Consider the following 55790-nt stretch of genomic DNA (forward strand, 5'->3'; position numbering starts at 1 on the left):
TATAGGGCCATGAGTACTGGGTAGATGTGCAAGAGGAAGCAAGCTGATGTCCTTTGTCCCGACTCCCGCCGTTGTGCTGAACTTCTGGGTACGCATCCTGGGAGCGCTCGAAAAAAAGATTAACCGGCAGTCGTTCGACACCTGGCTCAAACCAACACGCTTCTCTCATCTCAACGGCCGCACCCTCTACGTGCGCATCCCCTCCAGCGAGTTCCAGCACATCGGCGACCGTTACGCGGACCTCGTGCAGGAGGCCATCGACAAACTTGAACTCGAAATCGACGACGTAAAATTCGTCACCCCGCAGGACGATCCCAGCCTCCCCAAGACGCGCGAAGACGGCGGCTTTGCCCCGGTCCCCTCGCACTCCATGCAGGCCCCTCTGTCGCCCCGTAACGGCCGTCTGGGAGGCGCTCCACCGCCGCCCGCGCCCACCACGGAGCAGGCTCGCTTCGACTGGAACACCGCCTCGCAGCTCAACGCTCGCTACCTCTTTGACAACTTCGTCATCGGCAGCGGCAACCAGTTCGCCCACGCGGCCTCGCAGGCCGTCGCCGAGCGGCCATCGAAGGCCTACAACCCGCTCTTCCTCTACGGTGGCGTGGGCATGGGCAAGACCCATCTCATGCAGGCCATCGGCCATGAGGTGAAACGTCGCAATCCGCACGCCAGCATCTCCTATGTTTCCGGCGAAAAGTTCACGAATGAAATGATCAACTCTGTTCGTTACGACAAGATGACAACCTTCCGCGATAAATTCCGGACGGTCGACGTTTTGCTCATCGACGACATCCAGTTTCTCGCCGGCAAAGAGCGGACGCAGGAAGAGTTCTTCCATACTTTCAATGCTTTGCACGAGAGCATGAAGCAGATCGTCATCGCCTCGGACCGGCCCCCAAAAGAACTTGCGGATTTCGAAGATCGTCTTCGCTCACGCTTCGAGTGGGGCCTGATCGCGGACATTCAACCGCCAGATCTCGAAACGAAGGTCGCCATCCTGCAGAAGAAGGCAGAGAGCGAACAGACCGTTCTTCCGATCGACGTTGCGCTCTTCGTCGCTTCGAACGTGCGTACCAACGTGCGTGAACTCGAAGGGGCGCTCGTTCGCCTGCTGGCCTGGTGCTCGCTCCACGGCGTGGAGATTACGCTGCCCACGGCGCAACAGTGCCTGAAGCAGTTCATCGATACGCAGGTGCGCAAGATCACGATTGAAGCCATCCAACGCGCGACGGCGGAGCAGTTCGGCATGCGCGTCTCGGAGCTGAAGCAGAAGAACAACTCGCGCTCCATCGTTGTCCCGCGCCAGATCGCGATGTATCTCGCCAAGCAGATGACGGAAGCCTCCCTGCCCGAGATCGGACGTCAGTTCGGCGGCAAGCATCACACGACGGTCATGCACTCGATCTCCAAGATCGACGAGCAGAGACGCACGGACAAGAGCCTGAACTCCACCATCAACAAACTGATGGAGACGTTGAACTAAGCACTTCTTCTCTTTTGTGCCCATTCTTTCGCGGCTTTATCGCGAAAGAATGGGGGGACGCGATTAAGAAACGAAAACTAAGCCAGTGAAACTCCCTGGCCCATGAACCGTTTGCGGAACGCTACCGCTACTGCACCCATGCCCGTGAAGAGCAGCAAAAGGCTGGAGGGCTCCGGCGTTACGGCCGACGCCAGCTTGGTAATGGTGACGGTTTCAACCACCGTTCTTCCGCTCTTGAAGGTATAGACGGCAGGAGCAAAGATGGGGTTCGACTGGGTTCCGGTATACATCTGCAGTCCCGAAAAACCGGTGCCATCCACATCATCGTAGAAACCGCCGCCGCCCGAAACGCCAGGGAGCGCGGCGATGAAAGCGACCTTGATGGGGGAAGTCACGCCGGAACTATTGGTGTATGACGTGTTGTAGAAGTTCATGACGGAATTGCCATGAGAGTCCGGGATCGGTGTGGAGGAGAGAAGGAAGTAGCCATTCTCCGTACCGCTGAGGGTGAACTTCAACGTATCGGCATGGCAGATCGCGGACGTTGCCAGCAGCAAGGCAGCGCCCAGAAGGCGTTTGACAGACATTGGGACTCGATTCCGTGGAACAGATTTATTCAATTGATTGTTTGGACTGAGGTGATACTGCACTGGCTTGTAAGACAGAGTCAAGATGTTTCAAAGATGATTTGCAGGGAACCGATCCGAACGGGCATACGTATCGACCAGCATTGGTCAGGAGATCCCGTTGAAAAATTTTGCGCGCTTCGCCTCTCTTCTTGTGAGCTTTGCTATCCCTTGCGCAATCCTTGCCCAGACAGCGATTGATCCCACCGCGCGCATGCAGCAGGTGATTCAGAATTACGCCGACAGCAAGAGCTTCATGGGCGCGGTCCTCGTCGCGGAGAAAGACAAGGTCCTCATCCAGCAGGGTTATGGCTCTGCCGATCTTGAGTGGAAAGTCCCAAACACCGCTACTACGAAGTTCCGCATCGGTTCGATCACCAAGCAGTTCACTGCGGCCAGCATCCTTCTGCTGCAGGAGCGCGGCAAGCTCAAGATCGAAGAACCGGTAAAGACGTATCTGCCTGACGCTCCTGCGACGTGGGACAAGATCACCGTCTATAACCTCCTCACACATACTTCAGGCATCCCAAACTTTACAGGCCTGCCGGAGTTTCCAGCCGTGATGCGGCAGGAGAAAACGCCTGACGAAGTCATCGCTCTCTTCCACGACAAGCCCTTGGACTTCGAGCCCGGCACGAAGTTCACCTACAGCAACTCCAACTACATTCTCCTTGGACGCATCATCGAAAAGCTTTCCGGAGCCTCCTATGCCGACTTCGTTCAGAAGAACATCTTCACGCCGGTCGGTATGCAGGATTCTGGCCTCGACAGCAACACCGCCATTCTCCCGCAACGGGCACAGGGGTATGAGTCCCGTCCGAACGGCCTCGAACGTGCCGCATATATCAGCATGACGGTGCCGTACGCCGCGGGGGCCTTCTATTCCACCGTCGGCGATCTATTGAAGTGGGAACGCGCCCTCTTCGGCGGCAAAGTCCTCTCCCCAGCATCGCTGCATACCATGACGACCCCCTTCAAAGACGAGTACGGAACAGGCCTGTTCATCAAAGGGGAAAAAGATCACAACGTCATCACGCACGGCGGCTCGATCAACGGCTTCGAAGCCTCACTGAACTTCTATCCCGACCGGCAGCTCACGGTGATCGTGCTCGGCAACATCGGCAACGATGTCCCTGACACGATCGCGGGGCAGCTCGGCAAAGTACTGTACGGAGAGAAGGTCGTCGTCAGCTCCGACCGCAAGGTGGTACCTGTTGCGCCCGCAGTGCTCGCAGAGTACGTGGGCACCTATAAATCGCCGGCCTTCGGACTGACCATCAGCGTCGAAGGCGATCATCTCATGTCCACAACGCCCGGCGGAAAGAAGGTTCCGCTCTATCCAGAGTCGCAGACGAAGTTCTTCCTCAAGGAGCTCGACGCCCAGGTGGAGTTCGTTCGCGATCCCGCAACGAAGAAGGTGACGCACTTCCTCGTCACGCAGAATGGAAAAGTCCGCGAGGTGCCGAAGCAGTAGGGAATCCCTACTGCTTCAGCTCCACCAGCGTCGCACCCTGTCCGCCCTCGTTGTACGGCGGTTCGGTAATGTTCACAACATGTGGATGCCGCTTCAGATAGTCGCGCAGTGTGCGCCGCAGGATGCCCATGCCCGTGCCATGCACGACGCGCACACTGGGACGTCCCGCAAGAAACGCCTGATCGATAAAGCGTTCTACTTCGTCACGCGCCTCGTCCGCAGTGCGGCCAATCACGTTGATCTCACCCGGCATCGTATCCGGCTCGCGCGCGATCACGTTGATGCCGCCCCTGCGATTCGCCGCCTGCACGGGCGTCTCGATCTTCTTCTGCACGCTCGCGATGTCGTCCTTGGGGATACGCATCTTCATGCCGCCCATGGAGACCTCGTAGGTCTTCGCGTCGATCACGCGCTCCACCTTGGCCTCGCGTCCCATCGACTTCAGCTTGACGATATCGTCCGCCGCAACATCGCGAACGACATGCGGCTGCGCTGCCGGATCCTTGCGATCCGCGCCGGAGACATGTGCGACGACGACAGAGTTAAAGCTCTCCTGAAACTCCCGCTTCAGGCGAGCGATGCGGCGGTCGGCCTCGGTCGCGGCCTTGGTCTTCGCGGACTTGTCCTCGATGGACTTCACCGTCTCGCGCATCTGGTACTCGAACTCTTTCATCAGCGAAGCCAGCTTGCCTTCGAGCTCGCGCGCACGATTGCGCTGCTCCTGTTTGCCCTCCGATTCAAGCTTCTGGCGCTCCTTCGTCAACTCCATTTCGCGGAGCTTGAGGTTCGCGCGCTCTGTCTTGACCTCGGTCAGTTGCGCGTGAAGATCGTCCAGAAAGCGCGCAATGTCCGCCGTCTGCGTCGTTACGTTGCCGCGTGCCGAAGCGACGATGGCAGGGTCCAGGCCCAAGCGCTGCGCGATGTTGATACCGCTCGAAGCTCCCGGAACGCCGAGACGAAGATCGTACGTCGGCGCAAGCGTCTCTTCGTTGAAGCCAACGGCGGCATTCACCACACCCTCATGCTTTGCCGCGTAGATCTTCAGCGAAGTGAGATGGGTCGTCAGCAGCGTCCATGCGCCGAGCTTCAGAAAGTGCCCGGCAATGGCCACGGCGAGCGCCGCGCCCTCTTCGGGGTCGGTGGCAGAGCCAAGCTCATCCAGCAGCACCAGCGAGCGTCCGTCGGCCTCGCGCGCAATGCGGTTCACGTTCGTGATGTGCGCGGAGAAGGTGGAAAGATTCCGCTCGATCGACTGCGCGTCGCCGATGTCGGCGTAGATCGCGCCAAAGATCGGTAGTCGCGCCTTGTTTGCCGGAACAGGAAGCCCAGCCTGCGCCATCAGGGCCAACAGACCAACCGTCTTCAACGCGACGGTCTTTCCGCCGGTATTCGGACCGGAGATAATCAGCTGCTTCGCCGCACCCGGAAGTGCAATGGTCAGCGGAACGATACTCGCGTTCTCTTCGCGCAGGCGAAGTTCCAGCAGCGGATGCCGCGCGTCCGTGAGCGACAGCGCCGGATCTTCCGCGTTCGGTTTGCCATCGGTGAAGACGGGACGTACGCAGCGAAGGCTTTCGGCAAAGCGGGCGTACGCAAAGCGCTCGTCCATGCCTGCGAGAATCTCGCTTCCGCGCTGCAACGCATCGGCGTTCTGCCCCACGGCGGCCGTCATGGCCACAAGGATACGATGAATCTCCTGCAGCTCTTCATCGAGCAGCCGCACCAACTCATTGTTCTGCTCGATCGTCTCCAGCGGTTCAACGAAGACCGTCTGTCCCGATGAGCTTGAACCATGCACTACACCGGGAACGCGCTTGCGGTTCTCCGTCTTGATCGGGATGACGAAGCGCTCACCGCGCACGGTGATCAACGCATCCTGCACCGTGCCTTCTTCGGAGACTCGCTGCAAGGTGCGGCGGAGCGAATCTTCAATCGCCTTGTGCTGGCGCTGCGCCGCGCGGCGAATGCCACGGAGCGCAGGCGAGGCATCGTCGCTCAACGATCCGTCGGCCTCGATTTTGCCACTCACCAGCGAGAGCAGGCCGTAAAAATTTGCCGTCTGCAGCGGCAAGCTGTAGTTCGTCACACCGGGCCATTTGTCGTGGACGATGTCCGGCGGTTCGGTGATCAGGGTGCGCCAGTCGGCGATCTGCTCCGCCATTTCGGCGATGCTGCGGATCTCCAGTGCTTCCAGAGCTGCGTTAGGAATGCGCGATTTCTCCAGAAGGCTGCGCGCGTCAAAGAGACCGCCAAAGCCGAAGCTTCCGCCGCCGGAGAGAAAGATGCGGATCTCGGCGACCATCTGCTGTTCGCGCTGCACCCAGGCCAGATCGCGGGAGGGCGTCCGCGCCAGGACGCGTTCGCGCCCCAGGGGAGACTGTGTTTTGGCCGCAAGGTGGGCGCGCAGGCGCTCCCACTCCAGGGCGGCAGAGCTGATTTCGTGCAAAGGCGAGAGATTTTCGGAAAGTGTCACAACTATTGGATGGTAGCGGTTACGGACGGACTGTGCAGAACACAAGAAAACTGCCTGCCGCATCGCACGATGCAGCAGGCAGAATCATCAGGCTTTATACCGTCTGATCGACGAACTTCATGTTGGCCTCGGCATAGCGCGTCCCGGCAATGGCATCCTCCGGCACGGCCGCTTCCAACTCGGCGACTTCCTCGGGAGACAGCTGGATATCCGCCGCGGCGGCATTCTCTTCCAGATACTTCCGTCGCTTGGTGCCAGGGATGGGAATCAGGTCTTCGCCCTTGGCCAGCACCCACGCCAGCGCCAATTGCCCCGGCTTGACGCCCTTCCGTTCCGCAATGGCGCGCACACGGTCCACGATTACCTGGTTTTTGTCGAAGTTCTCACCCTGAAAGCGTGGCATGCGCGTTGCGCGCGAATCGGTGTCCACCAGCTCTTCCTTCTTGATGGTCCCCGTCAGAAAGCCGCGGCCCAGCGGGCTGTACGGCACGAAACCGATGCCCAGCTCTCGCGTGGTGGGCAGAATCTCCGCCTCCACATCGCGCGTCCACAGGGAGTACTCCGTCTGCAAAGCTGTGATGGGGTGGACCTTATGCGCGCGGCGAATGGTCGCGGGCGACGCCTCGGAGAGACCGAGATACTTCGCCTTGCCCGCCTTCACCAGGTCGGCCATCGCGCCAACGGTCTCTTCAATCGGCACGTTCGGATCCACCCGGTGCTGGTAGTAAAGGTCGATGTAATCCATGCCCAGCCGCTGCAGCGACTCATCGCAGGCCTGTTTCACCCACTCCGGACTGCCATCGATCACCCACTTGTTCGGCTCCGCCTTGGTGCGGCGGTTGGCGAACTTGGTCGCCAGAAAAACCTCGTCGCGTCTCCCTTTGAGCGTCTTGCCGATCAGCTCTTCGTTGTCGCCAATGCCGTAGGTATCGGCGGTATCCAGAAACGTGACCCCCAGGTCCAGAGCCCGCAGAAGGGTTGCCGCCGACTCCTGATCGTCACGGTTGCCATAGAACTCGCTCATGCCCATGCAGCCCAAACCCATGCGGGAGACGACTGCGCCCTGCGAACCAAGTTTTACCGTTTTCATACTCATAAGCCTTTAGATGACACGAACAGGGGATTGGTGGCGGCCCAAAATGGAACGTATTCTGAGCATCTCAGAGCCTCACATGCAAACTTTTTCATGGAAAGAGGAAAACATTTGGAACGCACGGACGATATACGCGCCACCCTGGCGCAGGAGATTACGCGGAAGGAGGACGAGCTGACTCATCTGCGCCAGACCCTCAAGTCGCTGGATTCCGCCCTCGCCGCCGCCGCTGAGGCCCATGCCCGCTCCGCCGCAGCGCACTCTCTTTACGCCGCCAGCCAGATTGCCGCAGATGCCCGCAGAGCGGAAACACTCGTCGCGCCGGTCCTTCCTCCCGAGCCGCTCCCGGCCCCGGCTATCGCAGCCGAACCTGCTCCTGTTGTTCTGCAGAAGGAAATTGAGCCCGCAAAACCGCTGGCCCCCCTGCTACCCCCCGTCGCCGAGCAGGTGCAGCCACAGCGCACGGCGGCGCCGCCAGGAAAGTACGTCAACCTGAAGGTCTGGAAGGCCGTGCAGACCCTCCTCTTCGAGCGTGCCGAGAAGATGTCCATCGAAGAGATCGCGCGCGAACTCAAAGCAGGCGGAGCCTCCCTCGGAGACAGCCCCGTCCGCACCGTGGCCACGGCGGTGGGCTATATGAATACCAAGATTTTCCACGTGACCAAGAGCGGCGGCAAGACGCTTGTCGACCTCATCGCCCGCAATTGAGCTTCCTCGCAACGCGAGTCATACAATGAAGGCATGGATTTCCCCGTAACACGCATGCGCCGGTTGCGGCGTACCGCGGCCATGCGATCGCTCGTGCGCGAGACGCATCTCCGCCCCTCCTCTCTGATCTACCCCCTCTTCATCTGTCCAGGAGAAGGCGTGCGCAAGCCGATCTCTTCCATGCCTGGCGTCTTCAACCTTTCGCTCGATGAAGCGATGAAAGAAGCCGCAGAGTGTGTCCGACTTGGTATCGGGGGACTTTTGCTGTTCGGCCTGCCCTCCGAAAAAGACGAAGAGGGAACCGGCGCATGGCACGAAGACGGCATCGTGCAGCAGTCCCTCCGCGCCATCAAGCGCGACCGTTCGCTCGACTCGCTCACGCTGATCGCGGACACCTGTCTCTGCGAGTACACCTCGCACGGCCACTGCGGCGTCGTCCAGACGGACGGCGACCACTTCCACGTAGACAACGATCTTTCGCTGCATCTGCTGGCAAAGACCGCGGCCTCCCAGGCCGCGGCAGGAGCGGACATCATCGCTCCCAGCGACATGATGGACGGCCGTGTCGCCGCCATGCGCTCCGCCATGGACGCAGCCGGGAAGCAGGACATCCCCATCATGAGCTATGCCGCAAAGTTTGCCTCGGCCTTCTACGGTCCGTTTCGCGAAGCGGCGGATTCGGCCCCCCAGTTCGGCGACCGTCGCGGCTACCAGATGGACGGAGCCAACGTCCGCGAAGCCATGCGCGAGATCGAACTCGATATTCGCGAAGGCGCGGACATGCTCCTGATGAAGCCCGCAGGCCCCTACCTCGACATTCTGCGCGCCGCCCGCGACCGCTTCGAGCTCCCCCTCGGCGCCTACCAGGTGAGCGGCGAGTACGCGATGCTCCACGCCGCCTTCGAACGCGGCTGGCTGGAACCGGAACGCGCCATGCTGGAATCGCTGCTCTCCATCCGCAGAGCAGGCGCGGACTTCATCGTCACCTACTTCGCAAAGGAAGCAGCAAAGCTAGTAGGCTAAACTCGCCTCGTGCCCCATTCTTTCGCAAGTTTTATCGCGAAAGGGTGGGGTCGCGCGGAGTGCACAAACCTGATCTTTACGGAGATCTGGAAGGGATGCGCGTCGCGCATAACCCACACAAGCGCGATGAAGCTGCGCTTGTATGGGGCACCCAGTTTCGTGGGTTCTTTACTTTTGTCATCCCGTAGTAGCAGCGAAGGATCTGCCTTTTTACAAACAAACTGAAAAACAAAATCCCGCCTATGATCCAAACCCTCTAACCAACGAGGTGTCTCCATGCCACACAGCTTCGGTAAACTCGCCTTCACACCCGCCGTCAAACAGCTCCAGGAACAGCATGGTAGCCGCCGCCAGTACGAGCGCATGGAATCCCAGGGTGTTCCGCAGGACAAGCTCACCTCCATGGAGATCGACTTCCTCCAGCAGCGCGACAGCTTCTACTGGGCGACCACGGGCTCTAATGGCTGGCCGTATCTCCAGCACCGCGGCGGTCCCAAAGGCTTCCTCAAAGTCATCGACGACCACACCCTCGCCTTTGCCGATTTCAGCGGAAACAAGCAGTACATCAGCACGGGCAATCTCCAGACGGACGATCGTGTCGCCCTCATCTTCGTCGACTATCCGCGCCAGGCACGCCTGAAGATCCTCGGCCACGCCCGCGCCGTCGAAGGGGATGAGGCGCGCGAGTGGATCACCCGCACCAAGGACACCCACTACCCGGCACGCATCGACCGTGTCTTCGTCATCCAGATCGAAGCCTACGACTGGAACTGCCCGCAGCACATCACACCGCGCTACACCGAGCAGGAGATCCAAAAGACGATGGAACCCATCAGGATTCAGATACAGAAGCTTGAATCGGAGAACGAATCGCTGCGCGAAGAGATCGCCCGCCTGCGTTCCAAGTGAAGCGTTAGGCCGACTGAATCTCGTCGAGTTCTGCAAAGAGTTCGGAGAGACTCACGCGAATAGGAGTTCCGGGAACTGTAAATTCGTCTTCCCGCAATTTCATAAGACCATCGCTGCTCGTGACCCAGGCGCGGCGAGAGATCGGATCGACAGCCCAGATAAAGGGCACGCCCATCTCCGTGTAATCGTCTGCGCGCTCCTGAAGAGAGGTCGGCGTATCACGCGGCGAGAGCACCTCGATACAGATCATTGGAGCCTCGCGTACGATCCCTTCCGCAGAGGCGGTCGCAGGCAAGACGCAAACGTCCGGGATACGAAATCTATCCTTCGAAACCTGCACGCGCTGTTCGACGAGCACCCGAATGTTCCATTCTTTCCGGTGATTGCGAAGGATGGTGGCAAAAGCAATTTGAATCAACGCATGCGGCTGCTCGCCCAAGTTCCGTTCCCTCACTTCGCCGTCGATGTAGTCGCGATCGGGCCGATAGCTCGTCGCCAGGTACTCGCTGACCGGAATGTGGGTTGCCGTCGCCATACAGGTACTCAGTATGACGCTGCATCAGGGAGATTCGTAATTTTCTTACGAAAATTCCTGTCGCACGTCCAAATCGGTAACCGAACACCCCCAGCCAGCTACCCACCCAGCGTCGTAGAATCGTTTTGCACATTCAAACATCAGTATTCATTGGTGGAAGAGGGAGTTTTCAGTGGCAGACACGATCTATGACCTCGTCGTAATCGGCGGTGGACCGGCGGGATATTCATGCGCGATTCGCGCTTCGCAGTATGGGCTTAAGACAGCGCTCATCGAAACCAGCGACAAGCTGGGTGGCACATGCCTCCACGTCGGCTGTGTTCCGACCAAGGCACTCCTGTTCTCAGCTGAGGTCTTCGACCACGCCAACGACGGCGCAAAGTACGGCATTGACGGCATCGACAAAGGCACCGTCAACTGGGGCCAGGTCCTGACACGCAAGCAGGGCATCATCGACAAACACGTCGGCGGCCTGAACTATCTGATGAAGAAGAACAAGATCACCGTCATCCGCGGCTACGGCCGCCTGACCGGACCGGCGAAGGACGGCGTCCACACCGTGGACGTGGACAACGCAGGCAAGAAGGAGCTGGTGAAGGGCAAGAAGCTCATCCTCGCCTCCGGGTCCGACGCGCGCATGATCCCCGGCTACAAGGCCAGCGACAAGATCCTCACCAACATCGAGATCCTCTCCATGAAGGACCTGCCGAAGTCGATCGTCTGCATCGGCTCCGGCGCGGTCGGTGTCGAGTTCGCTTCGATCATGAAGAGCTTCCACGCAGAAGTCACCATCATCGAGATGCTCGACCGCGTCGTGCCTGCTGAGGACGCCGAGATCTCGAAGGAGTTCCTGCGCCAGTACAAGAAAAAGGGCATCGACGTTCACGTCTCCGCCAAGGTCGACAAGATTGAAGAGACCAAGACCGGCGTGAAGGTCCACTTCACCAAATCCGACGGCACCGGCGAGATCAAGGAAGCCGACAAGGTCCTCGTCGCCGTGGGCCGCGCGCCGCGCACTTACGATGTCGGCATCGACAAGACGAAGATCAAGCTCGACCGCGGCTTCATCCACACCAATGAGTGGATGGAGACGGAAGAGCCCGGCATCTACGCCATCGGCGACATCGTCGCCGGCCTGCCGCAGCTCGCGCACTCCGGCTCCATGTGCGGAGCCGTCGCCGCCGCGCGCATCGCGGGCAAGTACGCCAAGCCGGTCACGCGCTACCGCGTCCCGGGCGCGACGTACTCCGAACCGCAGGTCGGCTCCGTCGGCATGACGGAAGCGGTTGCGAAGGAGAAGGGCTACGACGTGAAGGTGGGCAAGTTCCCGCTCGCCGGAAACTCCAAGGCCACGATCCTCGACGCACATGATGGCTTCGTCAAAGTCGTCGCGGATGCGAAGTACGGCGAGATCCTGGGCGTCCACATCATCGGCCCCTTCGCCACGGAACTCATCGCAGAAGCCGTCGTCGCCATGGACGCCGAGATGACCGTCGAAGAGATGATGACCGTCATCCACGCCCACCCCACCCTGAGCGAAAGCCTGCTGGATGGATTTAGTGCGGTGTATGGGATGGCTTTGAACGCTTAGTTTTATTTGATAGAAGAACGGCGCGGGGTCGATGACCTCCGCGCCGTTTTCTATTGATGGGATCTCACGTGACGCTACTCGTCTTCCGCTGTTAGATCAGGAAGAGGAAAGGACGTTCTTTCCTGACGTGGCATGTCGGATGAGCGGCACCTATTTCCTGTCCCGAAACGACAATCGCATACAGGACACTTGATGCCGCGGAAAAATGGAAGATAAAAGGAATAGCGAACTAATGAGATTGTCATCGTGCCGGCTTGAGCGCGGCCCAATCCAGAAGGGCCGCTAGAGCCGGGCATAATGATTGCCCGTAGTTGGTCAGGCCATACTCGACCTTCGGTGGAACCTGCGGATAAACAGTGCGATAGACGAGCCCGTCGTCCTCGAGGGCTCGGAGCTGCTGCACCAGGACCTTCTGCGACACGGCTGGAATCGCTCTTTCCAGTTCGGAGAAACGCCAAACAGGAACAGCAAAAAGCCGGGACAGGATGACGACTTTCCATCGTCCTTCAAGGGACCGAAGAGCAGCTTCCACTTCGAGTGCACAGACGCCGTCGCCAGGAAACCGCGATGGCTTCGATTTTGCACTTACTTTTTTGTGTGTACCTAATAAATTTGTGCGTACTTCCATAATTGGAATATACCGCATACCCTCGCGATAGAGGTATCTATGTCCCTAAAAATTGAAGAGCAGATTGGCGCACTCGCTGCGAAGACTGAGATTTGTGAGGTCCTCACTCGTTACATCCGAGCTGTCGACCGCGTAGATGAGCAATCACTGAGCGCCACGTTTCACACAGGAGCAGCTATCGCTCAAGGCGGTTATGTGATGCCAGCGGAGCAGTTCATACCTATCGTCGTGGGATTGCTCCGTGAGCTTGAATCGACTCACCACCAACTCAGCCCTCCGTTGATCGAATTGCGGGGTGACACGGCTTTTGTGGAGAGCTACTTTACCGGCTTTCACCGCCTCGGGCCGAACGGTTGGTCACCCTTCCCAGACGCAAAGCCGAGTGAAGACATCTTCATTGGCGGACGGTATATCGACCGGTTTGAACGACGAGATGGTCTCTGGGCGATTACTGATCGTCAATCACCTCGCGATTGGATTCGTTACGAAACTGCAGCTGACCGAGGCGGTATGGCAGATCCCCCCAATCCCCGATCATTTCGCAGCAAACATGACCCCGCCTACCAGCGATAGCTAGTCCGAAAGAGAGCACATGAAAAAGATTGGTGTTGGAATTATTGGCGCAAGCCCGCTTCATCCTGGATGGGCGGTCGCCGCTCACATTCCTGCTTTGCGGGCGTTACCACAGTACGAATTGCGAGCAGTCAGCACGAGCCGCAGAGATTCAGCCGAGGCGGCCCGAGAAGCTTTTCAAGTCAGCGCTTATGACAACCACAGGGATCTGATCCATGATCCCAATGTTGATCTTGTGGTCGTCTCCGTAAAGGTGACAGATCACCTGGAGTTGGTCTCGGATGCTCTCGCCGTGGGAAAAATGGTCTTCAGCGAATGGCCACTTGGGGTCAACCTTTCAGAAGCTCTCGACCTGGAATCCAAGGCGGTCAAGGCAGGAGTAAGGACGCTGATCGGCCTTCAAGGGCGATTTGCTCCAGAGATTCAGCACGCGCGTAATTTGATCGCCCAAGGCTACATAGGTGACGTCCTCTCCGCGAGTCTCGTATGTTCTGGAATCTCCTGGGGAGGTACTACTCCCAGAAGCAGCGCATACCTGTTTAATGAAGCGACGGGCGCAACTCCTCTCACGGTTCCACTGTTGCACACGCTGGATACACTTGCTGAGATTCTTGGAGAGTTCAAGACCGTCTCGGTGACATCCGCACTGCGACGGAAGACGGTGAAGGTTGTCGACGATAGTTCGGACCTTGCCGTGACAACGCCAGATCAGGTCAGCTTCAACGGTTTGCTTGAAAGCGGCGGTCTCGTATCCGTTTTCTTCCGAGGCGGGTCGACACGAGGCGACAATCTCTACTTCCAGATCAACGGCAGCGAGGGAGATCTTGTCTTTCAATCTGCGATTGGCAACATCCAGGTGGCTAGTCTGCGGCTTCAAGGCGGCGCGGGAGCCGAGACGGACCTCGCCGATCTCATAGTGCCGGACGATCTGAAGTCGAAGTTTCCGGGTATTCCGACAGGTTTCGGTTCCAACGTGGCACGTTTATACGCGCAATTTGCAGCAGACATTGAGGACGGAACAAAAATCGCTCCGGACTTCGGCTACGCTGTCCGCCGCCACCGTCTGATCGTGCAGATGCAGGAGTCAGCACTCAGGGGGTGTGTCATCGAATGCAAGTAGTTTCATCGCTGGCTAACGAGGTCCGGGGCAAGAAAGCTCGCGAAGGTCGCGCGATCATTCACCTGTTCGTTCGCTGCTTTCCACCCTGCTTTTGCAGTTCCAGTCAAAAGAAATGCGATGGAAGCGAAGAGCAGCAGGCTTCTCGGTAGACGGGCATGGGAGATGCTCGTTCCTTCGTGATCGCGGATTTGCTCAAGCATTTGCGCTCAAGAATAATCGATTGCGGATGCAGCGAACGGATTCTTTGACGAGGCACCTCCTATCATCAGTGGACAACCTGGAGTATCGAATGCAAAATCTCTCTCTCGACGCGATCCATCTTTTATCCGAGTCGCCCAGTGATCGGAAGTACGACAATCATCCCGTAGCTACGGTGAATGACCACGTGGTTCGACTCGCGACCATGACCGAGGCCTACCACTGGCACTGCCATCCTGACTCCGATGAGACGTTCCTCGCGCTGGAGGGCGGCCTCTTCATTGATCTGGACGATCGAACCGTCGAGCTTCAGCCGGGCAGCCTGTTCACCGTGGAGAAAGGTGTTCGTCATCGTACGAGACCGATCGGTGCGCGTTCGGTCAACCTCACCTTCGAGCGCGCGGATGCCGCAAGCGAGACGCTTGCGGCACCGGGCGAGTAGCGGGACAGGCTAAGAGGCCTTCAGAGCGTCCGCAACGGCCTCTGCGAGACCCGTTGTCTTGCGACCGATAAGGCGGCTCAGCGTGTGTGTCTGGTCGTCGAGGCCGCCGTCAGCAGCCTTTGCCTCACCATCCGCGATGATCTTCGCAGCTTCCGGTGGCAGAAAGTTTGCGAGGATCTTCTCGTATTCGGCTTCCGGAAGGTCATGGTATCCGATGGCTTTACCGGTCTGTTTGCTGACCTCTGCGGCGAGTTCAGCGCGTGTGAAGGGGGTATCGCCGCCAAGCTCGTAGACCTTGTTTTCGTGACCCGCGCCGGTAAGCACCGCTGCGGCTGCTGCGGCGTAGTCCGCGCGGGTTGCCGCGGCAAAGCGCCCGTCCTTCGAGGCTCCGATGAACGCTCCCTGCTGGAGCGCGGGCGCAATCCCGGCGGTCAGATTCTCAACGTACCAGCCGTTGCGCAACAGCGTGAACGGGATGCCGCTCGCTTGAAGAGATTGCTCGGTGGCGAGGTGGTCCTCCGCAAGCAGGAGCCTGGAGGTATCCGCGCGTAGAAGGCTCGTGTAGGCGAGGAGCTGCACACCGGCAGCCTTCGCGGCGTCGATCACGGCTTTATGCTGAGCGACACGCGGCCCAACTTCAGTGCCTGAGATAAGCAGCAACTTCGTGACGCCCGCAAAAGCGGTGGTGAGGGTTTCCGGGCGGGAGTAATTGGCTTCGCGTATCTGGATCCCTTTTGCCGCGAGCGTTGTGGCTTTTGCTGTTGTGCGGACGGCGGCGATGATCTGGTCTGCTGGAACTGTCTTGAGCAAAGCTTCGATAACGAGTGTTCCGAGTTGGCCGGTGGCTCCGGTAATGGCGATCATGACATCTCTCCTTTTCCGTCGGTTGGACGGAATAAAACAAGCGTAGTCCTTGTGCTTACTTTGCGTAAGTACATACCTGGAGGTAAGCTATATCCATGCCGTGGCCAAAGAGTACGAAGACGACCCGTATCCGGAAGGGAAATCTGTTTGCCTCCAATTGTCCGACGCGCAACGTCCTGGATGATGTCACTTCTCGCTGGGGATCGCTCGTGTTGGTGCTCCTGCTGGAAAGCAGCTATCGTTTCAGCGAACTGGCCTACCTGATTGGCGGCGTCAGTGAAAAGATGCTGGCGCAGACGTTGCGGGCGCTGGAAGAAGACGGATTCGTGCTGCGTACCGTCCACGCGACGAAGCCGCCGAAGGTCGAATACAGCCTGACGGCCTTTGGCAGGGAGCTGGCGGAACGCATGCAGGCACTGACCTCCTATATCGAGGGAAATGTCGCGCGCGTCATGGCGAACCGGGCGAGCGCAGCGAAGAAGATCGCATAAATCCTCCGACTGCAGAGAGTTCAGGCGCGAAAGGAGAGTACGGTGCTATCCGCAGTCAATCGAAGCTACAGGTCTTTTTCGATCAGGATGAGGCTGTAGTCTCTGTCTACTCGGTCCCGATGAACACCCGCAATCTCGCCAACGACTCGGAAACCATAACGCTTATAGCGTTCCAACAGATCGGGCCGAAGATTCATCACGCTGCCCTCAATCAACCGGCAGCCGTGTTGCTTGCAAAACTGTTCGCCCGCGTGAATCAGTTGCTTTCCCATGCCGCTCCGGCGATTTTTGGGATTGACCACTAATAGACCCAGGTAGCCTCTTCCTTCTTTTCGGATCTCCGCATAGATCACGCCTGAAGTCTCTCCCTCCTCCTCGATCAAAAGAAAATGACCGATTTCCAGGAAATGTGCGATCTCTTCCATGTTGGTCCGGCTCTCGGTGATAAATGGATTCTCATCCTTAAAAGCCTGGTTGATAAAAGAGACCAACAAAGACAGATCCTGCTTCGTGGCAATGCGAGAAAAGAGTTGAGGCGATAATTCTACTTGCATGAATGTTTGAGTTGTCACACAACGTCCTCAATAAGTGATTTGTATACCTTGACCTCTGTTTTGCAGGAGAATGCCCATGTGGCGAAGTCATCCCCGGTGAGGTCGAGTGGATTTCTGATCTTTGTAGATAGCATCTAGTCGTTCTCAACCATGGTGGGCTGGCGGGAACCCTTTGCGTAGTAGGCCGCAACCAGGATGCCCGACCACAACAGAATGATGATGAAGGTGACCCTTGTTTGGCCATTGGTTGCGACCAGCAGCGCGACCAGCGCAATTAAGAAAAGAATTGCCCAGTTTGTGTATGGGGCCCCCGGCAGCCGGAAGCTTCCTCGTGAGATCGAGCCTTTTGCAAGCCTTCTGCAATAGCTCAGATGGCACAGCATGATCGAGGCCCAGACCCAAAGCACGATCCAGACTACGGTCGAAAGAAGATAGCCAAAGATCTTGTCAGGCATCAGGTAATTCAACACAACTCCCAACATCAAAACGGCGCCGGAGAGCGTCACGGAGAGGTACGGAATCTTCCGGCGATTCAAGGCCTGAAATCGTGCCGGCGCGGCACCTGATAAAGCCATTGCATGAAGAAGTCGGCTGCTTCCATACAGAATGGTGTTGCTCGACGAGAAGAATGCACTGATCGCTACGAAGGTCACAGTCCCTGCGGCCCAGACGAAGCCCGTCTGCTTCAGCACGGATACAAAAGGGCTCTCTTTCGGATCGAGACTGTTCCATGGATGCAAGATCATGACTATGGCGAGAGAGCCGACATAAAACAGCATGATTCGAAAGAAGACGCCGTTGATCGCCCGCGGCAGAGTGTACTCGGGCCTGTCAGTCTCAGCCGCTGCAAGCCCGATCACTTCCGTTCCACCGAACGAGAAGATGACGACCGGCAATGCGGCAAGCAGTCCTGAGAAGCCCTTGGGAAGAATGCCTCCATGTTGCCAGAGATTGGCGACATGGGCCTGTGCACCGACATCGCCGATCTTGAAGACCAGAATCGCCAAGCCAGACAAAAGTATGGCGACGATGGTGACGACCTTGATCATGGACAGCCAGTACTCTGATTCACCGAAAGACTTCACCGTGCGCATGTTGATGGCGTAGAGCATCACTGTGGCGCAGAGTGCTGGAAGCCATTGTGGAATGCCGGGATACCAGCGGTGCAGAAGAAGCCCGATGCCTGTGATCTCCGCAATTCCTACCAGCAGAAAGGCCAGCCAGTACATCCAGCCGGTCATAAAACCGGCAAGGGGACCAATGAAGCGGACGGTGTAGGCGGCAAAGGATCCAGGGGAAGGATGGGCAAGCGTCAACTCACCGAGAGCGCGCATGACGAGATAAATCATTCCGCCAGCGATGAGATAAGCAATCAAAAGCGCTGGTCCAGTCTGCCCGATGGCAGCTCCCGAACCCAAAAAGAACCCCGCACCGATTGCGCCTCCAAGCGCCATCAGCTGGAGATGTCGATTTTTAAGGCTATGAGATATCTGGTCCCCTGCATGCGGGGGACTTGCCGCTGAAACTCTTTCCATTGTTATGGAACACTTCAGGGCAGTTAATTATTCCAAAAATTATTGGATTGCGCAAAATAGCACTCATTTAGAAGCAAGCAATCTGCGTGCGCAACCCGCAAGCTTCAATGTCTGTCGAATTGAGGATGGCCTTGCCGGGCGGCGTGTCTTTTATGTCCTCAGTAGTTTTGCCACGTGAAATCGGTTTTCGATCCGGCTAATTTCTGAAATAAGTCCGATTTTTCTTGATTCTGAGCCCGTCGGAGTATGCAACGACAGAAGCTATCGGGAGTATTATTTCCGCGCAGTAAAAGTCATCCTCCGTGGAGGTCTCCAATGAAGACTGTAACCGTACGTGTACCGGAATCACTGAACCTGGAAAGCTGTCAGAAAGTCTTGGCGTCCGTGTTGGGAAAGGTCGGGCATCCAACCTGCTACTCGGGTTTCAATATTAACTTTCAAAATGTCGTCGACCCGGCGGAACATCTGCTGACGGTGGAGAAGGGTAGCCTGAAGATCTCAGAGATCGGCAGATAGTTCTCCATGGCGTTTCAGCCACCCAGGCTGGGCCCGGGAGCGGTGTATCAGCGTTCTCTCGACGCGGTCTTCCGATCGCACCCCGATCTGATCCGGGTCGCAGAGATTGAGCCGCAGACCCTGTGGACCAAAAGCAGTGCTGCGGGCTCATTGCCTCGCGGCAGCCCCGGAGAACTGCGCCATCTCTCGGCGTTGCCGCAGAGGCTGCTGACGCATGGAGTCGGCTGTCCCATCGGCGGCTTGCACTGCGACGAGCGGCAGGCGCCCGAGTTTCGTCTGTGGAATGAAGCGCTGCAAGTGCCGTGGACCAGCGAACATCTCAGCATCTTCCACGTCCGTGGTGCGCACGGTCCGCAGCCCTGCGGGTTTCTGATGCCACCGCTGCAAACGGAGGTGCAGGTTCAGCTTGCCGCAACGAACATCGTCCGCCGCACAACGGCGTTGGGCCTGCCCTTCGCCTTTGAAACAGGTGTGAACTACTTCGCGCCGCGCCACTGCGAGATGCCGGACGGTGAGTTTTTCACGGCGGTCGCCGAAGCTGCGGACTGCGGCATCCTGCTCGACCTGGCCAACCTGATGGCAAACGAGAGGAACGGGCGCGCGACAGTCAGAGACGTTGTGCGCAGCCTTCCTCCGGAACGCATCTGGGAGGTGCATCTCGCGGGACTGGAGTTCGCTCACGGTCACTGGCTGGATGCGCATGCTGGGGGAATCGATGAGGATGTGATCGCCATTGCCGCCGAGGTCGTTGCCAGTCTCCCGAACCTGGGAGCACTCGTCTTCGAGATCTCTCCGGATCGCCTTGCGAACTTTGGAGAGAAAGGATTTCTGCGGGAGATGGAGAAGCTTCATCGACTGTGGGAGAAGAACCGGACCGTCCCTGCAGCGAAGGCAAGCCCACAAACACTGTGGGTGAGTTCCTCCTCTCCATCGCCGGAGTCATGGGAGAAGCTCATCGCCGCCCGCATGTTGCCGACGGACGACCAGTCTCATGATGGTATCGACCGTTCGTATCTCCAACCCTCGGATGAGCGGAGCTTCTCGCTGTACACCTGTCTGGCTGCCTCGTTCCGCACCGGTGCCATTGCGGAGCTTCTCGAACACTCCACGCGCTTGCTTCTGCTCGGTCTGGGCGAGACGGCGCTGCGCGCTCTGATGGACCGGTATGTCGCGGACACACCGCCGGTGGCGTTCCCAACGGATGAGGTCCTCAGCTTTCGACGGTACCTGCAAACGCATCCAGTCCCGGTCCCAGGGCTTGAAGATGTGTTGAACTTCGAATCGACCTTGGTCGAAGCCGCAGTCGACAACGCGACTCTCCGTGTAGAGCTATCGCGCGATATCGATGCGCTGCTCGGTGACATCGCCATGGGCAGGCTCCCGGAACCCTCCTCGGATTGTCCCGGAGCAGTCCTGGAGATCGGCGTCGATCCCGCGCCGTTCGTTCGCATGTTGCATTAGCGATTGTCAGCCGAGAAAGGACTACTTACGAATAACTTCTGTCCATTTCGTCTTTTGCCGCCATCCCTATGAAATTGCTCTCCGCGCTTCAATTATTGGTTTCGCGCTCCGGTGCTGGGCGCGCGGAAAGCATGATAGCGAACGCGCACTGATTGAAGGCCTTATAGTGACTCGAGTATTAAGGAGTACACGGATTTGGGGAGCCTGGCGGTAGTGAAGGGGCCTTTGAATTGGCATTTCTCAGCCACGCGCAGAGTGATGGCGATATGCGAGAAGCTCGCCACCACTCCACATAGGCCCAAGAACTTGAATCTCCTCGCGCATGCTCAAGATTCGCACCCTCGACGTGCGCTCCATTGACTGTTGCATGAGTAAGATCTGCATTTCCGAGATTCGTATTTTCGAGATGAGCGTCTGTCAGGTCAGCATTCGTAAAGTCAACAGAATACATATAGGCATTCGAGAAATAGGCCCTTGGCAAAGTAACGTCTCGAAAGTCGACCATACCGTTGTCGTCATAGAACAGAATGACGCTACGCATATCGACGGCGTAGTTTTTCGATGCCCCTAGTGGCTGGATGTGCTTTTTCCATAGGTCGCTCAAGCCATGAGTATAAGTGTCAATCAGGTACTCATTGTGCGTGGCCCTCACCACCATTGAATCATCGGGTTTCTTGCCCGATTCAAGGAGTGTGACTGATAAAGGCTTTGGACCTATGCGACTGCTGCTTGGCAAAGGTTCTGTAATGGGTCCGCCATCTTGTTGGGCTTCCCGCAGATATGCTTGAGAGATCGTGTGGACAACGGCATAGACATCGAAACTTTGATCTTTTTTAGATGTGGAATCAAGCAGTCGGTAGAAGATGACATCGAACGCATTCTCGTTCTGGATGTAAGGAAGTACAGAAGCGGCAAGAGCTTTCGCATCGATAGAGTGATCTGGTGACGCAAAAAACGTTTCCATATTGAGAGCCGCGCCAACAGATTTACCATCTCCGGAAAACGATAGGGCGGCAACTGCGTCCCTCCAGGCTTTTTCGCGGGTAGCATTGCGACTTGCTGCTGCGGTGTACCCGAATTGAATGATTTGGAAAAGCAGTGTTACCAGACCAAGAATAACTGCGCCTTGCGTTGTCGTTAATATCCTCTCGTAGAAATTACGGCGCTTCGTCTGTCCTTCGTTCTGATACTCCGCGTTGGCCGCTTCTGCCTCCGCTTTCCTTGTGAGCATGGCAAGGTTGCTATATTGGGCATCCCGAAGATCTTGCTCGGTGGCATCTCGCTTTATAGGTTCATAGACGAAAGGAGTCGACTGCTTGTCGGGCATCGCAATCTCCAATTGGGTGCATTCACGGTGCCCAAAAGCGTACCACATGCGCCCCGTTCCAAAGTCGTTTCCAGCCGCAGTTGCAATCTCTCTTCGAACCGATTTTTCCGACAATACCTATCCTGCCATCAGATTCCTGAGTTAGAGTAATCCTGCTCTCAAATCTCCCTGCGTACCAAGGAGAACGCATGCCCACGCTAACTCCTCCAGGCAAAATCATGATCATCCGCCACGCCGAAAAACCGCCAAAGCATGGCGGCGAACCGCTGGATGTGCAGCAGAATGGAGAGCCCGGAAATGGTAAGTCGCTCATCGTGCCCGGATGGCAAAGGGCTGGTGCATTGAACGCTTTCTTTGCTCCGTATCAATCCGCGCCTTCTAACGCAGAGATCGCTACGCCGAACTGCATCTATGCCGCGAGCCCCACCAACGAATCCCAGCGTCCATCGGAGACGGTGACACCTCTGGCAGCCTGGCTGAACTATACGGAAGGCGGCCCACAGTTCAACATCTCCTACACCATTGGCGGCGGAGAATCAGATCTGGTCAAAAGCGTGCTCGGTCTCGGCGGTGTAGTGCTCATTTGCTGGGAGCACGACAACATCATGCCCAACATCATGAAGGCCATCGACAAGAAGTTTCCCATCTCTAACTATGCGTCTATTCCCAATCCCTTTCCCAACGTCTTTTACCTCGTCTGGGTTCTGGATTTGAATGACGAAGGAACCGGCTATACGTGGACCCCAGTCAACCAGAACCTGATGGCTGGCGATGTGTCCTCCTAATGGATGCGGGCTGCTTGCTTACAGCGCCCGGAACCTAGACACCCTGGTATACGAGTGCGACAAAGTCACTCGGGTTCTGGAAGAGGTTTCCCCATTCCGCGTCATAGCGCGCACCGGGCTTCGCTGCAACCACTTCGGATAGGGGCTTGCCCTGTCTTTTGAAGGCCGCCACTTTGTCCCGAATTTCTACCAACACATCCCGGAAAAGAATCAGGTCGGCTTTGCCGCCCACGGCCCCGTGCCCAGGAATGACGATCGTCTTGTCCGTCACCTTTGCGATGTTTGCTTCTGCCGCGCGTATCTGCCCGTCGATGCTGCCCCCGGTCGAGTAGTCGATGAAGGGGTAATCGCGGTTCCAGAAAGTGTCTCCGGTATGAAGAATGTCCGCTTCCGTAAAGTGCACGGAGATGTCGGAGTCCGTGTGAGCAGGCAGGTAGTGCTTAAGCTCCAGAGTGGAGTTGTTGCAGTGAAGTGTGTGCTCCTCCTGGAAGACGGTTGAGGGAAGCGCACCTGCTGGCGCGGGCGGAAAAGTGTACTGCCAGTTGCCTCCGACGCGCGTGTCTCTGGAGAGATGCTTGCGTGTGTTCTCTTGTGCCAGGATGCTTGCTCCGGCGGCATGCAGCCACTCGTTGCCACCGGTGTGGTCGAAGTGCCAGTGGGTGTTGACCAATTGCTTGATCGGCTGCGCGTTGATGCTCGCAAGAGCGCTGGAAACATTCGGACGCGCAGTGACGATCGCCGCATCGACAAGCAGCTTCCCGTCAGGGCCGGTAAGAACAGCAATATTCCCACCCGCACCCAGAAGAACGCTGACATTACGGCGAAGGGTTTGCACAGTGACTTTCGCTGTAGCGGCCTCCTTGAACGCGGATTCAACCAGGCCGCCTGTCTGAGCGAATAAGCTTCCCGGAGCAAGACAAACCGCGGCGGCTGTGAGGCCTCCAGCAGTAACAAACTGACGGCGTGAGATATTCGACCCTTCCTGGCTATCCACGGCAATCCTTTCGTGGGCGCTGTGTACACCGCGCCTCAATCCCTACGGGAAAAGAATGACGGAAGTTTACTCGCACAACGCCGGATTTAACCGAGAATCTGTGCGCTATAGGTAGGCGGGAGATGATAGATTGTTCCCGATCTGGGATGTGATCGCGGAACAACGATGAGACCGCCCGCATCAGCTTCGGGAGAAAACATGTTCGGCGCAATGAAATCGACGTTAACTCTGCACGTAGTCTCGAGTCTTGATGGCTTTATCGCCAAGAAGGACAACAGTGTCTCGTGGATGGACAGTTCTGGTGATGTCTACGAAAGAGGGGTGACTGACGACGGCGCTGAAGTCCTCCAGTCGATAGATTGCTACGTATTAGGTGCTCGCACCTATGAGCACGCGCTGCAACTCGGCTGGCCCTATGGCGATACTCCAACGATCGTGGTGACCCATAGAAAGCTGCCGTCCACAAGGAAGAGCGTGGAGTTCTACTCAGGCGACCTCAAGAAATTGGTAAGTGAGATACTCGCGCCCAGATACAAAAATATCTGGCTGGTAGGAGGAGCCATATTATGCCAGAGCTTTCTCCGGCTCGGTCTGGTGGATGAGATCCGATGGATGATCGCACCGGTCATCCTCGGTGATGGCCTGCACCTGTTCGGTGATTCCGGTATGGAGCAGAAGTGGCAACTGAAGAACGTGGTCGCTTATAAGAACAACTTCGTTAAGCTATCGTACAGACGCCAATCAACAGACTCCCTGGCCTGAAGGCGGCTCCGCAATGCGGCGTTACGTGATCCGTTGAACCCACTGCCTCCGCCAGGATGGCGCCTCGAAGGGATCCGCGAAATACTGTGTCTCGTGCACGACCTTACCTTTGTGGAACTCCATAATGCTCACCGTGTAGGCCGGTCGCCCCTGGTAGGTGATGGTGTACTCCGTGATCCAGAGATCACCTTTTCCGAGAATTCGCCTGACGTTGAAACCCGACGGCTTGCCGGGATGATGACTCCGCAAGGCCTGCAGATTGCTTCGCCCGAAGATTCGTTCGCCTGACTGGGGATAGTCACAGATGGCATCGTCCGCATAAATATCGTGTTCCGCGTTTGCGTCGCCGGCCGCCGACGCTTGCCAATGCGCATCCAGGGCTTTACGGATTTGTTCCTCTTGCGTGGACTGTTCCGGCTGCTCTTGATCTGTCATGCTGATTGACCTCGTGGGATGAAACCCGGGATACCGGTTGTCACTACTGCATTCAGCCTCTGTCTGGTCTGAATGCGGCTAATCTCTTCCAGTGCGTCTTCCGGAAGGGCAGAGATGTCGAAATTCTCTCTCGCCCGGTCTGCGCTCTTGGGTGTGGTCAGCAGCGCCGTGCCGCGTTGCGCCGCCCACGCCAGCAGCACCTGTGCTGGCGTCTTTCCAACACGCGCGGCAATTTTCAAGATCGCCGGGTCTTCGATCGGTCCCGGCCTCATCCCATGACCCAAAGGCGCGAAAGCCAAAAACACAACACCCTTCTCTTTGCAGAACTCCAGAAGTTCCGTCTCCGGAAGATACGGATGTGCTTCAACCTGGACTACAGCCGGTTTGATTCTCGCCGCTTCGTAGAGGGGTAACAGCTCGTTCAAGGCGACGTCAGACAGTCCGATGGCCCGGCATCTGCCATGGTCCACCAGACTCTCCATCGCCCTCCAGGTGTCGAGCAAGGTCACGCCGTGGTCGTATAGGACGTTGCCGTTTTCGTCCCGCGGGTCCTGCTCGTTCCCCGGTTGAAATGCAAACGGCGTATGAATGAGATAGAGATCCAGGAAGTTGAGCCCGAGTCTGTCCAGACTCGCCTCGAAGGCCGGTCCGACGCGCTCGGGTCGATGGTTGGAGTTCCACAGTTTTGTGGTCACAAAGATCTCTTCCCGCGCAATCCCTCCAGCGGCAAGGCCTGCCTGCAATGCCTCGCCTACCTCACGCTCATTGCGGTATCGTTCCGCGCAATCGAAGTGTCGAAAGCCTGCGGCCAGCGCGTCTCTGGTCGCACTTATCGTTACCGCAGCATCGGGAATCAGAGTGCCAAACCCGAGTACGGGCATGTTGCCGGCCCCGTGGTTGAGCGGTATTCTCATACTCCGAAAATCAGAAGATTCGATCATCACGACACCTCCGGCATAGGGCGCGTCCAGTAGCACCCCCGGATACGTGGACGCCAGCGCACAGCTTTAAGCGTATGCGATGAAAACGGCAGAAAACAACAGCGTCAGGCAAACAGATGGAACTTTGGGTGCCCCTGAGGGTATAAGGTCGAAATCCTAGCACGCTGCGTTCTGCGGAAAAGATCCATGGTGCATCCCCACGTCTTCGTAGCGGCTGTCATCCGATGGACCGAAGCCCTATCCCTGCACGTCGAAGGGTTGGGGCCTTGTCGTTTAGAGAGGGCCGCGCTCTTTCGTTTTAAAACGTCTGGTCTTCCGTGCTCCATAAATCCTCATATCCATCGTCTAAACCCCATGACACCAGAGACTCTCTACCGACTCGCCCCTCCCTTGATCGCGTTACAGCTCCTCGCCTTCGGTTGGAGCGTCAACCGAGAGATCCATACGAAGGATGCCGACAGGCAGATCGTGATCACTCTACCGGACGTGATCAACATCATGAGCCTCTTCGCGACGGTCGGCTGCCTGATCGTTCTGCCCCTCGCCACCGAATCCTATCTCTGGCTCTCTCGGATCGTACTGGCTTGCGCTTATGTTCTGATTGCCTTCCATCCCCTCACCATCGCAGCGCACTACGGTCTTTGGAAGAGAAAAAGCGGAAGCGAACACGCCACAGAGAAAACCGGTTTTCGCTATGTCACTCGTGAAGAGCGGACGACGTCCCTCGTCTCTGCTCTGCTGGTGGTCGTGGTCGCAATGTATCTCGGGACACACTGAACGAAACTCAGCATCAGCCGTTTTAAACAAGCTGTGAAAGTCGTAAGCGAACTGTCATACTCTGGCGATGAAGTACCTCTGGCTCTCCATCGCGATCCTCAGTGAGGTCATCGCAACCTCTTCCCTCAAGGCTTCAAACGGCTTCACACGACTTCTTCCTTCCATCGCGGTCGTCGCGGGTTACGCTTCCGCCTTCTTTTTTCTCTCGCGAACACTGAAGTTCATCCCCGTCGGCATCGCCTATGCGATCTGGTCGGGCGTCGGCACGATCGCTATCGGCATCGTCGGAACCTACTTTTACAAGCAGACGCTGGATCGCGCAGCGATCCTGGGTATGGCCCTCATCGTCGCCGGCGTCATCGTCTTGAACGTCTTCTCAAAATCGACTGCTCATTGATGCATCCGTTCCATGCGGCGACCTTGAATCTCATGAGCGCGCCATGTGGGGCACCGGCCGGTAGGCCTCTTCCGGAATCTCGGCCAGGATGGAATAGCTCGCCTTCTCGCCTAGCCCATAGAACTGACAAAAGCTCATCATCAAAGGTCTCCATTTATCCGGATCGATATGGTTCTCAATTCCCGGAACCAGGATGCCCGGTTCGGCATACGCTCGAACCACTCTCATCTCAAAGGCAAGCGCGGTAGCCGCCTTGTCCGGGCGCGTGCCGAAAGAATGAGTCGCCTCCAGTACGACCTCCAACTGCACCGGACACTCCTGCACACGGGGAGGCGTGACCAGCTCCGACGGGATCGCGGTCAAACCAGCCGTCGCGAACTTCTCCTTCTCATGCCGATACCCCATCGCTACTTTGTGTGGCGGGACTGGATCGGAACCAGTCAGCTTTGCAAGTTGATTGACCTTCCCGGCCATCGTGACGGAGGGCAGGTTCAGCACGGCTTCCTTCTCGCGAAGCAGATTCTGCGCGGTGTGACCCTTCGCACCAAGACCAAGCATGCAGTTCCAACCCAGCCACCAGACGGAGGACATGGGAGCCAGATTTGCGGAACCGTCTTCATTCAACGTGCTTAAAAGAACGACCGGAGTGCCGAAGTAGAGAATGGAAGGTTCAACAGAGATATGCATGCCCTAAGAATCGTTCACGGTTCATCGAACCGCACTCCGTTTCTTGCTTCCAAACTTTGGAAAACGATCAAAATGCACCGCGATGCAGACAGTTCGAGTAAGCGTCATTGTTCGCCAAGCCTCTCGCCTGTGGCCTTTGGTCGGCCTAACTCCTTCGGGGAAATGATAACTTTCGAGCACTAATCCAGAACCCAGGAGAACTTATGCGTCGATCTCATCTTGCCGCCGCGATCTTCATACTTCTAGCAGGCCCGGCTGCGTACGCGGACACGTTCAACGTCAATGCGGACTTCTTTCGGTATGAGCCAGGCTGCGTTAGCTGTGGCACCGGATCGCTCACAGGAACAGAAACGATCGATACCTCAAAAGGCGTCATCACGGATGCATCACTCACGGCCACCCTCGACGGCGTGGTCTATACCTTCTCCGGTGCACCTGTGGATCAGCTTGCAGATCCGAACTCGGCCATTCCCGATGATCCGAAGAGATCGCCGCTTGCATATGTAGCAAAATTCTCGAACGGAACAGAAGAATTAGACCTGAACCTCTACATTGGGCTCACGGGTACATTGGTTGGTTACACGGGGGGAGATGTGTGCGGCATGGATGTCATTAACTGCAGCCCCGGAAACCAGAGCTACGAAGGCTTCCTCCTGAACGGAGGCGAAAAAACGTATCTCAATCAAGGGACGCTTACCGAAGCTCAGGTAGCCGTTACGCCTGAGCCGTCTGGTTTCGCTTTACTCTGTACAGGTCTGCTCGGTGTAGCGGGTGCGCTACGCCGTCGCATTCTGTAACTCCCCGTACTGCGCAGCCTACACCTGCACAGTACGCAGATTCGCTCGTCGCGTCTTGACAGCTCCGGCGAGTTCCCGCAGCAGCGTATGTGTCTCGGCCCAGTCGATGCACGCATCAGTGATGCTCTGTCCGTAGACTAATGCCCTTCCGTGAACAAGAGACTGCGATCCGGCAACAAGATTGCTCTCGATCATCACACCCATGATGTGATGTTCTGCACTTGCAGTAATCTGTTCGGCCACGTCGCGGCACACGGCTCCCTGCTTGCGATAGTCCTTGCCGCTGTTCGCATGGCTGCAGTCGATCATGATGCGCGGTGGTGCGCCTGCCTTTTGCATCTGTTCCGCAGTCGAAGCGACCGAGACCGCATCGTAGTTCGTGGTCTGCCGCCCACCGCGCAAAATCACATGGCAATCCGGATTGCCGGAGGTCAGAAGGATCGCGGCCTGCCCGGTCTCAGAAGTGCCTAGAAAAGTATGCGGATGATTCGCGGAGAGGATTGCGTCAACCGCAATCTGTACATTGCCGGACGTGCCATTCTTGAAGCCCACCGGGCACGAAAGCCCGGAGGCAAGCTGGCGATGTACCTGGCTTTCGGTCGTGCGTGCGCCAATGGCTCCCCAGCTCACAAGATCGGAGACATACTGCGGCGAAATCATGTCGAGGAACTCCGTGCCCGCAGGAACTCCCATCTCCGCCAGATCCAGCAACAGACGACGCGCAATGCGCAGACCGTCGCTGATGCGGAAGGACTCGTCGAAGTAAGGATCGTTGATCAGTCCCTTCCATCCCAACGTGGTGCGCGGTTTTTCAAAGTAAACCCGCATCACGATCATGAGTTCGTCGGAAAGCTCCGCGATCGCTTCCTTCAACAACCCTGCATACTCGCGGGCCGCAACCGGATCGTGGATCGAGCAGGGACCGACCACGACGACCAGACGATCGTCCGTTCCGTCGAGGATGTCTACAATCTGGCGACGCGCCTCAAACACAGTGCGCGAAGCGTTGTCTGTGACAGACATCTCCTCCTCAAGGAAAATGGGAGGAAGAACAATTCTGCTGGATTTGATCCGAAGGTTATTTGTGGGATATGCCATGGCTGCTTAATCAGGATACTGCCTAATATCTGTCCGTGACGATGAGGCATATACTGAGAGGAGCATGCGTCGTCTGGCCACTATTTTCGCGATCTTCATCCTGCTCTCGACCGCAGCGCCCCTACTGGCCTGCATGACAGATAGCACGATGAGCCAGAAAGAAAGCGCCTGCTGCCGTGCGATGCCTGGCAGATGCGACGGCATGGAAGAGATGCGTTGCTGCCGGGCCCAGGTTCTGACTGACGAGCATCCTCAACTTGCAGTCTCTGCTCCGATGATCGACCTTCATCTTGCGGTAGTCGCGTGGCTTGAGCCGTTTGTCTCCGAAGTCCGGAATGTCCCGCTCTCCGTTCTTGGGATAGCCGATGCGCACTCGCCGCCGGGCTTGGTCATCGCGAGAATAACTGTCCTTCGAATCTGATTCGCTCCTTGATCCGATGACCTGCACACCTGGCGTGTGCCTGTGCCTCATTTGGTTCAAACAAAGGAGCATCGATGAAATCCCTTATGGCCCTGGCCTGTGCATTCGCACTGCCCGGCATCGCTCTGGCCGCTGATCACGGCCCTGTCTTCAGTTATGCAACCCCCGTAAACTCGCAGCGGGAACTTAGCTTCGATACCGGCATCTTTGGTCGAAGCGGCTCCCACGGAATACAGCTTTCGACCGGTTCGAGCTTCGGATACGGCCTCACGCCGCACGTGACGGTCAACGCCTTTCTGCCGGCGACCTTTGGTAGCGGATCACTGCCCGAGAACCGCATTGTGTCCGGGAGCGAATGGTCCGCCAGCACCTCGTGGCGTTTTTTCCACTCCGTCACCAGCGTCGGAAAACGAATTGAATCGACCGCGTCGCTTGGCGTTGTCGTTCCTGGTCCGCAGCAGGACTCTGGTGTACTCGCCAGCCTCCATCGCGCTCCCGGAGTCGCCGGAAGTTTGGCGACTGGCCTCGCTTCAAGAAGCCAGTACCTCTGGGTCGGTGGCGGCTATACGAGGTTTGCAGAAGCATCGGAAGATCGCCGCCCCGATACCCTCTCGTGGAGTGGAGTCTATGGATATCGTCCAGCGAAACTTCGTCGTGGATACAACCAGTGGGACTATCGAGGCTTTGCAGAGCTGACCGGAGAGCACACCGGGAACGTTCTGAAGAGTGGCGCGATTCTGCCGGACAGCAGCACGACAACCGTCTGGCTCGGACCCTCCGTTCTCGCGATCTTCAAAAACGTCTCTATCTCTGGTGGCATGCAGGCACCTGTCTTCCGCGACGCTTCGGACTCGATCTACGGACGGGAGCATCTTCGCTTCGCCATCAACTTCAGCTATCTCAAATACTCCTCACACACCAGCTCCCATTGAAAGGAAGCACCATGAAAAAAATGAATGCAGTAGTGTTCTTCGCTTTGCTCCCCTTCTCCGCTCATGCGGAGTATGAGCAGGTCAACCTTACGGTCTTCGGGATGGACTGTGCCCCTTGCGCCCATGCGATTCACGTTTCGATGAAAGGAATTCAGGGCGTAAACGAGGTCGATGTTGACCTTAACACCGGCCTCGTCGCCATCAAGCTAACCCCAGGTAACAACGCCTCGATGAAGCAGTTCAACCAGGCAGTAGAGAAGAATGGATTCACCCACAAAGACGCGGAGATCATCGTCAGGGGAAAACTGGCAGGTACGGCGAGCGCCCCGGTTTTGGAAATCTCTGGCACTCAGGACCGCTTTGCTCTGTCTCCAATGGCTGCCAATCTGGATATGGCCACACTCCTCGGTAAAACCGTGACCGTCAGTGGAGTACTTCCGCAAGCCCCTAAAGGGACAGTCTCCGGCACGCTACGGTACAAGACGATTACGGAGGCCCGATGAACTCAACACCTGTTCCTCTCGCTCCAGAGGAAAGCGCCAGACGAGCGGCCCTGCTTAACTATTTCTCTCTGTTCAGTTCGTTCAGCACACTCATCTGTTGTGCTCTGCCATCCGTTCTGGTGCTGCTCGGAATGGGCACAGCGGTCGCTTCCTTGCTGTCTGCCGCGCCGTGGCTTGTGAGCTTGTCCCGTCACAAGATATGGAGCTTCAGCATTGCAGGAACGCTGATCGCGGTGAGCTTTGTCATGACCTATGTCGTAGCGCCACGCCTTCAGCGTGGTGACGCCTGTGCAGCGGACGATCCGACGACGTGCGGTGAAGTCAGCAAGCTAAGCCGGGTCGTTCTCTGGGGCTCCGCTCTTATTTGGAGTGGAGGCTTCTTTGTGGCTTATCTGCTCGGACCGATACTGGAACATATGGATCGGTAATCCTCAAGCCGGGATGACGATTCATCCCGGCTTGAGACTCAGCTTAGAGCATTACGTCATCCCTCGATCTTCTCCAACTCAGCCGCATCTCCTATGCCAAAGGCATCGTCACCGTAGACACGGGTCGTGCCACATCCGTTCAAAAGAACGAGGCTGATTCTTATTCAACTCACTCTCTCAAACGCAGCAATCACCTCAGGCGAATCGGGTTTCGTCGCTGGCTCAAACCGCCCGCTGGCGTACCGTTGCGTACGAGCTTGTAGTGGATTCTTTAGAAGCTGAACGAAACACCCGCTTTGGCATTGAAGTCGTTGCGCGGATCGCCTTTCGGATAAAGGAGCACCCACTCTGCGGGTGTAGTCGTAAGTGCAAAGTGTCTCCTAACCGGGATCGTCAGGTTAAACCCGGCATTGAACGCGAACTGATTCGTAACTCCGGCGTTCGACGACCTCACATCCCCAGCCTCGGCAAAAACGCCGGGTCGGACCCTGGCCCGCGCAAATAAGGTCTTCTGCAGACCCGCCGTAAATCCGTGCGAATTGAGCGAGCCTTTCTTCGTAACGCCATAGTAGTTTGTAAAATCGGCAAAGACGCTGAAGTGCCGCCGCAGATTCCAACTGGGACGCACATACCAGCCGTTGAGATGGACACGCTCTCCAGCGCCTACGTCCGCATACAGGTACGTCCATCCAAAGCCCACGGCCCCTCGCGGTGGCTTCAGCTTTACCTCTTGCAAATTCTGCGTCCGTACGACCAACGACCCGCACAGCAAACCCAACAAAACGATCCAGACTTTAGAGCGGAACAACAACAGTCTCCTTCTTCGGTAGCGAGCGGAGAAAATCTTCACCCGTGTTCAGGTGCTCGTTCACCAGCCGCCGTGGCGTGTGCGCGAGCCATTCCGTGGCGGAGATGTCCTGGTACTCACCGAGCGGAAACAGCTCGATAAACACCAGGTCTTCATCTCCCGTATTCTCGATATAGTGTGGCCGCGAGATGTCGATATATCCCACATCGCCCGTAGTGAAGTCCATCGTGCGCGCCTTCGCACCAGCCTCAAAAATGGTCATGCGTCCCTTCCCTGAGACGTAGTACTGCCACTCCGGCGCTAGCGGGTGCCAGTGCAACTCGCGCAATCCGCCAGGCTTCAGCCGCACGAGGGCCGCAGCGATGTTTGTGACGGGGAAGACCTTGTTATCGATGATCTTCACCTCACCGCCCGCAGTGACTTTGGTCGGTTTCATCGCGCCGGGCCGGAAGACGAACTTCTCATGGATCGCTCCCGTTCCCTGCGCCGTCTGCTCCTGCTCTTCCTGTAATGAACGCGGCTCATCAGTTGCGAAGATATACAGTTTTTCTTTTGGCAGCTTGTCGAATGTTGCTTCTGGCGTGTTGAAGTTCTTCGCCAACACTTCCTTCGGTGTGTGCTTGAACCAATCGCTCAGCAGAAACGTAGAGAACTCATCGAAATCGCCCTGGTTGAACACCAGCAGAAATTTGCACCCGTCCGGCCCCAACCCCTGGATCGAGTGCGGAAGCCCGCCCGGAAACAGCCAGAGGTCGCCTTCATGTACATCATTCACAAAAGCCTTCCCCTCCGGATCCACGGCTGTAATGCGCGCCGAGCCGTAAATCATGAACGCCCACTCGGCGGAGACGTGCCAATGGAGCTCGCGCACACCGCCCGCGATCAGGCGCATTTCAACGCCGGCCATGGTCTTGGACACGGCCAGCTCACGCACGGTGACCTGCCGCGTCCAGCCGCCACTGTCGATCTCCTTGTGCGCAAGGTCGAATGAGTACTTGAAGGGCGGCACCGTGCCGCCGTCCGTCTCCGGCGCCCACACGGAATCCGGCTCCAGCTTGTCCTGGACTGTGTTGCTCGGACCCGGCTGCTGCTCGTTGGGAAAATGATGGTCGGGCGATCGCGGCACGTGAGTCTGTTCCTGCGCAGCGGCAATCGGTACGGCAACCGCGGCGGCGATCGCCGCGCCTGTCGCTGTCAAAAAGCTGCGCCGCGAATGCGATATCTCCGGCGTATGCTCATCTGCGTCTTCACGATGAAAGGAAGATTTCAGTTTCATACCGCATTAGACGGCTTCAAGCCATCGCTGGGGTTCTTATGTCCTGAGATTGCGCTGTAGTTACTGTCCTTTCGTGGCCTGGGTTGAGGCTGCAATCAGGGACATACAAATCAGAGGACACACGAAGCTGAAGCATCGCGTCCATGGCCGGCACAAACGCAATGGCCCGCGCAGGAACACCCGCGCGGGCCGCGCACCAGCAGACCAAAAACTATTTCTTATTCAACTCACTCTCAATGGCAGCGATCACCTCAGGCGAATCGGGTTTTGTCGCTGGTTCAAAACGATCCACCGGTGTTCCGTTGCGTGCGATAAGAAACTTGGTAAAGTTCCACTTGATGTCGCCGCCCAGGGAGGGATTCGTCGTTTTGTCCGTCAGGTAGTGATACAGCGGCGTCTGGTCTGCACCCACCACCGAGACCTTCGACATCATCGGAAACGTCACATGATACTTGCGGCTGCAGAAGGTCTTGATCTCGGCCTCCGTTCCCGACTCCTGGTTGGCAAAGTTATTCGCCGGGACGCCAACGATGACGAGTCCCTTGTCTTTGTACTTTTCGTACACGGCCTCAAGCGCGGCGTACTGCGGTGTGAAACCGCAGGCGCTCGCCACATTGACCACAAGCAGGACCTTCCCCTTGTAGGTCGCAAGGGAGGTCGGCTGGCCATCGATCGTCTTGAGTTTGTAGTTGTAGACCGGCGTCGCCGTTCCGGCATATGCCGCAAGAGTGGTGCCAAGCAAGAACAACATGAATTGTTTCCGCACAGGAGTCCTCATTCCGTCGCCAAGGTTGGCTGGTTGCGGCCATTATAGGTCTTGATTTTCCAGAAAATGTCACCCCATTGAAACAGTGCTGCGGACACCGAAACGGGATACGGTGCGCCCAGGATCCCCTTCTACGCGGATTCTCCAGGCGGGTCTGTACAAACTGCGCTCCCTCAATTCTCATAGAGCGGTGGATTCCGGAAGAACCTCGCCGACGCGCAAGCTTCCCTGATTTTTAGCTTTCTGAATTTGAACGAATCCTCTGTATAAGAATTATTATCAAACAAGGGAAGCGCCTTTCCCGGAACGAAATGAGGAGCAAAACGTGTCAGATGAAATGAAGTGCCCGGTCCCTCACGGCCAGCCCACAGCCCAAACCACCGCCACCGAGACCTCCTCGCCGCTGCACGGCGCCGTCACCCATACCTCGCGCCAGATCACACGCAACGAGCACTGGTGGCCCGATCGGCTCGATCTCGCCGTCCTGCACCAGAACACCAAGCTCGCCGACCCCATGGGGAAGGACTTCGACTACGCCGCCGAGTTCAAAACCCTCGATCTGGACGCCGTCATTAAAGACCTCCACGCCGTCATGACCGATTCGCAGAGCTGGTGGCCTGCGGACTACGGCCACTACGGCCCGTTTTTTATCCGCATGGCCTGGCACAGCGCCGGCACGTACCGCATCCATGATGGTCGCGGCGGCGCGGGCATGGGCACGCAGCGTTTTGCCCCGCTGAACAGCTGGCCGGACAACGTCAGCCTGGACAAGGCGCGCCGTTTGCTCTGGCCCATCAAGCAGAAGTACGGCAAGAAGCTCTCCTGGGCCGATCTCATGATCCTTACCGGCAACGTCGCGCTCGAGTCGATGGGCTTCAAGACCTTCGGCTTCGGCGGCGGTCGTGCCGACGTCTGGGTCCCGCAGGAAGACATCTTCTGGGGCTCGGAGCACACGTGGCTCGGCAGCGACCGTTACCAGGGTGAGCGCGATCTCGACAACCCTCTCGCCGCCGTGCAGATGGGTCTCATCTACGTGAACCCGGAAGGCCCCGATGGTAAGCCCGATCCCGTTGCTTCCGCGCGCGATATCCGCGAGACCTTCGGCCGCATGGCGATGAACGACGAGGAGACCTTCGCACTCATCGCCGGTGGTCACACCTTCGGCAAGGGCCACGGCGCGCACGATCCCAGCAAGTACGTCGGTCCTGAGCCCGAAGGCGCACCCATCGAGCAGCAGGGTCTTGGCTGGAAGAACTCCGCAGGCAAGGGCAATGCGGAAGACACGATCTCCAGCGGTCTCGAAGGCGCGTGGACGACCAACCCGATTAAGTGGGACTCCGAGTACCTCGACAACCTCTATAACTTCGACTGGGCGCTGAAGAAGGGCCCCGGCGGCGCATGGCAGTGGTACGCCGTGGCAGAAGGAGAGACTGTTCCGGACGCACACGTCAAGGACAAGAAGCACCTGCCCATGATGTTCACCTCGGATCTCGCGCTCAAGTTCGATCCTGAGTACGAAAAGATCGGCAAGCGCTTCCAGGCCAACCCTGACCAATACGCCGACGCCTTCGCCCGTGCATGGTTCAAGCTCACGCACCGCGACATGGGCCCCATCGTCCGCTACCTCGGACCTCTGGTTCCCAAGGAGCAGCTCATCTGGCAGGATCCCGTTCCCGCAGTCGATTACGAACTCATCGGCGACGCTGAGATTGCGGACCTCAAATCCAAAATCCTCGCATCCGGTCTGTTGCTCCCGCAGCTGGTCTATACGGCCTGGGCTTCGGCCTCGACCTTCCGTGGCTCGGACAAGCGCGGTGGAGCAAACGGCGCACGCATCCGTCTCGACCCGCAGAAGGACTGGGAAGTAAACCAGCCGATGATGCTGGAGAAGGTGCTCAACACGCTTGCTGGCATCCAGACGGACTTCAGCGCAAACGGCAAGAAAGTCTCGCTCGCCGACCTGATCGTTCTCGGCGGTAGTGTGGCTGTGGAAGAGGCTGCGAAGAAGGCCGGATACGACATCAAGGTCCCCTTCGCTCCTGGACGCACGGACGCTTCGCATGAGCAGACCGATGTGCAGTCCTTCGCTCCCCTGGAACCGACGGCGGACGGCTTCCGCAACTACCTCCGTCTCGGACACACCGAGCGGGCGGAAGACCTGCTCGTCGACCGGGCCCAGTTGCTCACACTGACCGCGCCTGAGATGACCGTGCTCGTCGGCGGCCTCCGCGTCCTCGGAGCGAACTACCGTCAGTCGCTGAACGGTGTCTTCACCAAGCAGCCTGAGACGCTGACGAATGACTTCTTCGTCAACCTGCTCGACATGGCGACCGAGTGGAAGGCATCCTCCACCACGGAAGGCCTCTTCGAAGGTCTGGACCGTGCAACAGGTGCGGTCAAGTGGACGGCCACGCGTGTGGACCTGATCTTCGGTTCCAACTCGCAGCTCCGCGCCATCTCGGAGGTCTACGCGGCAAGCGACTCGAAGGAGACGTTCGTGAAGGACTTCGTGGCAGCGTGGACCAAGGTGATGAACCTCGATCGCTTCGACCTCCACGCCTGATCCTGAAAAGGCAGCAGAACTATCGATCTACCACTGGCCCGCGCAAATCGCGCGGGCCAGTTTCGTTTGGATGCTCCGGTTTGAGAAATCGGACCGGCGGGCCAAAGTCAGCACCTTCTGAATCTTGAAGTTTTTCTGGATAGGTAAAGCGATGCGCGTTTTGCAGGACTCATTCTTCCAGATAGGCCAAACCCTCTCAATGAGCGCATTGGCCTGCTGTCAATCCGCTGTCACGTGACGGTGGATCTTCGCTTAGCGATATTGCGCTGTCTACGCGCGAATCAATGTCGTGCTGCTTTTGAGAACATCTAAGGATGATGTGCGGTGCTAACTCTAGGGGGATATAAGGTAAGCCACCAGATAGCAATCAGAACGCCGGTGTCGCCGAATGCGTGGAACCAACGCACACTCCATAGTGTCGAAACGGGTGTGGGGTTCACCACACTTCGCAGAACTTCATTCACGGCCAATTTACTTGCGGGAGTGTCAGCGTACTGGACAATTACCTGCTGCACTTTGTTTTGCGCTGTCTGAGCACGTTCAAGAGCGAGATCATTCACCACCGCAAAGCTTATGAATCCAGATGAAACGAATAACGCGGCAATGATGCTCTTGGGGGTGTGTTTTATGCCACCCCAAAACGCGACAAGTCCCAGGAGCACGGTGAGGTACGCGCCCCAAAGTTCCTGCGTGGCATGTAAACGGTCGAAGTAAAATTTTACAAGTTCTTCGAAAGTCATGAAGACATCCCTCCTGAGGAGGAAACATCGTAAATCGTCGAACTTGGGAAAAATCGGGCGACCGATAATTAAAAACCTGGGAAATCGATAGCCAGAAGTCACGCGTGTCGCCCGGAGTGCTCCTGGATTCATGCCAAATCGCCAATGCACTCCCCAATCCTGATTTAAGAACGAAATGCCCACTTCTCGTACGGGATCGTCAATCGATCCGATGCGCGCTGGTCGTACCTTCAAAGAATTCGGGCCGGAAACAGACGAACCTTCACTCCGAAATTCGCAGCGTGTCAATCAAAGCAGCCAGGGCTGCAGGTTGATTCCGGCGGCTGGGATAGTAGAGGAAATATCCCGGAAACGAAGGGCACCAGTCCTTCAGTACCTGGACCAGGCGTCCATCCGCAATGAAATCCTTGAGCGATTCTTCCATCGCGGTTCCAATGCCCACTCCATCCAGCACCGCCTGAATCACAAGATCGGGATCGTCGAAAGACGCAGGTCCCTGCGGACTGACCGTAAGTGCCTTCTTACCCTTCTCAAACTCCCAACGGTACAGACCGTTGCTGAAACGGAAGCCGATGCAGGCGTGGTCTTTCAGGTCCTGCGGATGTTTCGGGATAGTATTTGATTCGAAGTACACCGGAGATCCGACGACCGCAAGTCGCATCTCTTGGGTTACACGGACGGCAATCATGTCCCGTTGAATGAACTCACCCAGCTGCACGCCTGCGTCGTACTCTCCCGCTACGAGATCCACAGGATCGTTGGAAGAGGTGACCTCCAAAACGATCTCAGGATAGGTGCGGGCAAAGTGGGCCAGCTTCGGCAGGATCACCTTTTTCGTCGCTGTGCGCGGGATGATCAGACGGATCCGACCGGAGGGAGTCTCCCTTTGCTTTCTCGTCTCGGCAACCGCCCGCTCGATCCGCTCCAGGGCGGGCGTCAGTTCCTGTAGAAGCCGTGCCTGCCGCCGTAGGGGAGACACTTCGCGTCGTCCGCGCAAGCAGTTGAAGTCCCAGTCGCTTCTCCAGACCGCGAATGGAATGGCTGAGCGCGGACTGCGAAATCCCCAGCCGTGCCGCCGCGCGTGTAAAGCTGCGCTCTTCGGCCACCGTCGCGAAGGCCGAAAGCTCTCCTAAATCGTTGCGCATGATTCATGAATGCTACTCATAACTCCTTGCTGCAGCAACCGCATCGTGTCATGAGCAACCGCATCTTAATCCCGGTATGCGGAAAGCGCCTGGAACTATGCGGCTCGCATTCCACAGGAGAAAAATCATGCAAAAGCGCACACTAGGAAGCACACTGGGAAAAAGCGGCCTCGAAGTCTCAGTACTCGGCCTGGGCTGCATGGGTTTGAGCTTCGGCCTCGGCCCTGCCACGGAAAAATCGGAGGCCATCAAACTCATTCGTGCCGCCGTCGAGCGTGGCGTCACCTTCTTCGACACCGCCGAAGTCTACGGGCCCTACATCAACGAAGAGGTCGTCGGCGAAGCCCTCGTGCCCTTCCGCAAAGACGTCGTGATCGCCACCAAGTTCGGCTTCGAGCCCGATCCGAAAAATGACGGCAAATGGACTTCAACCAACAGCCGTCCGGATCACATCAAGCAGGTCGTCGAAGCCTCGCTCAAGCGCCTGCAGACCGACACCATCGACCTTCTCTACCAGCATCGCGTCGACCCCAACACTCCCATCGAAGAAACCGCCGGCGCAGTGAAGGACCTGATCCAGGCAGGCAAGGTCAAACACTTCGGGCTCTCCGAAGCAGGCGCAAAGACCATCCGCCGCGCGCACGCCGTGCAGCCCGTCACTGCTTTGCAGAGTGAGTATTCGCTCTTCTGGCGCGAACCCGAAGAGTCGGTCATGCCCACACTCGAAGAACTCGGCATCGGCTTTGTTCCATTCAGCCCGCTCGGCAAGGGCTTTTTGACCGGCAAGATCAACGCAGAGACCAAGTTCGACAGCACCGACTTCCGTGCCGTGGTCCCACGCTTCACAGAAGAGAACCGCAAAGCGAACCAGGCGCTCGTCGATGTCGTCACCAAATTCGCGGAGCAGAAGAAGGCCACGCCCGCACAGATCGCTCTTGCCTGGCTGCTCGCAAAGAAGCCATGGATCGTGCCCATTCCCGGAACAACCAAGCTCTCGCGGCTCGAAGAAAATCTCGGCGGCGCAACCGTCGAACTTACCACCGAAGACGTGCACTCGCTCGAAGTCGCCTCCTCCGCCATCAAGGTCGCAGGCGAGCGTTACCCGGCAACGCACCAGAAGCTGATCGACCGCTAAACGCAATCTGCGTCACGCAAAACTCACGCCGGGCGATTCAGCCCGACGTGAGTCTTGAAGGCAAGTGGGCCGCGCTATCGCCTTTATGCTGGTTGGCCGAACGCCTTCTCCGTTCTTCCGTTCGGTCAGAGGCCCTTCTCAAAGGGCATGGATCAACAAAAGGCCTACAACAAGCATCACCACGCAGGTGAGGCCATGAATCGAGAACGCCGACGACTTCGACCCATCCGACCCCAAAACGATGGACATATCGCCAAGAGGGATGATGGCCAAGGCAAGTAAAGCAATGCCTAGCGACCGCCTGTCCGCGGTCAGCATGAGTGCCAGCACAGCCAATCCGGCTCCGACGTCCCGAATTCCTTTCAGACGAAGCCATGCACGAGTATTTGGATCGGATGCAGGCGGCTTAAGACCGAAGGACCCTAAGATCCGTTCAGGAGATACAAGGTAGAAGCAACCGATAAAAAAGACCGACACGGCGATGAGAGCAGCGAGAGAAAGCGGTATAGCGTTATGCACAATAAATCTCCTTAGCAGAAAATATAGCAACGCTACATTTGATGTGAGGTGTTTTGAAAAGATTCACCGTCTGCCAAACGCGGATCCTAGCGGCGCTATACTTTCTATCTATGGCAACGACACCGGCAGCGAACCGAATTGCGGAACGAAAACTGCGGGACAATCAGGCCCGCCGGGCACAGATTGTCCATGCCGCGCGGCGAATCGCGGAGCTTGAGGGTTGGTCCAACGTAACCGTCCGACGGCTCTCCGACGAAATCTCCTACAGCCAACCCGTCTTGTACGCTCACTTTGGAAATCGCGAAGGAATTCTCGCCGCGGTTGCCATCGAAGGTTTCCAGGAGCTAGGCCTGGCCTTGGAGAAAGCACGGAAACCGTCGAAGCGTGGAAGTACGGTCGAAGCGGTCGCGGCCGCCTATCTGGAGTTCGCCGCGTCTTCACCGGCACTATACGAAGTGATGTTTTCGCTCGGCCTGAACGTACCCTTCGATGACCCGGCGACTCCTCCGGAGCTGCGGTTCGCGTTCTCCCAGCTCCTGGAGTTGTTTCCGGGGAAGGGCTCAAAGCCAGAGGTTCTATCGGAGCTGTTTTGGGCGAGCCTTCACGGGATTGCCGAGCTCACAAGAACGAAGCGATTTCCTGCCAACCGTCAGAAAGAGCGAGTGAAGGCGCTCGTCGAACTCTTTACTCTCCCAGGATGAATGCCTTTCCACAGAAAGGCCGGCACAGCCGAAAACCGACCGTGCTGTCGAGAACGACCTTATCGTTAACTTTTTTGAAAACTTCCTGTTTTTCACGGAACGCCGAGCCGCACCCTTTCGTAGAGCGAGGTAGGCCAACGCCAAAATAGGGAGTGCACATGCTGGCGGATCTACGCGACGCACTAAGGCAACTGCGGAAGTCACCGGGATTGACGACAACAGCGGTCATCACCCTCGCCCTGGGCATCGGAGCCACCACAGCGATCTTCACGCTGGTGCATCAGGTGATGCTCAAATCGCTGCCGGTCACGAAGCCCGAAGAACTCTGGCGGATCGGCGATAAGATCCGCTGCTGCAACTGGGGCGGATACACCCAGGGCGACGCCGGAGACTTCGCCCTCTTCTCCTGGGAGGCCTACAAGCACTTCCGCAGCCAGACACCGGAGTTCGTCGATCTGGCCGCGCTGCAGGCTGGCAACACGTCCCTGGGGGTTCGCCGTGCCGGAGTGACAGGGCAACCGGACACGCGCAACGGACAGTACGTCTCCGGAAACTTCTTCCGCACGTTCGGCATACAGCCGTGGATCGGACGTTTGACGACAGATGCCGACGATCAGGTGGGAGCACCGCTGGTCGCCGTGATGAGCTACCGCATCTGGCAGGAGAAGTATGGCTCCGATCCCTCGGTCGTTGGCGCCGGTTTTCAGATCAACGGGCACCCGTTTACCGTGATTGGTGTCGCTCCACCGGGATTTTACGGGGCGAAACTGTCGGGTGGTGGTATGCCGGACCTCTGGCTGCCCATTGCCGCCGAGGACACCCTTGCGGGCTCTGTGTCCCACCTCAAACGGCCTCAAGCCAATTACCTCGATCTCATCGGACGCGTACGTCCCGGCGTGGATCCCAAAGCGCTGGAAGCCAAACTGCGCGTGGAGTTTCACGGATGGCTCGCCAGCCATGTGCCCGATATGGAGCCAAACGAAAAGCAACTCTGGGCGCAGCAGACGCTGCATATCGTGCCCGGTGGCGCGGGCGTATCTGTAATGCGGGATCAGTATCAGGATGGGCTGAAACTCCTGTTGATCGCGGCGGGATGTGTTCTGCTGGTAGCCTGCGGCAACTTGGCTAACCTCATGCTGGCGCGCGGTTTGAAAGACCGCGCGCAGGTCTCGATTCGCATGGCGCTGGGAGCCTCCCGTGTACGGCTCATCCGCAAGGCCCTGGTGGAGAGCGTGCTGATGGCGCTGATCGGCGGTGTCCTGGGGGTCGGCGTGGCCTATGCCGGGACGCGTCTGATCCTGTATCTGGCCTTTCAGGTCGGTGGACGGAACAACTATGTGGCGGTCAGCCCGACGCCCTCCTGGCCCGTGCTGCTCTTTACGCTGGGCATCTCCATCCTGACGGGAATGATCTTCGGCACGGCTCCTGCGTGGATGACCACCCACGCCAATCCGGTAGAAGCCCTGCGCGGTGCCAATCGCTCTGTAGGCGGGGGCAGTTCGTGGGCGCAGAAGTCGCTCGTGGTGGTGCAGGCCGCAATGTCGCTCGTCCTCGTCTCCGCAGCCGCGTTGCTCGCACAAAGCCTGCGGAACCTCGAGCACCAGGACTTTGGTTTCGAAACCGACGGACGCTACATCGCTTCCATCAATCCCACGCTGGGGACCTATAAACCCGAAGAGATGGAACCGCTCTTCCGCCGCATCGACGAGCAGCTAAAGCAGGTTCCAGGTGTGCGCATGGCGGCTCCAGTGCTCTATGCGCCGATGACCGGCGATAGCTGGAATGAGGGCGTGCGGATCGCGGGTCGACCGGAGCCTCCGGCGAAGGAAGATATGGGCGCAGGCTGGGCACGCGTCATGTCCGGTTTCTTTGAAACCGTTGGCGCAAAGATGGTCCTGGGCCGCGCCTTCACCGACGAAGATACGGCCACCACGCGGAACGTCGCCGTGATCAACGAGGCCTTCGCCAAACGATTCTTCAAAGGTCAGAACCCCATCGGTCAGCACTTCGGCATCAATCGTGTCAAGTACGCCGGGAGTTATGAAATCGTCGGTGTCGCACGCGATATGCGGTACATGACCTACGACTACAAAGACCCCATCCGGCCCATGTTCTGGGTGCCGGAGACGCAGACCGTGCAGTACGACGACCCGATGTTCGTTGAGGGCGAAAAGTGGTCGCACTATCTCTATAACATCGTGATCTGGGCCCCCGGCAATCCACCCGGCATGGAAGAGCGCATACGCAAGGCCCTGGCCAGTGTCGATTCGAACCTCGTCGTCTATAACGTCGACTCCTATCGCAAAATCTTCAGCATGGACTTCCAACAGCAGAACATGATCGCCACACTGACCAGCCTCTTCGGTGCCCTTGGCCTCGTCCTCGCCGCCGTCGGGCTCTATGGCGTGATGGCGTACGCCGTGGAACAGCGGACCAGCGAGATCGGTCTGCGCATGGCCTTCGGCGCGGGCCGTGGCGATGTCATCCGGATGATACTGCGCAGCGCCTCCTGGCAGATCGGCGTTGGCCTCGGGCTCGGGATTCCTCTTGCCATCCTGGCCGGGAAGCTGATGAAGGACCAACTCTTCGGTGTGAGTCCTGGAGATCCCGTGATGCTGGCCGCTGCGGCTGCACTGCTCATCTTGGCCGCTCTGCTCTCGTCCGTGATTCCAGCACGCCGAGCCGCCGGTGTGGATCCCATGGTCGCCTTGAGAAGCGAGTGAAAACGAATCGCCGATGATGCACCGAGGTCGGATTCGGAACGGAAGTTGGCTTCTCGTTGCTAATCTGGCCCAGTTGACGAAAAGAGGACTTTTCGGGAGCTCACAGTTCAGGACTTCTATGCAATCACAGCTCTACGAACAGAGAGCAAATTGCTATTCGGTCCTCAAGGCCTGCGATGGATTGGTTGAGGCTGCGCGTTGGGCTGGGATGAGTCCGGCTGCTGCGGCTGCTGCGGTCAGTGTCAGGGTGGCGATGGTAAGGACTGCGAGGCTCATGCCCTTGGTTTCGTAGAGCTGAGACTCGATGTAGCGGACGCAAAACCAGGCTACGGGTATTCCGATGGCTGCGAGGCCGATGGCGGTCTGGAGCATGGCTCCGCGCATGATCATACCAACAACGGAGCTGCGGTTTGCACCTAGGGCCATGCGGATGCCGATCTCGGAGGTTCGGCGGGCTACCGTGTAGGAGGTGACTCCGTAGAGGCCGAGGGTTGCGAGCAGAAGGGCCAGGATGCTGAAGAGAGTCATGAGGCGCGTGACCATGCGGTCCTGAGTGAAGCGGTCGGCGATCTGCTCATCGAAGGTCTGAAATTTGACGACAGAGAGGTTTGGATTGATGGCCGCCAGGGTCTGGCGGGCGAGCGACTGGATGTTGTCCATGGGGCGTTCGGTATGGATGACGATGGCGCCAGCGTAGAGGCCGGTATCCTTCTCGATTGGGCGTTGGCGTGCGGACTCTGGTATGCGCTGGGTCATGGGGATGAAGTACATGGCGTGGTTCTTCCAGGTCGCGGAGTTGTAGGCGGTGTCCTCCACGACGCCGACGATCTCAAAGTCTCCGGAGGAGACTGGCCCGGGTGAGCCGAAGCGGCGACCGACGGGGTTCTCGCCGGGCTTGAAGAATTTTTGGACGAAGGACTGATTGACGACGGCGACGGCTGGAGAGGTCGAGGTATCCTGAGTGGTTATTCCACGTCCTATGAGGACATGGGTGCCCACGGAGTCGAGGTATTCGGCGTTGCCCCTGACCCAGGAGGCCCAGTTGTGGTGGTCGGGCTGGCCTTGTATCTGGACGCCATCGCCCCAGTTGTCGGCTTCCATTGGAGTGTAGGCAGAGATGCCGACCTTTTGGACGCCGGGGATGGCGTGGAATCGTTCTTCGATGGTTCGATAGAGGGTTTCAACCTGGGCTGGGGAGTAGCCGGCTGCCTGTGGATTGAAATGGATGATGTACCGGTTTGTCGAGTTGAGCTTGAGATCGATGTTCCTGAGCTTATTCAGGCTTTGGATAAACATGCCTGCTCCGACCAGCAGCACCAGGGCGAGAGCAGACTGCAGCACAATGAGGCTGCGCTGCAGGAGTGAGGCTCCGGAGGTGGTGGTGCGGGTTCCGCTGCGGAGGGCGTCAGCTGGGTTTGCCTTGGATGTGATCCATGCCGGAGCTACGCCAAAGAGGATGCCGGTAAGGAGCGAGACTCCGAAGGCAAAGGCGAGCACCACGCCCGATGGACTGGCATCGATGGGGACAGCCTGCGCACCGGGGAAGGCCATGGCGAGGAGCATGCGGGTACCGGCGTAGGCGACGATGAGGCCGACTATTCCGCTGATGATCGAAAGGACGATACTTTCGGTAAGGAGCTGGCGGACGATTCTTGTACGCATCGCGCCCAGGGCGGTACGGACGGACATCTCTGCGCGGCGGTTCATTCCGCGGACGAGCAGAAGGTTAGCGATGTTGGCGCAGGCGATGAGGAGTACGAGGCCGGAGATCCACATCAGAAGCTTGAGTTTGGAGGCGTAGCTGTCCTGCATATCCTGGATGCCAGCGCCGCCGGGCGATAGGACTACGTGCACTTTGGCCAGGGCGCGCTTCCCATGTTCGTCCGAGAAAATTGTTGTGGCTGCGAATGATTGCCGGACCAATTCAGAGATTTTGGCCTGAAGCGGGGCCATGGCGACGCCAGGTTTTACGCGACCGATGAGGTACAGCCAACGGCGGTCGGGAATGTGCACGTGCTGAGCATTTGCCAGAACGGGCATGGATTCGATCGGGAGATAAAGGTCGGGCGGGGTGCTGGACAGGCGATCGCCGTAGAAGCCTTTGGGAGCGATACCTGTAATGGTGACGGCTTTCGTATTGACCCAGAATGTGCTGCCGACGACGGATGGGTCGCCGGCGTAGTTGTTCTGCCACATGTCATAGCTCATGACGGCGACGAACGGTGCGCCTTCCACGTTGTCCGCGTCTGTAAAGAGACGTCCGATCTGCGGCTTAAGGCCAAAGGTGCGGAAGTAGTTTCCGGAGACGAATTCGCTACTGACGGGGCGTGCACTCTCCTGGGTCTTGTCGCGTCGAGCGATGATTTGACCGATGCCAGACTGCATGGCGGCTAATTCTTCAAACTCCGGGGCGTTCCTCTGTAGCTGGTGCCAGTCGTCGGTAGCGAACAAGGAATAGTTGCCGTCGTCCATCGCTCCCCAATTGACGCAGCACTCGTTGGTGTTGCCTATACGGACGAGGGTGGAGGGGTCAACGACGGGGAGGTTCTTCAGCAGGACGGCGTTGACCAGGGTGAAGATAGCAGCGTTGGCTCCTATGCCGAGGGAGAGGGTGAGAACGGCAGTCACGGTGAAACTGCGGCTCTTTCGGAGCTGCCGGAGGGCATAGCGGACGTCTTGAAGAAGAGTTCCGAGGAAGTAGCTGGGACGCTCTTTATGCGATTGTGCTCGCACGTTCTCAATTCCCCCAAACGCTACGACCGCTTTTCGGTGTGCCTCCTGCGGCGTCATTCCTGCGGCGATGTATTCCTGGGCCTGCCGTTCGATGTGGAACTGCAACTCCTCGTCTATTTCACGATTGGGCTTTGGAGACATCAAAAAACGAAGGCGCGTCAACCATTCTTTGAGCATCTATCCTCCTACTTCAGTACTAAGGCGATTGCGAGATGCGGCCCAGTTTTCGCGCTCAGCTTGCAGTTGCTTCTGTGTCCTCAATATCAGTAAATCCAGCGTTCCCTGCAGAAGACCTGCGGTCGGCATCGTTCCCCTCGACATTCAACAAGAGAATGCATCGCTGACCTGTCGAGTGTCAAGGGGTAAAGTCTTACCAAAAAATCGATGAGGAGCCCGGTAAGTCGACTTCTCGTCAGCGATCATCCAATGCCGAAGAAGCTATGAGGCTGTATTGCAGGAGCGGCACCGCGAACACACGGGCTCTTTTGGAGTTTTCATGAAGATCATTGGTATCGAAGAACACTTTCTTTCTCCGGATGTTCGAGCAGCCTGGGCAGCAGCGGCCAGCGCCGGTCAGGACGCAGGTGAATCGCTCCACTTCGGAGAAATGCAGGACAGGTTGGAAGAGTTGGGCGAGGAACGCCTGGCGAAAATGGATGAAAGCGGCGTTGACGTGCAGGTCTTGTCCCTGACCAGTCCGGGGTTGCACAATCTCGCGCCCGCTGAGGGCATCTCTCTGGCGCGTCGTACCAACGACCTTATCGCTGCAACGATCGCTCGCCATCCAGACCGATTCGATGGTTTCGCCACCATCCCTACCACGGCCCCTGAAGAAGCAGTCAAGGAGTTGGAGCGGTCTGTTCGAGATCTAGGGCTGAAAGGTGGAATGCTCTTTGGTCGAACCGGCGAGAAAAATCTCGACCATCCTGACTTCTGGCCGATCTTTGAAGCGGCGGCGCATCTGCGTATTCCACTCTTCATCCATCCTCAGACGCCGTCCCGCGCGGTGCGAGAGGCTTATTACTCCGGCTTCGATCCGCAGGTGGATCTCGCCTTTGCAACGTTCGGTCTCGGTTGGCATTACGACTGTGGAATCCAGTTTCTTCGACTCGCGCTCGCAGGTGTCTTCGATCGATTCCCGGATCTCCAGATCATCCTTGGCCATTGGGGAGAGCTCGTACTTTTCTACGCGGAGCGTCTGAAGGCGTTCTCTCGTGTGACCAAGCTGCAGCGGTCCGTCGTGGATACCATGCGCGAAAACCTCTATGTCACTTCAAGCGGCATGTTCAGCGAGAGTAACTTCCGCCACGCCGTAGAAGTCGTCGGTATCGACCGCGTCTTGTTCTCAACCGATTACCCCTATCAATATCGGCCTGGCGGAGGTCCTAAAAACTTCTTGGAGCAACTACCCGTAAGCCATGACGATAAAGAGAAGATCGCGCACGCCAATTGGGAGCGTCTCACAAAGGGGATCCGTCGAGCGCAAGCCTGATGTGCAAGAGTCTGATTGCCTGATCTACTTTGGCCGCACTGCGACCAGGTCGATTTCGATCAAAGCGCCACGAGCGCCAGCGGGCAGAATCACCTGCACCGTGGAGCGTGCGGGTTTGTTCGGTTGGTCCTTGGTGCCGAAGAATTGGGTATATCCGGCCATCATTCCGGCAAAGTCCATCTTGCCGTCTTTCGCAGGATCGCCCCCAAGATACACATGCATCATCACTACATCGCTCAGCGTCAGTTTTTGTGATTCGAGAAACTTTTGAATGTCTTTGATCAGACCCACTGTCTGTGACGTGGTGTCGGTGTGGATCTTCAGCTCCGGGTCCAGCCACCCACTGACATACAGCGTGTCTCCGGCCCATACTGCCGCCGAAATTGGAAGGTCGGCGTTCGAGGGGTTTTGACTAGCCGGCAGCGGAATGCGTTTTGTGTTTTGCGCTGAAACTGTCATGGGACCTACCAGCGCGACAGTCAAAAGGAGAAGATGCTTGGTCGTCATGCGGCCAAGATAGCCCTGGAACGGCCACCCCACAAGTTGATTTTTCTCAAGGCATTGTTGAGTAGGATTTATGTTGAGTTCGTTACGGCCGTGAGCCCTGAAGAAGGATGTCCACAAAAGTCCGCGCTCTTGCGGGCCAGTCCTCAGCGCCACCTCCAGTCGAGAGTCCGTACACAGCGCGCAGCAAATCCATTGCAGCAACATCCGCGCGCAGGTCTCCGCTGGCAACGGCGCGCGCGCCCAGCGCATTAGCGGCTTCTTCCATCATGCGTGTGCTTTGCTGATAGACCTTCGACGGGCCGCCAGCCATCGCATTCAACGCCGGAGCAATGATTCTTTTTGCAGCAATGTAGTCGATGAAGACCTGCATCCAGGCGCGCAGAGCCTCAATGGGAGGCAGTTCGGCCGAGAACCTGCGCTGGGCCTCCGCGAGCTTTTCGACTTCGGCAAGATAGACCGTCGCCAGCAGATCGTCGCGTGTAGGAAAGTGGCGATAGAGCGTGCCGGGGCCGATCTTCGCGCGTTTCGCAATCTCGTCCATGCTCGCGTCGGCGCCGCGAAGGGTGAAGACCTGCTTCGCGACGTCGAGAATGCGCTCGCGGTTCCGCTGGGCATCGGAGCGAGGCTTGCGAGCGGGCTTTTGGGCGACCGATTTTTTCATAAAGCTTTTTGAAACCGAAGGCGATCTTCGATAGTCTCATTCTACATAACGGAGACGGTCTCCGTTTTAGTTCCGGGCTATGGCCCACGTTAAACAGCTTTACAGGAGAGTGCAGCATGGCAGCAAAGTTTGGAGCGAAATCAACCACGGACGAGGTTCTCGCAGGCGTCGATCTCAAGGGTAAACGGATTCTGGTAACGGGCGTTTCGGCAGGTATCGGTGTGGAGACGGCGCGTGCGCTGTTGGCGCATGGCGCGGATGTTGTCGGGACGGCGCGTGATCTGGAGAAGGCGCGCAAGGCAACTGCGGAGAGCAGTAAAATCGCGGCGGAGAAGGGCACGAGCTTCGAACTGATTGAGCTAGACCTCGCCAGCTTGAAGAGCGTTCGTGCTGCCGCAGACAAGCTGGTCGCCGATGGACGCTTGTTCGATGTGGTCATCGCGAATGCAGGCGTGATGGCTACTCCGCTTGAGAAGACGGAGGATGGCTTCGAAACGCAGTTCGGTACGAACCACCTGGGCCACTTCGTCTTTGTGAACCGCATTGCGAAGCTCATCAAGGATGGAGGACGTCTCGTGAATCTGTCTTCGTCGGGACACCGTTTCAGTGATGTCGATCTAAACGATCCGAACTTTGAAACGACGCCGTATGAGCCCTTTCTCGGTTACGGGCGTTCAAAGACCGCGAACATTCTTTTTGCAGTCGAATTCGATCGCCGCCATCGCGACCGCGGCGTGCGTGCCACGGCCGTTCATCCTGGCGGCATCCTGACCGAACTCGCTCGGCATATGCCAGAGGGAGCTATCCAGGCATGGATACAACAGATCCAGGAACAGCGAGCCGCGGCAGGCGACCCGCCGTTCGAAATGAAGTCGGTTCCGCAGGGTGCCGCGACCTCGGTCTGGGCTGGAGTGGTCGCCCCTGCTGACGAAGTCGGAGGCAAGTATTGTGAAGACTGCCAGGTCGCCGAACTGCTCCCCGCCGATGCGCAGGTAACCACGATCAGCAGGGGTGTGCGCGCCTATGCGCTTAATCCCGAAACCGCGAAGGCACTCTGGAAGAAGAGCGAAGAGATGGTCGGCGAAACCTTCGCATAACGATGAGACGATGCGCAAACCACAGACCCCTCGCCATGCGCGAGGGGTTTTGCCTTATCCAGAAGTCTGCAAAGTAGCTTGGATCATTCAACGATGAGGGTTGCGGTGGCGCACTGCCAGACGCGTTAGCGTCTATCCTAGAAACGTGGCAAGATCTCGCAAACGACCGGACATAGGATGAATTCATTGAAAGAGCTAGTTACTCGACCTGCAAACCTACCAACCAACCCACATTTTTCGTCAGGGCCATGCGCGAAACGGCCCGGCTGGTCGCTGTCTTCTCTGAGTGACGCCCTCGTTGGACGCTCGCATCGCTCAAAGCGAGGCAAGGAGAAGCTTCAAGAGGTGATCGAGCTTTCTCGTGAGATTCTCGGCATTCCCAGTGACTACCGCATTGGTATTGTTCCTGGCTCGGATACGGGCGCCATCGAAATGGCCCTCTGGTCGATGCTTGGAGCACGTGGGGTGGACGTACTGGCGTGGGAGAGCTTCGGCAAGGAGTGGGTGACCGACATCACAAAGCAGCTCAAGCTGACGGATGTGAATGTTTTTGAAGCCCCCTACGGCGAGCTTCCAAATCTCGATCAAGTCGATTCGTCCAGGGACATCGTTTTCACCTGGAACGGGACCACCTCGGGTGTTCGCGTACCGAACGGAGATTGGATCTCCGAAACACGAGAGGGCCTGACTTTTTGCGATGCAACTTCCGCCGTATTCGCTATGGACCTGCCATGGAAGCTGTTGGATGTCACAACTTGGTCATGGCAGAAGGTGCTTGGCGGAGAGGGGGCGCACGGCATGATCGTTCTAAGTCCGCGTGCAGTGGAACGATTGACTTCCTACAAGTCCCCCCGGCCACTTCCTAAGATTTTTCGCCTTGCGAAGGGGAACGAGCTGATCGAAGGAATCTTCAGCGGCGAGACGATCAACACTCCCTCGATGCTGGCTGTCGAAGATGCTCTCGATGGGTTGCGATGGGCAAAGTCAATTGGCGGCATCAGCGAATTGATCGGAAGATCCGAACGAAACCTCAAGGCAATCTCCGCATGGCAGCAGGCAAGCTCCTGGGCTGCTTTCCTCGCAACGGACCCCGCCACAAGATCCTCGACCTCGATCTGTCTCACAATCAATGACCCGGACTTCGTGAAATGGGACAGCAAGAAGCAGGCCACGTTTCTAAAGTCCATGACGGGCTTGATCGAAAAGGAAGGCGCCGGGTTCGACATCGCATCCTATCGCGATGCCCCCCTGGGCCTGAGAATTTGGGGCGGCGCCACTGTAGAGACAAGCGATATCCAATATCTCCTCGAGTGGCTCGACTATGCTTTCAAAACAACGAAGAGCGGCATGCTTGCGTAGCAGCTTGAGCGGCCTTGATCAGGCCATGCGCAAGTCCCAGGGGCCTGGGACTTGCGCATAAATCGGTGTCTTTCTGTTTGAATGGGCAGAATGGCACGGGATTATCAGATCGATGAGACTGAAACGGAGTTGCGTCTTCACGTTCCTCCGCCGAATGCCACTTGGAAGGTTGCCGTAGCTACGATATCCGCAAGCGCAAGCCTCTGGTATGGAGGCGTCTGCTTCTATCTCTCGCTTGCTCGCTCGGAATCCAGCTTTTCATTCCTGTACTACATCGCGTGCAGCATCCTTCTCGTCATAACGTCGCTTGCCCTCCGTGTCCTATATCGGCAACTTGCCAAGAAGGAAGTGACCTTCGAGAGGCATGTCATCGGGATTGACTACCGCATTCTGGGCATGCGCGTGCAGCGCCAATGGTTTAGTGTTTACCGCGTCCAGGAGTGGGTGATCGTCCCGGAAAGAGACGGGCGGCGGTTGATGTTGGCGATACGATATCAGGATCGTGTCGTGACGGTAGTGGATACCTTGGATTCTGATCTCTGGCTTGCACTGGTCGTACGGATGCAGCGCAAGGAATTTGTCTATGTCTAAGTGCTAACAGCAAGCGTATTTGTAAGTTCACGAAGGCCGAAGGTACTCTTTCCTCCCAGATCGGAACGGCACTACGCCATCCTTCGCCGCAGGATCGTACATCGCCGTCACTAAGATTTTTGCTCATTTAAATGTGGTAGCTTGGAGCCCGTCGTAACTCCTTATTTTGCAGTGGAGCGAGGGTCAGCATGGGCGTGTCGGTTCGATTTCGTGCAGCTTTCTTTCAAACAGTGATCGCAGCAGGCATCTGCGTTCCAGGCCTTTACGTTCCCGGTGTAGCTGGGGCGCAGGTGGTCACGGTTCCAACCACGCCTGTGGTGGGCTCATCCAACCCGGCAACGGCGGAGCCTCTGGTGACGCGGCCCTCCACGAAGCCGTGTACCGTCACGCTGTATAGCAACGAAGCCTTCAACGACTACGCCGCGCACCCGCTGACGTATACGCCTCCCTCCGCGTGCAGTGGACCGTGGGCAAAGGTGGTCTTGAACCTGGACTTTACCGTCACCGCAGGCCGCCAGTACGACCGCACGGCCAGCCTGTATCTCGGCAACGCGAACATCTACTACGGCACTACGGCGGAGCCGCGTGCAGCCTTGAGCCCCTCCTGGCACGTCGAGCGCGATGTGACGGACTTGTCCGCAATCTTCAGGACCGCGCAGACCGGCAATGCGATCATCTACAACATCTTCAATAGCACCTATAACGGCGGCATCTACGGTACCGCTACGCTGCAGTTCTATCCGGCGAATCTGCGTAACCTTCCTGCGGATGCGCCTGATCTGGTGGTCCCTGTGAGCGGTGCAAACAGCCCCTATGAGCTGGACACAACCAGCAGCGTGCTCTCCACCACGGTCACGCTGCCGCGCAACCTCACCAAGGCCTACCTGGACGTCATCGCGCAGAGCCAGTCCGGCGATGAGTTCTGGTATCTCGGTGTCCCAAACGATGTCGCCGGTGAACTGGAAACTTACGGGGGCACCGCCTTCCGCGAAACAGAGATCACCATCGACGGCAGGGCCGCAGGTGTCGCGCCCGTATCGCCGTGGATTTATACAGGCGGCATCGATCCTTATCTATGGGAGCCGATCCCCGGCGTGGAGACATTGAACTTCAAACCCTATCGTGTGGACCTCACACCCTTTGCCGGATTGCTCAGCGACGGCAAGCCCCACACCATCGGCATCAGCGTCTACAACGCCAACAGCTTCTTCCTTGCGACGGCAAACCTGCTGCTCTTCCGCGACAAGCTCCGCGCGGAAACCGGTGGCGATGTCCTGGAAAACACGCTCTCTGCTGAACCTGTGCCCTACGTTGTAACCAACCTCACCACGGCGAACGGTGCTACCACCGGCACGGTGACCGTTGGCTCAAAACGGAAGTTCACCGTGAAGGGGTACGTCAACACAGGGCTAGGACGCGTGGAAACGACTGTGGAGGCCACCGTCGACTTCAACAGCAACCAGACATTCAACGTGGCCACCGCAGGCGTTCCGGAGTATCAGAACGTGGACCAGACGAGCACCGTCGATTCGAAGACCACCACGAAGCTGGGCATTCTCTCAGAACAGGTAGCAAAGCACTGGTCTTTCCCGCTGAAGCTGGATTACACCTTCCTGCAAAATACCGATGGAACCTACACGCAGATCGTCAGTGCAGATCAGCAACATGAAGTCAGTGAAAGCAAGACACTCAATGGCTTCCCGCTCGCGAGTTCAGAGACGGTGGAGGAAGTAAAGAGCAAAGACACCGAGGTCTATAACTCCACGCTCACGGCGGTACTCGCCGTCGGCCCAACCGCGAGCTCGTCGAGCTTCCTCTCGAAGGATTCCACGGGCTACTGCTGGAGCCGCTCGCTGACCTCGCAGCAACGCGTGCTGACCTCCGTGCAGGACAACAAAAGTTGCCTGGCAAAGTACTAGGGACATCGATGGATGGCAGGGAACAGCGGCCTGCTTGCTACAGTAGCAACCATGGCTAATTCCTTCCGTCATGGTCTTTGGAGCACGGCTATTTTCGCAGCCGTTGCGTTTGCGTATCCTGCCCACGCCCAACAAAACCAGCCCATCACCATCCTCCATGCGGCGCATCTCCTCGACGTGCAAGCAGGGGCGCTCATCTCCCCGGGCGAAGTCCTGGTGCGCGGTGAGCGCATTGCGGAGGCAGGCCGCACCGTTACCCACCCAGCCGGCGCCACCACCGTGGACCTCGGGCAGGCCACCCTCATGCCCGGTCTCATCGACGCCCACGTTCATCTATTTCTCCACCCCGGCGACGAAGACATGCAAACCGTTCGCGAGTCCGTCCCCGAGCGCACCATCCTGGCGGCGCTCGCGGCGCGCGAGGACCTCATGGCTGGCTTCACCGCCGAACGCGACATGGGCACAGAGGGTGCAGGCTCAGCAGACACCGCCGTCCGCGACGCCATCAACCACGGCCTCATCCCAGGCCCGCGTCTGCGTATCTCAGGCAATGCCATCTCCATCCTCGGCGGCCACGAAGACGCCATCCATTTCAATCCCGACGAGCACATCTCCTCGAACGCCGACTACGCCAACTCGACAGACGAACTCATCGCAACCATTCGCCGCCAGATCAAGGCAGGCGCCGACAACATCAAGATCTACGAAACGGGCCGCGACCAGGGCGGACCCGACGGACGCCTCCACACTCCATTCCAGTTCACAGAGTCCCAACTCACCGCCGCCATCGATGAAGCGGGCCGCCAGGGCATCCCTGTAGCCGTACACGCCACCGGCGAACCGGGCACGCTCTACGCAGCGAAAGCTGGCGTGGCGTCCATCGATCACGCCTATCAGATCTCCGACGAAACCATGCGCGTGATGCGCGAAAAAAAGATCTTCGCCGTTCCCACCTTCACCGTCAGCGAATACTTCGCCGCTCACAGCTCCACATCCGCGGGCATGGAGGCGGAACAGACCCTCATCACCCTTCATAACGCCGAGTTCAAGCGCCAGCTCGCCGCTGGCGTCCCCATGGCCGTCGGCTCGGATGTCGGCCCATTCCCACACGGCACCCAGGCGCGCGAACTTGAGCTCATGGTGCAAAACGGCATGTCAGCTGCCGATGTCCTCCGTGCCGACCTGCTCCACGGAGCGCGTCTTCTCAACTGGGCCGACTCCATCGGCCAACTCAAACCGGGCTTCTACGCCGACGTCATCGCCATCGATGGCAATCCGCTCCAGGACATCTCCGCCGTCGCCCGCGTGCGCTTCGTGATGAAGAACGGCATCATATACCGCCGCCCGTAAGCCGGAGTAACCTTCGGTCTCCACGCAAGCGCCGCGGACGGACGAGCAACCATCCTGCGCTGGATCGGCGACGATAAGTCAGCTTCTTCTCAGTGATCAGGTCTGACTAGAAGCACATCTCTCC

General features: G+C 57.8%; 55 protein-coding genes and 1 pseudogene. 31 read left to right on the plus strand and 25 right to left on the minus strand.

Annotated features, from left to right (window positions below):
* The first annotated feature begins 46 nt into the window (after positions 1-46).
* Positions 47-1483: a chromosomal replication initiator protein DnaA gene (gene dnaA, locus ACIPR4_RS00010; RefSeq protein ID WP_013566576.1), complete on the plus strand. Its 1437-nt coding sequence runs from the start codon at positions 47-49 to the stop codon at positions 1481-1483.
* Positions 1484-1560: 77 nt separating this feature from the next.
* Here dnaA and ACIPR4_RS00015 read toward each other — a convergent pair whose 3' ends face one another.
* On the minus strand, positions 1561-2070 hold the full coding sequence (locus ACIPR4_RS00015; RefSeq protein WP_013566577.1) for a PEP-CTERM sorting domain-containing protein: 510 nt from the start codon (positions 2068-2070) through the stop codon (positions 1561-1563).
* A 160-nt stretch (positions 2071-2230) separates the two neighbouring features.
* Between ACIPR4_RS00015 and ACIPR4_RS00020 the strand changes: the two genes are divergently transcribed.
* Complete coding sequence (locus tag ACIPR4_RS00020) at positions 2231-3583, plus strand: serine hydrolase (protein ID WP_013566578.1); 1353 nt, start codon at positions 2231-2233, stop codon at positions 3581-3583.
* Positions 3584-3590: 7 nt separating this feature from the next.
* Here the strand turns inward: ACIPR4_RS00020 and ACIPR4_RS00025 are convergent, their stop codons facing one another.
* Both ACIPR4_RS00025 and ACIPR4_RS00030 read right to left on the minus strand, forming a co-directional pair.
* A complete protein-coding gene (locus ACIPR4_RS00025) occupies positions 3591-6056 on the minus strand; it encodes an endonuclease MutS2 (protein ID WP_049780744.1) in 2466 nt (821 codons plus the stop codon).
* A gap of 94 nt (positions 6057-6150) precedes the next feature.
* Entirely contained in the window at positions 6151-7146 is a 996-nt protein-coding gene (locus ACIPR4_RS00030; protein ID WP_013566580.1) for an aldo/keto reductase, read from the minus strand.
* Between the two features lie 114 nt (positions 7147-7260).
* On the opposite strand from ACIPR4_RS00030, the gene ACIPR4_RS00035 reads away from it, so the two are divergent.
* From ACIPR4_RS00035 to ACIPR4_RS00050, 3 genes are all read left to right on the plus strand, one after another.
* Complete coding sequence (locus tag ACIPR4_RS00035) at positions 7261-7857, plus strand: hypothetical protein (protein ID WP_013566581.1); 597 nt, start codon at positions 7261-7263, stop codon at positions 7855-7857.
* Between the two features lie 33 nt (positions 7858-7890).
* The gene (gene hemB, locus ACIPR4_RS00040) at positions 7891-8880 is read left to right on the plus strand and encodes a porphobilinogen synthase (RefSeq protein ID WP_013566582.1); all 990 of its coding nucleotides are present in this window, start codon (positions 7891-7893) and stop codon (positions 8878-8880) included.
* A 276-nt stretch (positions 8881-9156) separates the two neighbouring features.
* A complete protein-coding gene (locus tag ACIPR4_RS00050) occupies positions 9157-9789 on the plus strand; it encodes a pyridoxamine 5'-phosphate oxidase family protein (protein WP_013566584.1) in 633 nt (210 codons plus the stop codon).
* Between the two features lie 4 nt (positions 9790-9793).
* Here ACIPR4_RS00050 and ACIPR4_RS00055 read toward each other — a convergent pair whose 3' ends face one another.
* Positions 9794-10324, minus strand: coding sequence for a Uma2 family endonuclease (locus ACIPR4_RS00055; RefSeq protein WP_013566585.1), 531 nt, complete (start codon positions 10322-10324; stop codon positions 9794-9796).
* Positions 10325-10496: 172 nt separating this feature from the next.
* Between ACIPR4_RS00055 and lpdA the strand changes: the two genes are divergently transcribed.
* On the plus strand, positions 10497-11915 hold the full coding sequence (lpdA, locus tag ACIPR4_RS00060; protein ID WP_013566586.1) for a dihydrolipoyl dehydrogenase: 1419 nt from the start codon (positions 10497-10499) through the stop codon (positions 11913-11915).
* A 241-nt stretch (positions 11916-12156) separates the two neighbouring features.
* Here the strand turns inward: lpdA and ACIPR4_RS00065 are convergent, their stop codons facing one another.
* Entirely contained in the window at positions 12157-12543 is a 387-nt protein-coding gene (locus ACIPR4_RS00065) for a winged helix-turn-helix transcriptional regulator (protein ID WP_041585835.1), read from the minus strand.
* Between the two features lie 39 nt (positions 12544-12582).
* Here ACIPR4_RS00065 and ACIPR4_RS00070 point away from each other — a divergent pair, with 39 nt between their 5' ends.
* Positions 12583-13116 carry a nuclear transport factor 2 family protein gene (locus ACIPR4_RS00070; RefSeq protein WP_013566588.1) on the plus strand — a complete coding sequence of 178 codons (534 nt, stop codon included), beginning with the start codon at positions 12583-12585 and terminating at the stop codon, positions 13114-13116.
* A 19-nt stretch (positions 13117-13135) separates the two neighbouring features.
* Positions 13136-14236 carry a Gfo/Idh/MocA family protein gene (locus tag ACIPR4_RS00075; protein WP_013566589.1) on the plus strand — a complete coding sequence of 367 codons (1101 nt, stop codon included), beginning with the start codon at positions 13136-13138 and terminating at the stop codon, positions 14234-14236.
* Positions 14237-14238: 2 nt separating this feature from the next.
* On the opposite strand, the gene ACIPR4_RS00080 is transcribed toward ACIPR4_RS00075, so the two are convergent.
* Positions 14239-14436, minus strand: a complete 198-nt coding sequence (locus tag ACIPR4_RS00080; protein ID WP_013566590.1) for a hypothetical protein — start codon at positions 14434-14436, stop codon at positions 14239-14241.
* 89 nt (positions 14437-14525) lie between these two features.
* Between ACIPR4_RS00080 and ACIPR4_RS00085 the strand changes: the two genes are divergently transcribed.
* On the plus strand, positions 14526-14876 hold the full coding sequence (locus ACIPR4_RS00085) for a cupin domain-containing protein (protein ID WP_013566591.1): 351 nt from the start codon (positions 14526-14528) through the stop codon (positions 14874-14876).
* Between the two features lie 9 nt (positions 14877-14885).
* Here ACIPR4_RS00085 and ACIPR4_RS00090 read toward each other — a convergent pair whose 3' ends face one another.
* Positions 14886-15740, minus strand: coding sequence for an SDR family oxidoreductase (locus ACIPR4_RS00090; RefSeq protein WP_013566592.1), 855 nt, complete (start codon positions 15738-15740; stop codon positions 14886-14888).
* A gap of 95 nt (positions 15741-15835) precedes the next feature.
* On the opposite strand from ACIPR4_RS00090, the gene ACIPR4_RS00095 reads away from it, so the two are divergent.
* The gene (locus tag ACIPR4_RS00095; RefSeq protein ID WP_013566593.1) at positions 15836-16231 is read left to right on the plus strand and encodes a winged helix-turn-helix transcriptional regulator; all 396 of its coding nucleotides are present in this window, start codon (positions 15836-15838) and stop codon (positions 16229-16231) included.
* 65 nt (positions 16232-16296) lie between these two features.
* On the opposite strand, the gene ACIPR4_RS00100 is transcribed toward ACIPR4_RS00095, so the two are convergent.
* Both ACIPR4_RS00100 and ACIPR4_RS00105 read right to left on the minus strand, forming a co-directional pair.
* Complete coding sequence (locus ACIPR4_RS00100; protein WP_013566594.1) at positions 16297-16803, minus strand: GNAT family N-acetyltransferase; 507 nt, start codon at positions 16801-16803, stop codon at positions 16297-16299.
* Between the two features lie 116 nt (positions 16804-16919).
* Positions 16920-18320 (minus strand): amino acid permease, encoded by a 1401-nt coding sequence (locus ACIPR4_RS00105; RefSeq protein ID WP_041585837.1) that lies wholly within the window; start codon positions 18318-18320, stop codon positions 16920-16922.
* A gap of 315 nt (positions 18321-18635) precedes the next feature.
* Between ACIPR4_RS00105 and ACIPR4_RS00110 the strand changes: the two genes are divergently transcribed.
* The gene (locus tag ACIPR4_RS00110; RefSeq protein ID WP_013566596.1) at positions 18636-18836 is read left to right on the plus strand and encodes a hypothetical protein; all 201 of its coding nucleotides are present in this window, start codon (positions 18636-18638) and stop codon (positions 18834-18836) included.
* A 6-nt stretch (positions 18837-18842) separates the two neighbouring features.
* Entirely contained in the window at positions 18843-20297 is a 1455-nt protein-coding gene (locus ACIPR4_RS00115) for a multinuclear nonheme iron-dependent oxidase (RefSeq protein WP_013566597.1), read from the plus strand.
* Between the two features lie 178 nt (positions 20298-20475).
* Here the strand turns inward: ACIPR4_RS00115 and ACIPR4_RS00120 are convergent, their stop codons facing one another.
* Entirely contained in the window at positions 20476-21624 is a 1149-nt protein-coding gene (locus ACIPR4_RS00120) for a pentapeptide repeat-containing protein (protein ID WP_187290222.1), read from the minus strand.
* 188 nt (positions 21625-21812) lie between these two features.
* On the opposite strand from ACIPR4_RS00120, the gene ACIPR4_RS00125 reads away from it, so the two are divergent.
* The gene (locus ACIPR4_RS00125) at positions 21813-22409 is read left to right on the plus strand and encodes a hypothetical protein (protein WP_013566599.1); all 597 of its coding nucleotides are present in this window, start codon (positions 21813-21815) and stop codon (positions 22407-22409) included.
* 34 nt (positions 22410-22443) lie between these two features.
* On the opposite strand, the gene ACIPR4_RS00130 is transcribed toward ACIPR4_RS00125, so the two are convergent.
* The gene (locus ACIPR4_RS00130; RefSeq protein WP_013566600.1) at positions 22444-23403 is read right to left on the minus strand and encodes an MBL fold metallo-hydrolase; all 960 of its coding nucleotides are present in this window, start codon (positions 23401-23403) and stop codon (positions 22444-22446) included.
* A 198-nt stretch (positions 23404-23601) separates the two neighbouring features.
* Between ACIPR4_RS00130 and ACIPR4_RS00135 the strand changes: the two genes are divergently transcribed.
* Positions 23602-24165 carry a dihydrofolate reductase family protein gene (locus tag ACIPR4_RS00135; RefSeq protein WP_013566601.1) on the plus strand — a complete coding sequence of 188 codons (564 nt, stop codon included), beginning with the start codon at positions 23602-23604 and terminating at the stop codon, positions 24163-24165.
* 21 nt (positions 24166-24186) lie between these two features.
* On the opposite strand, the gene ACIPR4_RS00140 is transcribed toward ACIPR4_RS00135, so the two are convergent.
* Together ACIPR4_RS00140 and ACIPR4_RS00145 are read right to left on the minus strand one after the other, a co-directional pair.
* Entirely contained in the window at positions 24187-24600 is a 414-nt protein-coding gene (locus ACIPR4_RS00140) for a nuclear transport factor 2 family protein (protein WP_013566602.1), read from the minus strand.
* Positions 24597-25514, minus strand: a complete 918-nt coding sequence (locus ACIPR4_RS00145) for an aldo/keto reductase (protein ID WP_245536407.1) — start codon at positions 25512-25514, stop codon at positions 24597-24599. The genes ACIPR4_RS00140 and ACIPR4_RS00145 overlap by 4 nt, the downstream gene beginning before the upstream one ends.
* 381 nt (positions 25515-25895) lie before the next feature.
* Between ACIPR4_RS00145 and ACIPR4_RS00150 the strand changes: the two genes are divergently transcribed.
* Positions 25896-26318 carry a hypothetical protein gene (locus tag ACIPR4_RS00150; protein ID WP_041585839.1) on the plus strand — a complete coding sequence of 141 codons (423 nt, stop codon included), beginning with the start codon at positions 25896-25898 and terminating at the stop codon, positions 26316-26318.
* A 67-nt stretch (positions 26319-26385) separates the two neighbouring features.
* Positions 26386-26715 carry a DMT family transporter gene (locus ACIPR4_RS00155; RefSeq protein ID WP_013566605.1) on the plus strand — a complete coding sequence of 110 codons (330 nt, stop codon included), beginning with the start codon at positions 26386-26388 and terminating at the stop codon, positions 26713-26715.
* Positions 26716-26745: 30 nt separating this feature from the next.
* Here the strand turns inward: ACIPR4_RS00155 and ACIPR4_RS00160 are convergent, their stop codons facing one another.
* The gene (locus ACIPR4_RS00160; RefSeq protein WP_013566606.1) at positions 26746-27402 is read right to left on the minus strand and encodes a flavin reductase family protein; all 657 of its coding nucleotides are present in this window, start codon (positions 27400-27402) and stop codon (positions 26746-26748) included.
* 203 nt (positions 27403-27605) lie between these two features.
* On the opposite strand from ACIPR4_RS00160, the gene ACIPR4_RS23010 reads away from it, so the two are divergent.
* Positions 27606-28199: a PEP-CTERM sorting domain-containing protein gene (locus tag ACIPR4_RS23010; RefSeq protein ID WP_013566607.1), complete on the plus strand. Its 594-nt coding sequence runs from the start codon at positions 27606-27608 to the stop codon at positions 28197-28199.
* Positions 28200-28217: 18 nt separating this feature from the next.
* Here ACIPR4_RS23010 and ACIPR4_RS00170 read toward each other — a convergent pair whose 3' ends face one another.
* Positions 28218-29297, minus strand: a complete 1080-nt coding sequence (locus tag ACIPR4_RS00170) for a 3-deoxy-7-phosphoheptulonate synthase (RefSeq protein ID WP_013566608.1) — start codon at positions 29295-29297, stop codon at positions 28218-28220.
* A 64-nt stretch (positions 29298-29361) separates the two neighbouring features.
* On the opposite strand from ACIPR4_RS00170, the gene ACIPR4_RS00175 reads away from it, so the two are divergent.
* The 4 genes from ACIPR4_RS00175 (at position 29362) to ACIPR4_RS00190 (ending at position 31581) form a co-directional block, all read left to right on the plus strand.
* Complete coding sequence (locus tag ACIPR4_RS00175; RefSeq protein ID WP_013566609.1) at positions 29362-29718, plus strand: hypothetical protein; 357 nt, start codon at positions 29362-29364, stop codon at positions 29716-29718.
* A 74-nt stretch (positions 29719-29792) separates the two neighbouring features.
* Positions 29793-30650, plus strand: a complete 858-nt coding sequence (locus ACIPR4_RS00180; RefSeq protein ID WP_013566610.1) for a hypothetical protein — start codon at positions 29793-29795, stop codon at positions 30648-30650.
* A gap of 11 nt (positions 30651-30661) precedes the next feature.
* Positions 30662-31153: a heavy-metal-associated domain-containing protein gene (locus ACIPR4_RS00185; RefSeq protein ID WP_013566611.1), complete on the plus strand. Its 492-nt coding sequence runs from the start codon at positions 30662-30664 to the stop codon at positions 31151-31153.
* Positions 31150-31581: a hypothetical protein gene (locus tag ACIPR4_RS00190; RefSeq protein ID WP_013566612.1), complete on the plus strand. Its 432-nt coding sequence runs from the start codon at positions 31150-31152 to the stop codon at positions 31579-31581. Before ACIPR4_RS00185 ends, ACIPR4_RS00190 begins: the two co-directional genes overlap by 4 nt.
* A gap of 271 nt (positions 31582-31852) precedes the next feature.
* On the opposite strand, the gene ACIPR4_RS00195 is transcribed toward ACIPR4_RS00190, so the two are convergent.
* The 3 genes from ACIPR4_RS00195 to ACIPR4_RS00205 all read right to left on the minus strand — a co-directional run bounded on the left by ACIPR4_RS00195 (position 31853) and on the right by ACIPR4_RS00205 (position 34416).
* Positions 31853-32389 (minus strand): hypothetical protein, encoded by a 537-nt coding sequence (locus tag ACIPR4_RS00195; protein ID WP_013566613.1) that lies wholly within the window; start codon positions 32387-32389, stop codon positions 31853-31855.
* Positions 32376-33665 carry a cupin domain-containing protein gene (locus tag ACIPR4_RS00200; RefSeq protein ID WP_013566614.1) on the minus strand — a complete coding sequence of 430 codons (1290 nt, stop codon included), beginning with the start codon at positions 33663-33665 and terminating at the stop codon, positions 32376-32378. Before ACIPR4_RS00200 ends, ACIPR4_RS00195 begins: the two co-directional genes overlap by 14 nt.
* Positions 33666-33876: 211 nt before the next feature.
* Positions 33877-34416, minus strand: coding sequence for a glutathione peroxidase (locus ACIPR4_RS00205; protein ID WP_013566615.1), 540 nt, complete (start codon positions 34414-34416; stop codon positions 33877-33879).
* A 340-nt stretch (positions 34417-34756) separates the two neighbouring features.
* Here ACIPR4_RS00205 and katG point away from each other — a divergent pair, with 340 nt between their 5' ends.
* A complete protein-coding gene (katG, locus tag ACIPR4_RS00210) occupies positions 34757-36994 on the plus strand; it encodes a catalase/peroxidase HPI (protein WP_013566616.1) in 2238 nt (745 codons plus the stop codon).
* Between the two features lie 308 nt (positions 36995-37302).
* Here katG and ACIPR4_RS00215 read toward each other — a convergent pair whose 3' ends face one another.
* The 3 genes and pseudogenes from ACIPR4_RS00215 to ACIPR4_RS23425 form a co-directional block, all read right to left on the minus strand.
* Complete coding sequence (locus tag ACIPR4_RS00215; RefSeq protein ID WP_013566617.1) at positions 37303-37734, minus strand: hypothetical protein; 432 nt, start codon at positions 37732-37734, stop codon at positions 37303-37305.
* 262 nt (positions 37735-37996) lie between these two features.
* Positions 37997-38713: a LysR substrate-binding domain-containing protein gene (locus tag ACIPR4_RS23015; RefSeq protein ID WP_245536408.1), complete on the minus strand. Its 717-nt coding sequence runs from the start codon at positions 38711-38713 to the stop codon at positions 37997-37999.
* Positions 38714-38750: 37 nt separating this feature from the next.
* Positions 38751-38879, minus strand: a pseudogene (locus tag ACIPR4_RS23425) (LysR family transcriptional regulator); the annotation flags it as partial.
* Positions 38880-39006: 127 nt separating this feature from the next.
* Here ACIPR4_RS23425 and ACIPR4_RS00225 point away from each other — a divergent pair.
* Positions 39007-40014, plus strand: coding sequence for an aldo/keto reductase (locus tag ACIPR4_RS00225; RefSeq protein WP_013566618.1), 1008 nt, complete (start codon positions 39007-39009; stop codon positions 40012-40014).
* A gap of 138 nt (positions 40015-40152) precedes the next feature.
* On the opposite strand, the gene ACIPR4_RS00230 is transcribed toward ACIPR4_RS00225, so the two are convergent.
* Entirely contained in the window at positions 40153-40533 is a 381-nt protein-coding gene (locus ACIPR4_RS00230; protein WP_013566619.1) for a DUF4267 domain-containing protein, read from the minus strand.
* Between the two features lie 110 nt (positions 40534-40643).
* On the opposite strand from ACIPR4_RS00230, the gene ACIPR4_RS00235 reads away from it, so the two are divergent.
* Positions 40644-41234, plus strand: a complete 591-nt coding sequence (locus ACIPR4_RS00235; RefSeq protein WP_013566620.1) for a TetR/AcrR family transcriptional regulator — start codon at positions 40644-40646, stop codon at positions 41232-41234.
* A gap of 158 nt (positions 41235-41392) precedes the next feature.
* Positions 41393-43957, plus strand: a complete 2565-nt coding sequence (locus ACIPR4_RS00240; RefSeq protein ID WP_013566621.1) for an ABC transporter permease — start codon at positions 41393-41395, stop codon at positions 43955-43957.
* Between the two features lie 153 nt (positions 43958-44110).
* Here ACIPR4_RS00240 and ACIPR4_RS00245 read toward each other — a convergent pair whose 3' ends face one another.
* Positions 44111-46867 (minus strand): ABC transporter permease, encoded by a 2757-nt coding sequence (locus ACIPR4_RS00245; RefSeq protein ID WP_013566622.1) that lies wholly within the window; start codon positions 46865-46867, stop codon positions 44111-44113.
* Positions 46868-47186: 319 nt separating this feature from the next.
* On the opposite strand from ACIPR4_RS00245, the gene ACIPR4_RS00250 reads away from it, so the two are divergent.
* Positions 47187-48182 carry an amidohydrolase family protein gene (locus ACIPR4_RS00250; protein WP_013566623.1) on the plus strand — a complete coding sequence of 332 codons (996 nt, stop codon included), beginning with the start codon at positions 47187-47189 and terminating at the stop codon, positions 48180-48182.
* Positions 48183-48206: 24 nt separating this feature from the next.
* On the opposite strand, the gene ACIPR4_RS00255 is transcribed toward ACIPR4_RS00250, so the two are convergent.
* Together ACIPR4_RS00255 and ACIPR4_RS00260 are read right to left on the minus strand one after the other, a co-directional pair.
* On the minus strand, positions 48207-48722 hold the full coding sequence (locus ACIPR4_RS00255) for a Rid family hydrolase (RefSeq protein WP_013566624.1): 516 nt from the start codon (positions 48720-48722) through the stop codon (positions 48207-48209).
* A gap of 49 nt (positions 48723-48771) precedes the next feature.
* Positions 48772-49350, minus strand: a complete 579-nt coding sequence (locus tag ACIPR4_RS00260; protein ID WP_013566625.1) for a TetR/AcrR family transcriptional regulator — start codon at positions 49348-49350, stop codon at positions 48772-48774.
* Positions 49351-49466: 116 nt separating this feature from the next.
* On the opposite strand from ACIPR4_RS00260, the gene ACIPR4_RS00265 reads away from it, so the two are divergent.
* From ACIPR4_RS00265 to ACIPR4_RS00285, 5 genes are all read left to right on the plus strand, one after another.
* Complete coding sequence (locus ACIPR4_RS00265) at positions 49467-50447, plus strand: SDR family NAD(P)-dependent oxidoreductase (RefSeq protein WP_013566626.1); 981 nt, start codon at positions 49467-49469, stop codon at positions 50445-50447.
* A gap of 177 nt (positions 50448-50624) precedes the next feature.
* Positions 50625-51806, plus strand: a complete 1182-nt coding sequence (locus ACIPR4_RS00270; RefSeq protein ID WP_041585840.1) for a phosphoserine transaminase — start codon at positions 50625-50627, stop codon at positions 51804-51806.
* 90 nt (positions 51807-51896) lie between these two features.
* Positions 51897-52397 carry a hypothetical protein gene (locus ACIPR4_RS00275; protein ID WP_013566628.1) on the plus strand — a complete coding sequence of 167 codons (501 nt, stop codon included), beginning with the start codon at positions 51897-51899 and terminating at the stop codon, positions 52395-52397.
* A 188-nt stretch (positions 52398-52585) separates the two neighbouring features.
* Positions 52586-54316 carry a peptide-N4-asparagine amidase gene (locus tag ACIPR4_RS00280; RefSeq protein WP_013566629.1) on the plus strand — a complete coding sequence of 577 codons (1731 nt, stop codon included), beginning with the start codon at positions 52586-52588 and terminating at the stop codon, positions 54314-54316.
* A gap of 12 nt (positions 54317-54328) precedes the next feature.
* On the plus strand, positions 54329-55666 hold the full coding sequence (locus ACIPR4_RS00285) for a metal-dependent hydrolase family protein (RefSeq protein ID WP_013566630.1): 1338 nt from the start codon (positions 54329-54331) through the stop codon (positions 55664-55666).
* The last annotated feature ends 124 nt before the right edge of the window (positions 55667-55790 follow it).

It is taken from the genome of Terriglobus saanensis SP1PR4, assembly GCF_000179915.2.
In the GTDB taxonomy this organism is placed as follows: domain Bacteria; phylum Acidobacteriota; class Terriglobia; order Terriglobales; family Acidobacteriaceae; genus Terriglobus; species Terriglobus saanensis.

Bases quoted from the DNA above. Each gene is read 5' to 3' on its own strand.
- dnaA (WP_013566576.1), top strand. From the start codon at position 47: ATGTCCTTTGTCCCGACTCCCGCCGTTGTGCTGAACTTCTGGGTACGC.
- ACIPR4_RS00015 (WP_013566577.1), bottom strand. From the start codon at position 2,070: ATGTCTGTCAAACGCCTTCTGGGCGCTGCCTTGCTGCTGGCAACGTCC.
- ACIPR4_RS00030 (WP_013566580.1), bottom strand. From the start codon at position 7,146: ATGAAAACGGTAAAACTTGGTTCGCAGGGCGCAGTCGTCTCCCGCATG.
- hemB (WP_013566582.1), top strand. From the start codon at position 7,891: ATGGATTTCCCCGTAACACGCATGCGCCGGTTGCGGCGTACCGCGGCC.
- ACIPR4_RS00050 (WP_013566584.1), top strand. From the start codon at position 9,157: ATGCCACACAGCTTCGGTAAACTCGCCTTCACACCCGCCGTCAAACAG.
- ACIPR4_RS00055 (WP_013566585.1), bottom strand. From the start codon at position 10,324: ATGGCGACGGCAACCCACATTCCGGTCAGCGAGTACCTGGCGACGAGC.
- ACIPR4_RS00065 (WP_041585835.1), bottom strand. From the start codon at position 12,543: ATGGAAGTACGCACAAATTTATTAGGTACACACAAAAAAGTAAGTGCA.
- ACIPR4_RS00070 (WP_013566588.1), top strand. From the start codon at position 12,583: ATGTCCCTAAAAATTGAAGAGCAGATTGGCGCACTCGCTGCGAAGACT.
- ACIPR4_RS00075 (WP_013566589.1), top strand. From the start codon at position 13,136: ATGAAAAAGATTGGTGTTGGAATTATTGGCGCAAGCCCGCTTCATCCT.
- ACIPR4_RS00080 (WP_013566590.1), bottom strand. From the start codon at position 14,436: ATGCTTGAGCAAATCCGCGATCACGAAGGAACGAGCATCTCCCATGCC.
- ACIPR4_RS00085 (WP_013566591.1), top strand. From the start codon at position 14,526: ATGCAAAATCTCTCTCTCGACGCGATCCATCTTTTATCCGAGTCGCCC.
- ACIPR4_RS00090 (WP_013566592.1), bottom strand. From the start codon at position 15,740: ATGATCGCCATTACCGGAGCCACCGGCCAACTCGGAACACTCGTTATC.
- ACIPR4_RS00095 (WP_013566593.1), top strand. From the start codon at position 15,836: ATGCCGTGGCCAAAGAGTACGAAGACGACCCGTATCCGGAAGGGAAAT.
- ACIPR4_RS00105 (WP_041585837.1), bottom strand. From the start codon at position 18,320: ATGGAAAGAGTTTCAGCGGCAAGTCCCCCGCATGCAGGGGACCAGATA.
- ACIPR4_RS00110 (WP_013566596.1), top strand. From the start codon at position 18,636: ATGAAGACTGTAACCGTACGTGTACCGGAATCACTGAACCTGGAAAGC.
- ACIPR4_RS00115 (WP_013566597.1), top strand. From the start codon at position 18,843: ATGGCGTTTCAGCCACCCAGGCTGGGCCCGGGAGCGGTGTATCAGCGT.
- ACIPR4_RS00120 (WP_187290222.1), bottom strand. From the start codon at position 21,624: ATGCCCGACAAGCAGTCGACTCCTTTCGTCTATGAACCTATAAAGCGA.
- ACIPR4_RS00125 (WP_013566599.1), top strand. From the start codon at position 21,813: ATGCCCACGCTAACTCCTCCAGGCAAAATCATGATCATCCGCCACGCC.
- ACIPR4_RS00135 (WP_013566601.1), top strand. From the start codon at position 23,602: ATGTTCGGCGCAATGAAATCGACGTTAACTCTGCACGTAGTCTCGAGT.
- ACIPR4_RS00140 (WP_013566602.1), bottom strand. From the start codon at position 24,600: ATGACAGATCAAGAGCAGCCGGAACAGTCCACGCAAGAGGAACAAATC.
- ACIPR4_RS00145 (WP_245536407.1), bottom strand. From the start codon at position 25,514: ATGAGAATACCGCTCAACCACGGGGCCGGCAACATGCCCGTACTCGGG.
- ACIPR4_RS00150 (WP_041585839.1), top strand. From the start codon at position 25,896: ATGACACCAGAGACTCTCTACCGACTCGCCCCTCCCTTGATCGCGTTA.
- ACIPR4_RS00155 (WP_013566605.1), top strand. From the start codon at position 26,386: ATGAAGTACCTCTGGCTCTCCATCGCGATCCTCAGTGAGGTCATCGCA.
- ACIPR4_RS00160 (WP_013566606.1), bottom strand. From the start codon at position 27,402: ATGCATATCTCTGTTGAACCTTCCATTCTCTACTTCGGCACTCCGGTC.
- ACIPR4_RS23010 (WP_013566607.1), top strand. From the start codon at position 27,606: ATGCGTCGATCTCATCTTGCCGCCGCGATCTTCATACTTCTAGCAGGC.
- ACIPR4_RS00170 (WP_013566608.1), bottom strand. From the start codon at position 29,297: ATGGCATATCCCACAAATAACCTTCGGATCAAATCCAGCAGAATTGTT.
- ACIPR4_RS00175 (WP_013566609.1), top strand. From the start codon at position 29,362: ATGCGTCGTCTGGCCACTATTTTCGCGATCTTCATCCTGCTCTCGACC.
- ACIPR4_RS00180 (WP_013566610.1), top strand. From the start codon at position 29,793: ATGAAATCCCTTATGGCCCTGGCCTGTGCATTCGCACTGCCCGGCATC.
- ACIPR4_RS00185 (WP_013566611.1), top strand. From the start codon at position 30,662: ATGAAAAAAATGAATGCAGTAGTGTTCTTCGCTTTGCTCCCCTTCTCC.
- ACIPR4_RS00190 (WP_013566612.1), top strand. From the start codon at position 31,150: ATGAACTCAACACCTGTTCCTCTCGCTCCAGAGGAAAGCGCCAGACGA.
- ACIPR4_RS00200 (WP_013566614.1), bottom strand. From the start codon at position 33,665: ATGAAACTGAAATCTTCCTTTCATCGTGAAGACGCAGATGAGCATACG.
- ACIPR4_RS00205 (WP_013566615.1), bottom strand. From the start codon at position 34,416: ATGTTGTTCTTGCTTGGCACCACTCTTGCGGCATATGCCGGAACGGCG.
- ACIPR4_RS00215 (WP_013566617.1), bottom strand. From the start codon at position 37,734: ATGACTTTCGAAGAACTTGTAAAATTTTACTTCGACCGTTTACATGCC.
- ACIPR4_RS00225 (WP_013566618.1), top strand. From the start codon at position 39,007: ATGCAAAAGCGCACACTAGGAAGCACACTGGGAAAAAGCGGCCTCGAA.
- ACIPR4_RS00235 (WP_013566620.1), top strand. From the start codon at position 40,644: ATGGCAACGACACCGGCAGCGAACCGAATTGCGGAACGAAAACTGCGG.
- ACIPR4_RS00240 (WP_013566621.1), top strand. From the start codon at position 41,393: ATGCTGGCGGATCTACGCGACGCACTAAGGCAACTGCGGAAGTCACCG.
- ACIPR4_RS00245 (WP_013566622.1), bottom strand. From the start codon at position 46,867: ATGCTCAAAGAATGGTTGACGCGCCTTCGTTTTTTGATGTCTCCAAAG.
- ACIPR4_RS00250 (WP_013566623.1), top strand. From the start codon at position 47,187: ATGAAGATCATTGGTATCGAAGAACACTTTCTTTCTCCGGATGTTCGA.
- ACIPR4_RS00260 (WP_013566625.1), bottom strand. From the start codon at position 49,350: ATGAAAAAATCGGTCGCCCAAAAGCCCGCTCGCAAGCCTCGCTCCGAT.
- ACIPR4_RS00265 (WP_013566626.1), top strand. From the start codon at position 49,467: ATGGCAGCAAAGTTTGGAGCGAAATCAACCACGGACGAGGTTCTCGCA.
- ACIPR4_RS00270 (WP_041585840.1), top strand. From the start codon at position 50,625: ATGAATTCATTGAAAGAGCTAGTTACTCGACCTGCAAACCTACCAACC.
- ACIPR4_RS00275 (WP_013566628.1), top strand. From the start codon at position 51,897: ATGGCACGGGATTATCAGATCGATGAGACTGAAACGGAGTTGCGTCTT.
- ACIPR4_RS00280 (WP_013566629.1), top strand. From the start codon at position 52,586: ATGGGCGTGTCGGTTCGATTTCGTGCAGCTTTCTTTCAAACAGTGATC.
- ACIPR4_RS00285 (WP_013566630.1), top strand. From the start codon at position 54,329: ATGGCAGGGAACAGCGGCCTGCTTGCTACAGTAGCAACCATGGCTAAT.